The sequence below is a fragment of the Yersinia hibernica genome, from assembly GCF_004124235.1.
Lineage (GTDB): Bacteria > Pseudomonadota > Gammaproteobacteria > Enterobacterales > Enterobacteriaceae > Yersinia > Yersinia hibernica.
Window position 1 is genome coordinate 1 of sequence record NZ_CP032487.1, and the last position, 57,671, is coordinate 57,671.

Below are 57,671 nucleotides of genomic sequence, written 5' to 3' on the forward strand. Positions count from 1 at the left end.
GATCTTTTTATTTAAAGATCTCTTTATTAGATCTCTTATTAGGATCATGATCCTCTGTGGATAAGTGATTATTCACATTAAAGATCATGATTTTAAGGAGGATCATTTGCTGTGAATGATCGGTGATCCTATGGCGTATAAGCTGGGATCTAAATGGCTTGTTATGCACAGGTGCTTTTAGTCACTAAGGTTGTTATGTGGATATGTACCGCTTTTACCCTGCTTTTAAGCTGACTTATCCACATTCGTTCGCGTGATCTTTAAGCAAATTAGAGCAAATTAATCCAATTTTTAACCCAAATCTCTGCTGGGTCCTCAGGAATTTCATGTTGGATGACGTCAATTTCTAAAATATCACCCACACGCATAGCTCCTTGAGTGATCAATTGCTGATCCAATTTTCTTACCGCGCCGCAGAAAGTGTCATATTCTGAGCTGCCCAAACCTACGGCACCAAAACGAACCTGAGAGAGATTCGGTTTCTGTTCTTCGATTTGTTCTAATAAAGGTTGAAGATTGTCTGGCAGATCACCGGCACCATGGGTGGAAGTGATGATTAACCACATACCATCTAAAGTCAGCTCGTCTAATTCCGGGCCATGTAATGTTTCTGTGGAGAAACCCGCCTCTTCTAATTTCTCAGCTAAATGTTCAGCAACGTATTCAGCACTGCCAAGCGTACTGCCACTGATCAAGGTAATGTCAGCCATAAAGAACCCAACCGAAGTAATGAACCGCTATTGTACGCTGTGAATCAGCTGGGATCTACCTGTGGATAATGTGGGTATAGTTATTTCGTGGTCAGGGCACGATGGTGCGCATTATGGGGTTTTGCAGGGAAATAAGTGTCTCTGTAGATTGGATCTCATCAATAGTCTGGATCTTGTTGATAAGTACCTGTTGCAGTGCATCTATCGACTTACACATAACCTTAATAAAGATGCTGTAATGGCCTGTGGTGTAATAAGCCTCGACAACTTCTTCTAAACTCTCCAGTTTTTTCAGGGCTGAAGGGTAATCTTTGGCACTTTTCAAAATAATGCCGATAAAACAACACACATCATAACCCAGCTGTTTGGGATTCACGTGGACGCAGGCGGCAGTGATAATCCCTGCCTGGCGCATTTTTTCGACCCGAACATGAATAGTTCCGGGGCTGACACCAAAGTTTTTCGCTAATTCTGCATAAGGTGTGCGGGCATTTTCCATTAATGCGTTCAGGATGCCGCGATCGAGATTATCGATTTGATAAATTTCGCCCATATTAACCCCCTTTTTTTATCGATTATTTAATTATAGCCGCATAAAAATGAATGATTAAAAGTGAAATGGCAATATTGTTTGTTGGATATTGAATTTAACCCTAATTCTGTTGCTTAATCGATGACAAGCCAAACGGCATAACGACTATTTGCATAACACAATAACGAATTGAGAAAACGGCAATGAAAAAACAATTTATTCAAAAACAGCAACGAATCAGCTTCGTAAAATCTTTCTTTTCCCGCCAGTTAGAACAGCAACTTGGGTTAATTGAAGTCCAAGCACCGATCCTGAGCCGTGTCGGTGATGGTACCCAAGATAACCTTTCCGGCTCTGAGAAAGCAGTGCAGGTAAAAGTAAAAACTTTGCCAGATGCGACTTTTGAAGTTGTTCATTCATTAGCTAAATGGAAACGTAAAACCTTAGGGCGCTTTGATTTTGGTGCTGACCAAGGGATTTACACCCATATGAAAGCATTGCGTCCTGATGAAGATCGCCTCACTGCCATTCATTCTGTGTATGTAGATCAGTGGGATTGGGAACGCGTAATGGGTGATGGTGAGCGCAACCTGGCTTACCTTAAATCCACGGTTAACAAGATTTACGCCGCAATTAAAGAAACCGAAGCGGCGATCGGCACTGAGTTTGGTGTGAAGCCTTTCCTGCCAGAGCAAATTCATTTTATCCACAGTGAAAGTTTGCGCGCTAAATTCCCTGATCTGGATGCTAAGGGCCGTGAACGTGCCATTGCTAAAGAGCTGGGGGCGGTGTTCTTGATTGGGATTGGTGGCAAATTGGCTGATGGTCAGTCTCATGATGTCCGTGCGCCGGATTATGATGATTGGACGTCTCCAAGTGCAGACGGTTTTGCAGGGCTGAACGGCGACATTATTGTTTGGAACCCGGTTCTGGAGGACGCTTTTGAAATTTCATCCATGGGGATTCGGGTGGATGCACAAGCCCTGAAACGCCAATTGGCTCTGACTTCTGATGAAGATCGTCTGAAATTGGAATGGCACCAATCACTGCTGAATGGTGAAATGCCACAAACTATTGGTGGTGGTATTGGTCAATCCCGCCTAGTGATGTTATTGCTGCAACAACAGCATATTGGCCAGGTGCAATGTGGTGTGTGGGGGCCAGAAATCAGCGAGAAAGTTGAGGGGCTGCTGTAAAATTTAATCGCGAAAATTACGATATTAATGATGTGCCAAAAGACACTTAAGAGTGTCTTTTGGTTGTTTTATCCCAGTAAATCAGAAGTTGTATTTTACCCCAAGCATAACTGATGCATCGCTGTAGCCTTTGTTGCCCACTTGCTGGCCAACATTACCCCACACATTGACTTGCTTGCTTATCTGGCCTTCAACACCCAGTTTCAACTCAGCAATATTGGCGGCACCGTCTTGTTTGACTGTCATTCCATCCATTGTGGTGCCGAAGTCTTTGGTATTGTGGATCCAGTTTGCTTCAACAAATGGCTGGAATGCGCGATTTTTGTCTGTGGCCAGCTGGCGATACTCCGTCATAAAAGCTTTCACTCCCAGACGGGTCTGGATATTGCCATTCCCTTCACCGGACACATGGGTGCCATTAGCCTCTTTATGATCATCAGCTTTAACCCCCATCCAGGTGGCTTGGGCTTTAGGTTGGATAAAGTAGCTGGCACTCTTCGCGACATTTTCACCCACTTTAAAGGTATAGCCACTTTCTAGCGAAGCCGTCACCCCTGTGGATTTGTACTCTTCAGTATTCAGGAACTGGCCATCAACACTGTTGTTGAACCAGCTGTACTGTGCCCAGCTATCAATATACCAGCCGGATTTATCAGCACCATTGGCATACCAAGTGCCATATAAACCGGTGCTGTAGCCGTCGACAGTGGCACGGGCACTATAACCAGACAGGCGCGATTCAGTTTTGCTCTTACTGCTACCGTAGCCCGCCATGACACCCAAATGGAAGCGGTCCAGGCCATTATTACTCTACTGCGCAATATCGCCACCCAGTTGCAGCACATAGCGGTTAGCTTGGGTGCTTAATTGGTCTTGAGTATCACGCGAGCGGTTATGCCCGCCTTCATTGCGCAGCCACATACTGGTGATTTTCTGTTCACCCGTCAGGGCATCGATATACTGAGTCTCTCCCAAACGATCATGCAAACGAGTAACAAACATATTATTCGCCGCGGCCAGGTTAGCACTGTAAGAGCTGGCTTCAGGGCGTTCAATCATGATTGAACGATCTACTGGCGCTGATGGATCTGTGGGCATTGGTATCACAATTGGTCTTGTATCTGGCTCTTCTTCCGGCCCTGGTTCTGGGATAGGAGCCACCAGTGGAACAGTGCTGGTCAGATACCAATTATTGGCTTGAGTGTCGACACCGCGCGCTAAAAAGTAATCAAAAGCCCCGGCGACAATACGCCCGCTCTGGATAAATTCTCCGGCTGAATTCCCGGCAACATTGATTAACTCAATGCCATTGAGAGTTTGCGCGCCGCTCCCCCCTAGATTATTGACCTGCACATAGGTGGTGCCGGAGCTATTGCCGCCAATATTAAGCTTGTCCGTCACTGAACTGTCATCACCCAGAACCGAGTTCATATTAAGCTGGCCATTATTACCCGTGTAATCACCGGTAATTGTTAATGAATTTCCACCTATCCCACCAAAGTTAACTACCCCAGCATTATCTAAAGATTGCAGTGTTTGATAGTAACCGCCTAAATCCAACATAGTGCCAGCATGAGCAATATAGTCAGAATAAGCACTGAAGAAATTATTTCCCCCCGCTTTTAATGTCCCTTCACTCAGGTTAGTAGAGCTGCTGTAGTTATTTGCACCAGTCATCAGCACTGTCCCGGCACCTGTTTTATTAAAAGCGGTCGTGCCGTCGCCATTCAATTTATTTACACCAAGTGTGACGCCAGCCGCGGTATTGATAGTGCCAGTTAATCCGGAAGCCAAGTTCATGTTGACTCCGCTATTATCAACCACTGCCCAGAGCGTATTATTTTCACCACTGGAGATATCGAACAAACTGTTGGTTGCAAACTGACTGGCATCCAATTTGGCGGTGCCACCTTGCATTTTCAGGCGACCACTAAAAATATCATTTCCGGTCGCTATGGTCACAAAACCATTATTAGCCAGTGTCAGATTAGTTGTATTAGCAATATTGCCAGTTAACATGCCGCCAGTATTACTGCTGGCACTACCGGTAAAGTTTATTTGGGCATTTCCGATTGCATCATGAACATACCCGCCCGACATATCCATTATCTTTGCGTTACCTGATAATGAATCAACCCCAGCACCGGTCATATTGAGAATTAATGCATCACCATATGCAGAGACAACATTTCCCCCCGTCAAATTGGTTATTTTAGCATTATCATAGATATTGTTAATTTGGCCATCAGACATAGTCACAACTTGCGCATCAGCATATATGGAGTCAATAGTCCCCCCTGACATATTCGCGACACTCGAATTACCATACATGCTATCTATGGTACCGGATAACATATTAATAACTTGAGAGTTATTATACATACGGCTAATCCCACTTTCGGACATATTAGTGATTGTGGCGGTGCCATACATATAGTCCACCGAACTATTAAGCATATTAGTGATGGTCGCTTTGCCATACATCGGGCCGACTGTCGCCCCTGACATCTCATCTATATAGGCATTGCCATACATTCTATCAATATCACCCCCAGTCACCGTGATTATTTGGGCATTACCATACATCGGGCCTAATGTTCCGCCTGACATGGTCGTAATTTGCGAGTCACCGGACATAGACCCAACATCTCCCGCTGACAGTGAAGTGATGGTCCCACCCAGCATGTCACCTATTGTGCCGCCCGACATCTGCGTAATTTTTACGCCATCAGTGATGAAACCAAGGCCGCCTCCTGAAAGAGTGGTGATTGAGCCACCATAAACCCGGTCAATATAACCGACTGACATATCAGTAATTTTGGCATCATTCATCATGTAGTCAATTTCACCCCCTGACAGGGTATCGACAGTATGTGAGATACTGAAACCACTAAAATATTGGCCACTGGTTATATTCGTCGTGCTAGCATCAACATCAGCAGCATATATAGGGTGAGCTAACAGCAAGCTAACCGGAGCAATTATTAAGACTAAAGAATGTATTTTCATGTAAATTTATTTCCAGTGTTGATATAGAAAAAATTCATATAGGAATAGCGCTCTATATGAATTTGGTATTAATGTATAGACAGTTAATAAATATTGTTTTTATTTTGTATTTTTAATGTTAATTCAATAGAGTTAATAATTACTTTTCCGCGGTAACAATTTAAATAAGCCTATATAACTATTACTTTACATTATCTTTAGAGGGATCAGCTCTAAGATAAAAATAATCATATAGAGTTAGTCTTGAGGCGAATATGAGATATGGAGTGAGATTACTGCAGGATGATTCCTACATAATAAATGGATAATATTGAAGAGAATTGTGTGAAATATTCGTGTTGAAAATGTTATTATTGGGCCGGTTTTTTTATTTATTATTGATATTGTTGGTTTTAGTAAATACATATTTAGTTGTAAATAAATGACTCACTATTAATATAATATTGTCTGTATAGCTAAACACTATTAATTAATAAATATTCCAACGAGTTAGTCATCTTATAGTTTAAGCTGCTTACTGACTGAGTTATCGCTGGTTTGCCGCTTTCCTGCAACTTGATAACTATTGGTGTATATTCAGTATAACTACCAGCAAGGTTATTTATGTTATGCTTATATTTCATCCAGTTAAACACTATTTACATGCTCGTCCAAGGTTGTTGTTTTCTGTTGCTGCCGGGATTATAACTTATTTAATATTACCTATACATGATACTGTTTTATCGCGACTTATGGTCAGTTGGAATGTTTCTTCCTGGCTCTATTTGTTCTTTTTATGGCTGCAATTATTGCGAACAGATCCCAAAAAAATCAGATTAATAGCACGTGTGCAGGATGAAAGTGCGTCGATGGTACTGACGATTGTCAGTATGGCGTGTCTGGCGAGTATTTGGGTCATTCTGTTCGAGCTAAGCACCGCAAATCAGTTGTCGGGTTCAGCCAAAGCATTTCATTTGATACTGACGGGATTAACACTATTGGTCTCATGGCTCCTATTGCCAACCGCCTTTACCATGCATTATGCCCATCTGTTTTATTTACCTCGTGATGAGTCTGACAAAATTCTCCCATTAATTTTCCCTAAAGAGGTCACTGAGCCTTCTTATTGGGATTTCCTCTATTTTTCATTCACTATTGGTGTGGCTTCGCAAACTGCGGATGTTTCAACCGGCACATCAGATATTCGCCGCGTGGTGCTATTGCAGTCAGTATTATCCTTTATTTTCAATATGACGATATTGGGTTTGTCTATTAACGTCGGAGCGGGGTTACTTAACTAAAGTTATTTATTAGCGTTTCCAGCGGCGAATTAAGCGGCTTTTTAACCCGGTATCAAAGCGCCAGATATGATCGAAAATACGCATGATGCCGGGTTTGCCATAAGCTGACATCGCCACAGCATGGAATCTTTGCTGATGGGCTTGCTGCTGGATTTTAATCTTTCTGATCAACTCCTCAGGTAAGCGCTGGGCAATGAAATCGGAAATGATCACGGCATCTGCATCATACCAATCTCTCTCTTCCATTTTGTTTAAGGTGTTGGCTAAGCAGGCGGCCAAATCTGTCCCCCCACGAAAATGTTGGCTAACAAAACGTATCGCCTGCTCAATACCACTGGCTGATGAGAGTTCGTAGTGAATGATTTCGCTAGCGAAAAGTATGATGTAACAGCGGCGATTATCTGCCAAGGCAATACGAAGTAGCGCCAAACAGAATGCTTTGGCGCATTGTTCATTAAATCCCCCCATGGAACCCGAGGTATCAACACAAACAATAAAGGGGCCACGCGGCTGTTCATCATGGTTTTTAAGGCTAACCGGGCGCTGTAAGGTTTTCTCCTGCCAATTATCACCTTGCAAACGATAGGTCAGTAAACGCCGCTCGAGTAAACGGCGGTAAAACTCAAATTCCAATTCACTCATGCCCAGCATAACTAACTCAGCCGGTAGTAAGCGCAAAATATCATTGCTCTGATGAATACCACTAACTTCTTCTGGCACAGTATCAGGTTGGCGAACCATGACGGTGTAAGGTTCATAGCGGGCATCGGGCGTGGGTTGTGCTTTGGCGCTGCGGCTGCGGCCAAGTTGCTCTGCTAATTGCTGTAATTCCGGCTGTTGCTGCAGGAAATCGCCATATTGCAGCAATAATTGATAATCACCGCGCTGCAAATGGCCCTGACTCATATCCCAAAGCCGCCCTGCGGCACCATCATTGGTGGCCAAAATAGGTTCCAGCGCGCCACTGAGGGCTAATCGCTGCTGTAACTCAGCCAAAAGTTGTTCGCGTTCTTGCTCAAGTAATTGATGATGGATTGTGATGGTTTGTAAGGTCAGACTGACCCGCCAGCGCTGTAAAAATAGGGTTTGAAAGCTATCACCGGCTTGGGGATTATTTTCTAAATCAGCGGCTTGGAGTAACATTTTTGCTTGGGCAGCAAAGGGTGAGTGGCTGTGTTGTAACTGCGCCACAATCTCGGGGATATGGGCATAAAACTGCGGGCTGGTCTCCAACAGACTCTGTTGATATAAGGCAAACTCATGTGCCAACCCGGCGGGGGCTTTCGCCTCACGAATACGCTGTTGCAAATTTTGCTTCCAGCCGGGGATATCTTTCATTAATGCCCGTTTAATGCGCGGGAATTTTTCAAAGAATACCGCCAGCTGCGGTGATACCAGTAATCCTACTACCATCTCTTCAATAAGTTCACTTTCACTTATTGACAGCAGTAAATCCAGGGTTGCCAGGCTGAGCATTGATTAATGACCGCGCAGTTTTTGTTGTAGCTGTTTCACTTGTTCCGCCACCTGCAACAAACTGGCTTCTATTTTCGCTAACCAAGAGGAGGGGGTGAATAAGCAAGGCTGATGCTGATTGAATAAACGGCGTTTCTCGACCAGGCTATTTTCCAATTCTGCCAATGCCACCAGCAGCTCGGGCGGCACACTGGCTATGGAAATGCCGGGTTGTGACAGTATGGATGGCTGGCGGCTCATATCCAGCACGGTGATATGCAGTTGCTCGTCAATTTCGGCATCAATAGATTGGGCATTACCGACCCCATTTAATTTGGCGCGTAAAACTCCCCCCTTATTCAACCATTGAGATAGGGCTTCTTTTTCTATTTGCAGATGATTGACCTGAATATCATGCAAATTAAGCGGTTTTTGCAGCAACAGTGTCAGGGTGCTGTCAGTAAGATGGTCTGGTAGGGAATATTGTGGTTTACGGCTGAACATTCCGCTTTGTTTCATCACGGTCAGTGCTTGGTGGTCACTTTGTTGTTGTTGGTGCTGTAACCATTGGCCATTGATATGTTGGAGCTTCATTAACAGACTTTGCTGCTGATATCCTTGCTCAGTTAGCAGCTGTTCAAGCTGTTGTTGCAGCAACTTTAGCGAACTTAGGTCATGCCATAAGCAATCTTTTAACAAGATTAAGTCGATAGGGGCTATTTCATCGCGCCCACTAAAAAAGGCACTGGCTTGCAGTAAGCGCAAGGCTTTTTTCCAACGCCTATCAGAGACATACGGCGCGTGTTCTTGCGCGCTGAGCTGCTGGCGTAACTGAAAAATAAGCTCAAAACAGCTCTCCGGCAGTGCTATTTTGTCTATCAAGGGCTGCCACTGATAAAACTCTTCATCGCTGATGCTGAGATTTTCAGCCACCGGATTATGATTTTCACTTTGTCGGCTGAGGAGTAAAGAGCGGAAATTCTGTTTTTCTTGTACGCGATCCAGCCATAACCGGATTAGCATTCGGTCATAAAGTGCTTCCAAGCTGCTGTCTGCATCGGGCAATTCATTAGAGGCGGTCACCAACAAGCGCATTGGGATACTGTCTTCCCGATCACCATTACGAAAACGTCTTTCATTAATGGCGGTGAGTAAGGTATTTAAAATAGCCGGGCCGGCTTTCCAGATTTCATCCAGAAAAACGATTTCAGCTTCTGGTAAGTAACCACTGGTCATACGCTGATAGCGCCCTTCTTCTTTTAAGGCCTGAATTGACAGTGGGCCAAAGACTTCTTCCGGCGTAGAAAAACGGGTCATTAGATATTCAAAAGCCCGCGCATTACGGAAAGCAAATTTTAATCGGCGGGCAATCAGGCTTTTAGCAATCCCCGGCGGGCCGAGTAAAAAGACACTCTCCCCACTGAGTGCGGCCAACAAACACAAACGGATAGCTTCCTGTCTTTCATACAGACCATTTTCAAGGGCGGTGCTCAAGCGGGAGATTCTTTCAGCTAATTGTGATGATTGCGCCATAATTGCTCTATATGTTCCGTTAGTTGATGAATTTTTACCTGCTCGGGGGAATAAATCCTCTTTTTCTTAGTGGTGTGGCCTGTTTTTCTCAATAGGATAGACTGTTGATTAGTAATATTTTTATATCATTGGCTATTTGTAGTCGATCTATTTTCACTCTTTGGGTTGCTTGATTTAAGAGTAGGCAATCTATTGAAATGGTGCATACTGTGCGCCTTTTGGTGGCGTGTATAAGAATATCGAACCGGTGATTGCGGTTCTTTAACACACATATCAGCTTATGGATGTTCTAGCAAAAAGAATTCAATTATGAGCACAGAACATAAAAAACAATCTTTATCGGCGGTAACCCTGGCAGCAATCGGGGTAGTTTACGGTGATATTGGTACCAGCCCACTCTATACCTTGAGAGAGTGTTTTTCTGGTCATTATGGTTTTGATGTCCGCCCTGATGTGGTATTCGGCTTTTTATCACTGATTTTCTGGATGTTAATTCTGATTGTCTCAGTTAAATATCTGACCTATGTCATGCGCGCGGATAACGCCGGTGAAGGGGGGATTTTAACATTAATGTCTTTGGCGGGGCGTAATACCTCTTCCAGAGCAACTTCTATTTTGGTTATCCTCGGATTAATTGGTGGCAGCTTCTTTTATGGCGAGGTGGTCATTACACCGGCAATATCGGTTATGTCGGCCATTGAGGGGCTGGAAATTGCTGCTCCTGCCCTTGATCCTTATATTGTCCCCTGCTCTATTGCGGTATTAACCCTGCTGTTTGTTATTCAAAAACACGGTACCGGCAGTGTGGGTAAATTGTTTGCCCCAGTGATGTTGGTTTGGTTCCTGACCCTAGCGCTGCTCGGTTTGCGCAGTATTATCGCCAATCCAGAAGTGCTGGCTGCACTGAATCCTAAATGGGCAATAAGCTTTTTCTCGGAATATAAGTCTGTTTCGTTCTTTGCCCTTGGCGCGGTGGTTTTAGCTATTACTGGGGTAGAAGCCTTATATGCGGATATGGGGCACTTTGGTAAATTTCCTATTCGGTTGGCGTGGTTCACGGTGGTTTTGCCGTCATTGGTGCTGAATTATTTTGGCCAGGGCGCGTTATTACTGAAAAATCCCGAAGCCATTAAAAACCCTTTCTTCCTATTAGCCCCTGACTGGGCACTGATTCCACTTTTAATTCTGGCAACACTGGCAACTGTTATTGCCTCACAAGCTGTCATTTCTGGCGTATTTTCGCTAACTCGTCAGGCAGTTCGTTTAGGTTATTTGCCGCCGATGCGCATTATTCATACTTCAGAAATGGAATCGGGCCAGATATATATCCCAGTGATTAACTGGACACTGTATTTGGCGGTGGTATTGGTGATTGTTGGCTTTGAGCGCTCCAGTAATTTGGCCGCAGCTTACGGTATTGCCGTGACGGGTACGATGGTCATCACCAGTATTTTGTTCTGCACAGTGGCACTGAAAAATTGGCACTGGAATCGCTTTTTTGTCTATTTATTGCTGGTGACATTGCTGATTATTGATGTACCGATGTTCTCCGCCAATGCACTGAAATTGTTCTCCGGCGGTTGGTTGCCACTGTCATTGGGCCTGGTGATGTTTATCATCATGACCACGTGGAAAAGTGAGCGTTTCAGCTTGCTGCGCAGTATGCATGAACACGGTAATTCACTGGAGGCTATGATTGCCTCACTGGAAAAATCACCGCCGGTGCGCGTTTCCGGCACTGCGGTGTATATGTCGAGGGCAATGAATGTCATTCCGTTTGCATTACTGCATAATCTTAAACATAACAAAGTATTACATGAGCGGGTTGTGCTGTTGACACTGCGAACTGAAGATGCGCCGTATGTTCATAATGTTAATCGGGTGACTATTGAGCAACTTTCGCCGACATTCTGGCGGGTGGTCGCCAGTTATGGTTGGCGTGAAACGCCGAATGTGGAGGAGATTTTCCATCGCTGTGGGTTGGAGGGCTTGCCCTGCCAGATGATGGAGACTTCATTCTTTATGTCCCACGAGTCACTGATGCTAACCAAACGGCCGTGGTATCTGTTCTTGCGCGGTAAGCTGTTCATTGCGCTCAGCCGTAATGCGCTGCGCGCAGCTGATCAGTTTGAGATCCCGCCTAACCGAGTTATTGAGCTCGGGACGCAAGTCGAGATTTAACCAGGAAGGCCGTTATGATTGACGGCCTTTTTTACATTGATTATCTCCCTGTCAGAGAGTCTCCATAGCTCTAATGCTTTAGTATCCTGATTTTTTCTTTGTTCAGCGAAACGTTTCGATGGCGATCACAATTTCATCAAATTGGGGTTGCCTTCTGCCGTCATTTTTCTAAACTCAGTATCAGCGAAACGTTTCGCTGTTGGAGTAAAAAATGAAAAAAGGCGCATTACTGAATTCTGATATTTCCGCTGTTATCTCTCGACTGGGTCATACCGATCAGCTGGTGATAGGTGATGCGGGGCTGCCGATACCGGCAACCACCACACGTATTGATTTGGCATTGACACAAGGTGTCCCTGGGTTCCTCCAGGTTTTTGAGGTGGTAGTGCAAGAAATGCAGGTTGAGAGTGCTTACTTGGCGCAGGAAATTATTCAAAATAACCCGCAACTCCATGAAACGTTACTCGCCCAACTGACACAACTTGAGCAACACCAGGGAAACCAAATTGCTTTGCACTATATCAGCCATGAAGCTTTTAAAGAGCAAACCAAACAAAGCCGGGCAGTGATTCGTAGCGGGGAATGTTCCCCCTTTGCTAACATCATTCTCTGCTCTGGCGTAACTTTCTGAGGCATTTATGCAACCTTTGCTGCAACTGAAAGGGATTGATAAAGCCTTTCCCGGCGTCAAAGCACTCTCCGGCGCTGCGCTGAGTGTCTACCCTGGCAGGGTGATGGCACTGGTAGGCGAAAATGGGGCTGGAAAATCGACCATGATGAAAGTGCTGACTGGCATCTACAGTAAAGATGCCGGCAGCCAGCATTTCTTGGGGAAAGAAGTGGTGTTTAATGGCCCGAAAGACTCGCAGGAAGCGGGGATTGGCATTATTCATCAGGAACTTAACCTGATCCCGCAGTTAACTATCGCCGAAAATATCTTTTTAGGCCGCGAGTTTGTTAATCGTTTTGGTGGCATTGATTGGCAAAAAATGTATGCCGAAGCCGATTTATTGCTGGCGCGTCTGAATATCAGCTACAGCAGCCATCGGCTGGTGGGCGAGCTGTCCATTGGTGATCAGCAAATGGTGGAAATCGCCAAAGTGCTGAGCTTTGAATCCAAAGTTATCATCATGGATGAGCCAACTGATGCACTGACCGATACCGAAACCGCCTCTTTATTCAATGTTATTAAAGAGTTGAAAGCGCAAGGGCGCGGCATTGTTTATATCTCCCACCGCTTAAAAGAGATCTTTGAGATTTGCGATGATGTCACCGTGTTTCGTGATGGGCAGTTTATCGCCGAAAAACCGGTCAATACGCTGACGGAAAACTCATTGATTGAGATGATGGTTGGCCGCAAATTGGAAGAACAATATCCGCGACTGAATTTACCGCGTGGCGAAAAGCGTTTGCAGGTCAAACAGTTATGCGGCCCTGGGGTGAAAAATGTTAGTTTCACACTCTACAGTGGTGAGATTTTGGGCGTCGCGGGCTTGATGGGCGCGGGCCGTACTGAGTTGATGAAAATTATCTATGGTGCTTTGCCGCGTCAATCTGGCTTTGTGATATTGGATGGCCGTGAAGTGGTGACGCATTCCCCGCAGGATGGTTTGGCAAACGGCATTGTGTATATTTCCGAAGACCGTAAACGCGATGGCTTAGTGCTCGGCATGTCGGTCAAAGAGAATATGTCTTTGACGGCATTACGTTATTTCAGTCACTGCGGCGGTTCACTCAAACATGCTGATGAACAGATTGCGGTGGCGGATTTCATTCGTTTATTTAATATCAAAACGCCTTCCATGGAACAACCAATTGGTTTGTTATCCGGTGGTAATCAGCAGAAAGTCGCTATCGCCCGCGGTTTAATGACTCGGCCGAAAGTGTTGATTCTTGATGAACCGACGCGCGGTGTGGATGTCGGGGCCAAAAAAGAAATTTATCAGTTAATTAATCAATTTAAACAAGAAGGGCTGAGCATCATTCTGGTTTCCTCGGAAATGCCGGAAGTGCTGGGTATGAGTGACCGCATTCTTGTCATGCACGAAGGCCAGCTCAGTGGCGAATTCTCGATTGAGCAGGCGACCCAAGAAGTGTTGATGGCAGCTGCCGTCGGCAAGCAATACAGTATAGAGCCGAGTAGGAGTAATCAGATATGAGTTCCCAAACTCTCCAGACCAAGCGCTGGTTCAGTAAAGAATGGTTGTTAGAACAAAAATCACTGATTGCGCTATTGGTGCTGATTGCGGTGGTTTCGTCACTCAGTCCGAACTTTTTTACCCTTAATAACATGTTTAACATTCTCCAGCAGACTTCCGTCAACGCCATTATGGCCGTTGGGATGACGCTGGTTATCCTGACCTCCGGTATTGATCTGTCGGTGGGGTCATTACTGGCTCTGACTGGCGCGGTGGCGGCCTCAATTGTCGGGTTGGAAGTCAATGCCCTGGTTGCTGTTGCTGCTGCACTGGCACTGGGGGCGTTTATCGGCGGCATCACCGGGGTGATTGTTGCTAAAGGCAAAGTGCAGGCCTTTATTGCCACTCTGGTCATGATGCTGTTGTTGCGCGGTGTCACCATGGTTTATACCAATGGTAGCCCGATAAATACCGGTTTTACTGATGTGGCAGACACTTTTGGTTGGTTCGGTATTGGCCGCCCATTGGGTGTGCCAACCCCTATCTGGCTGATGGCAATAGTCTTTATTGCGGCCTGGTACATGCTGCATCACACGCGCTTGGGCCGTTATATCTATGCGCTGGGGGGGAATGAGTCCGCAACACGCCTCTCTGGTATTAGTGTTGATAAAGTTAAAATTATTGTTTATTCACTCTGTGGATTGTTAGCGGCATTGGCGGGGATTATTGAAGTGGCCCGCTTATCATCAGCACAACCGACTGCCGGTACCGGTTATGAACTGGATGCCATCGCCGCTGTTGTCTTGGGCGGTACCAGCCTTGCTGGGGGAAAAGGGCGGATTGTTGGCACCCTGATCGGCGCATTAATCCTCGGCTTTTTAAATAACGGTTTGAATTTATTAGGTGTTTCCTCCTACTACCAAATGATCGTCAAAGCAGTGGTTATTCTGTTGGCGGTGTTGGTAGACAATAAAAGCAGCAAATAACATCTCCCTACAGGAATTGCGACCATGAAAATGAAGAAATTGGCTACATTGATCTCTGTTGTTGCATTGAGCGCTACCGTAAGTGCTAACGCGCTGGCAAAAGACACGATCGCGCTGGTAGTTTCCACGCTGAATAACCCGTTCTTTGTTTCAATGAAAGACGGCGCACAAAAAGAAGCGGATAAGCTTGGCTACAACCTGGTGATATTGGATTCCCAAAACAACCCGGCGAAAGAATTGGCTAACGTGCAGGATTTAACTGTGCGCGGCACGAAATTGCTGTTGATTAACCCAACAGACTCCGATGCTGTGGGTAATGCGGTTAAGATGGCCAATCAGGCCAATATTCCGGTTATTACCCTCGACCGCTTGGCTAATGCCGGCACCGTGGTAAGTCACGTGGCTTCGGATAACCGTTTTGGTGGCAAAATGGCCGGCGACTTCATTGCTAAGAAAGCCGGTACTGACGCCAAAGTGATTCAGTTGGAAGGGATTGCCGGGGCATCTGCTGCTCGTGAGCGCGGTGAGGGCTTTAAGCAGTCGATGGAAAAAAACAAATTCCAGTTGCTGGCCAGCCAACCTGCTGATTTTGACCGCACTAAGGGGTTGAATGTCATGCAGAACCTGTTGACGGCTCACCCAGATGTGCAGGCGGTATTTGCTCAGAATGACGAAATGGCGCTGGGTGCATTGCGCGCCTTGCAGACTGCGGGCAAAACCGATGTGTTAGTGGTTGGTTTTGATGGCACCGATGATGGTATCAAAGCGGTCGAAAGCGGCAAGATGGGCGCGACAATCGCGCAACGCCCTGATCAGATTGGCGTTATTGGCGTGCAAACCGCGGATAAGGTATTGAAAGGCGAAAAAGTACAGGCCGTCATCCCGGTAGACTTGAAGTTAGTGACTAAGCAATAACGTTATTCATTAAAAAATAAAGAAAAGTAGGGTATAACGTCGCCGCCGCAGTTATCTGGGCGGTGACGTCATCTACAAAGGAATAAATACGATGGCAACAGGTAAGCTGGTGGTCTTGGGCAGTATTAATGCCGACCATATTCTGAATATTGAGCAGTTTCCGCGTCCTGGTGAAACGGTTCTCGGGAAGCAGTATAAAGTTGCTTTTGGTGGAAAAGGGGCTAATCAAGCCGTTGCCGCTGGTCGTAGCGGGGCGAATATCGCCTTTATTGCCTGTGTGGGTGAAGATGATATTGGTGACCGGGTGCGCCAGCAGTTAGCCAGTGATAATATTGATACCAACCCGATTGAAGCCGTTGCGGGCACCACAACAGGTGTGGCGCTGATTTTTGTTAATGGCGAAGGTGAGAATGTGATTGGTATTAATGCCGGTGCAAACTCGGCTGTCACACCGGCGTATCTTAGCCGCTATCAACAGCAAGTTATTGACGCAGATGCATTATTGATGCAGCTGGAATCTCCTCTTGAGACCGTGATTGCAGCAGCTCAGCTGGCAAAACAGCATCAGACACAGGTTATCCTTAATCCGGCCCCAGCCCGTGATCTGCCTGATGAGCTGTTAATGCTGGTGGATATGATTACCCCCAATGAAACTGAAGCTGAGCGCTTAACCGGTGTTCATATTGAGCAGGATGATGACGCAGCAAAAGCAGCTCAAATTCTGCATGATAAAGGTATCGCCACGGTGATTATTACCTTGGGCAGCCGCGGTGTGTGGCTCAGTGAGCAGGGGCAAGGGAAATTGGTCGCGGGATTCAAAGTTAATGCGGTGGATACTATTGCTGCCGGTGATACATTCAATGGCGCATTACTGACTGCTTTATTGGAAGGTCAATCGATGGATTTAGCCGTCCGATTTGCGCATGCGGCGGCAGCTATTGCCGTGACTCGCCCTGGTGCACAACCCTCCATTCCATGGCGGGCCGAGATCGACAGTTTCTTACAAGACCGGGTATAACTTTGGCCACCATGAAAGATGTCGCCCGTTTAGCGGGCGTATCAACCTCGACTGTCTCGCATGTCATTAATAAGAATCGTTTTGTCAGTGATCCTATTCGCGACAAAGTGCTGGCAGCCATCAAGCAACTTAACTATGCGCCCTCTGCGCTGGCGCGGAGTTTAAAACTCAACGAAACTCGCACTATCGGCATGTTAGTGACGGCCAGTAGCAACCCATTTTATGCTGAGGTGGTCCGTGGCGTGGAGCGCAGTTGCTATGAGCGCGGCTACAGCTTGATTCTGTGTAATACCGAGGGCGATATTGACCGCATGAGTCGTAGCATTGAAACCCTGATGCAAAAACGTGTCGATGGTTTGCTACTGATGTGTACTGAGAGTCACCGCCCGTCACAGGATATTCTGCGCTGCTACCCTTCTCTGCCGATTATTATGATGGACTGGGCTCCTTTCGAAGGGGTCAATGATGTCATCCAGGATAACTCTTTATTGGGTGGGGAAATGGCAACCTCGTATTTGATTGCCAGAGGATATACTCGTATCGCCTGCATTGCTGGCCCACAAGATAAAACGCCGGCCAAAGAAAGGTTGGAAGGATTCCGTCAGGCAATGGATCGCGCGGGCTTACCGGTGCCGCCAGATTATGAAGTGGCCAGTGACTTTGAATTTAGTGGTGGTTTAGCTGCTATGAAACAGTTGCTTATGTTACCACAGCCCCCTGAAGCTGTTTTTACCAGTAACGATGCTATGGCTGTTGGGGTTTATCAGGCTTTGCATCAGGCCGGGTTATCGATTCCGCAAGATATGGCAGTCATTGGTTATGATGATATTGAAATCGCGCAATATATGACGCCACCGTTGACGACCATTCATCAACCCAAGGATGACCTTGGCGAACTGGCTATTGATACTCTTATTCACCGGCTAAATAACCCGGAAGCGGAACCACAGGTTCTGATTCTCACTCCCGAGCTGGTCGAGCGCGGGTCCGTCGCAGTCCGCTAAATCTCACTCTCTGCGGGCTGAGCCACTTTTTTTACATTACGGCCCTGAATTAAGTTATCGCCATCTTTAGGTTTGAGCAATAAGAACACAACGGATGAAAGCAATGTCACTATACCCATCGTAATAAAGGTGTAGTGGAAGTGGTCGACATTATCACCCACGGATAACCCATCGTAAAACCGCAAAACCGCCGCGCTGATAGCCACCCCGAAACTGATCGCCAGTTGCTGGGTGACGGCCAAAACACTGTTACCTGAACTGGCATTGTTATCGGTTAAATCGGCCAACGTAATGGTGTTCATCGCGGTGAATTGTGTCGACATCGCCATGCCCAAGACAAAGAGTGGCAATATCATCATCCAAGGTGACATCCCCGGCGATTGCAATGCAAATAAAGCAATCAGCACACCAATAATCACTGTGATACCAACCAATACAGTGCGGTATCCCAATGAGCGCAAAACTTGAGTGACTGCTGATTTAGCCATCATTGAACCAATGGCGGTCGGTGCCATCATGCACCCGGCAATGATAGCGGAATAACCAAATCCGACCTGCAACATCAGTGGCATCAAGAAAGGTACGCAGCCAGTACCTAAACGAGATGCTATGTTACCGGCAATACCGACGGAGAATGTGCGGGTTTTAAACAGCGGTAAGCCAATCAGTGGGTTAGGGTGGTGTTTGGCATGGAATATATAGAAAAGCAGCATCAACAAGCCGCCGACCAGTGTTGCGGCGGGCAGATAGTCGGCAATATCGGGTCGCCCCATGATTTCCAGACTGACGGAGATCATGACTAAGCTGCAACCAAATAACAGAAAACCAATAATATCAAAGGTGCGTTTCGGCATGGTGAAGTCCGGCATGTATTTACGGGCATAAAAAATACCCAACAGGCCGATAGGAATATTAAGGATGAAAATCCAGTGCCATGTGGCGTAAGTCACCAGCAAGCCCCCTAATAACGGCCCCATGACCGGGCCAATTAATCCAGGGATGGTGACAAAGTTTAAGACCGGTAATAACTCACTGCGTGGATAAGCCCGGATAAGCGCCAGCCTGGCAACCGGCATCATCATCGCGCCGCCGACGCCCTGAATTACACGGGAAGCGACCAAAAATGGCAGAGAGCCGGATAGCGCACACAGTAACGACCCCAAGGTAAATAATGAAACCGCCAAAATGAAAACCCGCCGAGTCCCAAAGCGATCGGCCAGCCAGCCACTTACCGGAATTAGCATCGCCACCGTGAGGGTGTAGCTAATAATGGCCGACTGCATTGTTAGAGGTGAACGGTTGAGGCTTTCTGCGATTGAAGGGAGTGCCGTATTCAGTATGGTGGCATCCAAAGCCTGCATAAAGAAAGCCATGGCGGCAATCCAAGGGAGGCCCGCCATGCTACGTGCAGATTTTATCATTGTCTGTCCTGATTATATTGGGAGGAATACCCTCTCTATCTATATTGATATAAATAACATTTAGTCGCTAATTTTTCTCTGTTAATAGCACCTGGCAAGCCAATAATGCACCTTGGCTATCACCCGCCAGAATAGTATCAACAATGTTTTGATGGTGTTGCAGCTTAATCACCTCATCACCGGTAATTGAGCGAAAGTAATTGTGATAAACCGAACTGAACAAATTGGCGAAAGACGTTAAAAAGGGATTGCCACTGGCCTCATAGATTAATTGATGAAACTGAGCATCCACTTGAATCCAGCGCTCACGATTAAAATGGGCATGCAGCTCTCGCATTTCTGCTATTAATGATGCTAACAGCGCTTTCTGCGGTTCACTGGCATGGATAGCGGCCAGTGAACAGGCTTGAGGCTCAAGTGACCTCCTTAATATAAGGAAGTGCTGCATAACTTGATCGAAATTCTCCCTCGTCATCCACCAAGTCAGTAATTCCTGATCAAGAAAATTCCAGTTAGTTTGCGGCATAACCCGAGTGCCGATACGTGGACGCGGTAATAACATCCCTTTTGCTGCGAGCATCTTTACGGCTTCACGAACAGCGGTACGGCTGACACCAAATTGTTCTCCCAACTCTATCTCACCAGGCAAGATACTGCCGGCTTCATATTCTCCTGCGAGGATGCGCTGGCCAATTTTCTCGGCCAGCAGATATGAAAGATTACGCTGAGCGGCCTGTTGTTGGGTATTTAGTTGCATGGTGTTTTGTCCTATCTGTCTTCTTATACATCTATTTTACTCTACTGTTTAACTTGGGTATTGAATGTTTAGCTTAAAAATTGTTTAAATTCTGGCCTTTTTACCCATTTTTGCTGAAATAAAACACGGTTGGAAAATTTTTTCAAATTAGGGGTTGCAGGCTGTCAGGAACTCCCTATAATGCGCCTCCACTGACCGGGAACAACGAAACACACTTCGCCGGGTCAGGAAGAGAAAAGAACGGTTTTGACTTCGCAAGAAACAAAATAATTCCTTGACTCTTCAGCGGGAAAGCGTATTATCTGCCTCCCGCGTTACCGTAAGATTCGCCGCAAGGCAAACGGGTAACGAACGCTCTTTAACAATTTATCAGACAATCTGTGTGGGCACTCGCAAGACGATATCAAAGCCTGTTTCGGCAGGCAGAAATAATCAAAGTCTTGAAGAGTGACCAAAGCAGTACACATTTGAACTTCGGTTCGAATGCATATTTGCAGAAAGTAATCTTTGAGCATCGCCATTTCGGTGGCAAATCAAACAAATCTTAAATTGAAGAGTTTGATCATGGCTCAGATTGAACGCTGGCGGCAGGCCTAACACATGCAAGTCGAGCGGCAGCGGGAAGTAGCTTGCTACTTTGCCGGCGAGCGGCGGACGGGTGAGTAATGTCTGGGAAACTGCCTGATGGAGGGGGATAACTACTGGAAACGGTAGCTAATACCGCATGACGTCTTCGGACCAAAGTGGGGGACCTTCGGGCCTCACGCCATCGGATGTGCCCAGATGGGATTAGCTAGTAGGTGGGGTAACGGCTCACCTAGGCGACGATCCCTAGCTGGTCTGAGAGGATGACCAGCCACACTGGAACTGAGACACGGTCCAGACTCCTACGGGAGGCAGCAGTGGGGAATATTGCACAATGGGCGCAAGCCTGATGCAGCCATGCCGCGTGTGTGAAGAAGGCCTTCGGGTTGTAAAGCACTTTCAGCGAGGAGGAAGGCATAAAGGTTAATAACCTTTGTGATTGACGTTACTCGCAGAAGAAGCACCGGCTAACTCCGTGCCAGCAGCCGCGGTAATACGGAGGGTGCAAGCGTTAATCGGAATTACTGGGCGTAAAGCGCACGCAGGCGGTTTGTTAAGTCAGATGTGAAATCCCCGCGCTTAACGTGGGAACTGCATTTGAAACTGGCAAGCTAGAGTCTTGTAGAGGGGGGTAGAATTCCAGGTGTAGCGGTGAAATGCGTAGAGATCTGGAGGAATACCGGTGGCGAAGGCGGCCCCCTGGACAAAGACTGACGCTCAGGTGCGAAAGCGTGGGGAGCAAACAGGATTAGATACCCTGGTAGTCCACGCTGTAAACGATGTCGACTTGGAGGTTGTGCCCTTGAGGCGTGGCTTCCGGAGCTAACGCGTTAAGTCGACCGCCTGGGGAGTACGGCCGCAAGGTTAAAACTCAAATGAATTGACGGGGGCCCGCACAAGCGGTGGAGCATGTGGTTTAATTCGATGCAACGCGAAGAACCTTACCTACTCTTGACATCCACAGAACTTAGCAGAGATGCTTCGGTGCCTTCGGGAACTGTGAGACAGGTGCTGCATGGCTGTCGTCAGCTCGTGTTGTGAAATGTTGGGTTAAGTCCCGCAACGAGCGCAACCCTTATCCTTTGTTGCCAGCACGTAATGGTGGGAACTCAAAGGAGACTGCCGGTGATAAACCGGAGGAAGGTGGGGATGACGTCAAGTCATCATGGCCCTTACGAGTAGGGCTACACACGTGCTACAATGGCAGATACAAAGTGAAGCGAACTCGCGAGAGCAAGCGGACCACATAAAGTCTGTCGTAGTCCGGATTGGAGTCTGCAACTCGACTCCATGAAGTCGGAATCGCTAGTAATCGTAGATCAGAATGCTACGGTGAATACGTTCCCGGGCCTTGTACACACCGCCCGTCACACCATGGGAGTGGGTTGCAAAAGAAGTAGGTAGCTTAACCTTCGGGAGGGCGCTTACCACTTTGTGATTCATGACTGGGGTGAAGTCGTAACAAGGTAACCGTAGGGGAACCTGCGGTTGGATCACCTCCTTACCTAAAGATACGCATTGCGCAGTGTCCACACAGATTGTCTGATAGAAAGTAAACGAGCAAGAGCACCTGTTGATGTTGTGAGTATTGACTCACAATGACACAAGAAACGATTAAGATTTTATCATTTAGTCGGAATTTCCTGTGTCCCCATCGTCTAGAGGCCTAGGACACTGCCCTTTCACGGCTGTAACAGGGGTTCGAATCCCCTTGGGGACGCCACTCCGATAATGTGTGAAAGACATTATCAACCGGTTCTTTATGAACTGAAAATAACTTAAAGATGACTTTAACAAGTCGTGTTTAAGATATTGCTCTTTAACAATCTGGAACAAGCTGAAAATTGAAACATGACAGCTGAAACTTATCTCTCCGTAGAAGTGCTGAGATAAGGATTAACCTGTCATAGAGTCTCTCAAATAATCGCAATGCGACGATGTCGAAAGACACCTTCGGGTTGTGAGGTTAAGCGACTAAGCGTACACGGTGGATGCCTAGGCAGTCAGAGGCGATGAAGGGCGTGCTAATCTGCGAAAAGCGTCGGTAAGGTGATATGAACCGTTACAACCGACGATACCCGAATGGGGAAACCCAGTGCAATTCGTTGCACTATTGCATGGTGAATACATAGCCATGCAAGGCGAACCGGGGGAACTGAAACATCTAAGTACCCCGAGGAAAAGAAATCAACCGAGATTCCCCCAGTAGCGGCGAGCGAACGGGGAGGAGCCCAGAGTCTGAATCAGTTTGTGTGTTAGTGGAAGCGTCTGGAAAGTCGCACGGTACAGGGTGATAGTCCCGTACACAAAAATACACTTGCTGTGAACTCGATGAGTAGGGCGGGACACGTGACATCCTGTCTGAATATGGGGGGACCATCCTCCAAGGCTAAATACTCCTGACTGACCGATAGTGAACCAGTACCGTGAGGGAAAGGCGAAAAGAACCCCGGCGAGGGGAGTGAAATAGAACCTGAAACCGTGTACGTACAAGCAGTGGGAGCACCTTCGTGGTGTGACTGCGTACCTTTTGTATAATGGGTCAGCGACTTATATTTTGTAGCAAGGTTAACCGAATAGGGGAGCCGTAGGGAAACCGAGTCTTAACTGGGCGTCTAGTTGCAAGGTATAGACCCGAAACCCGGTGATCTAGCCATGGGCAGGTTGAAGGTTGGGTAACACTAACTGGAGGACCGAACCGACTAATGTTGAAAAATTAGCGGATGACTTGTGGCTGGGGGTGAAAGGCCAATCAAACCGGGAGATAGCTGGTTCTCCCCGAAAGCTATTTAGGTAGCGCCTCGTGAACTCATCTTCGGGGGTAGAGCACTGTTTCGGCTAGGGGGCCATCCCGGCTTACCAAACCGATGCAAACTCCGAATACCGAAGAATGTTATCACGGGAGACACACGGCGGGTGCTAACGTCCGTCGTGAAGAGGGAAACAACCCAGACCGCCAGCTAAGGTCCCAAAGTCATGGTTAAGTGGGAAACGATGTGGGAAGGCATAGACAGCCAGGATGTTGGCTTAGAAGCAGCCATCATTTAAAGAAAGCGTAATAGCTCACTGGTCGAGTCGGCCTGCGCGGAAGATGTAACGGGGCTAAACCATGCACCGAAGCTGCGGCAGCGACGCTTAGGCGTTGTTGGGTAGGGGAGCGTTCTGTAAGCCGTTGAAGGTGAACTGTGAGGTTTGCTGGAGGTATCAGAAGTGCGAATGCTGACATAAGTAACGATAATGCGGGTGAAAAGCCCGCACGCCGGAAGACCAAGGGTTCCTGTCCAACGTTAATCGGGGCAGGGTGAGTCGACCCCTAAGGCGAGGCTGAAAAGCGTAGTCGATGGGAAACAGGTTAATATTCCTGTACTTGGTGTTACTGCGAAGGGGGGACGGAGAAGGCTAGGCTAGCCGGGCGACGGTTGTCCCGGTTTAAGCATGTAGGCGGAGTGACTTGGTAAATCCGGTTGCTTATCAACGCTGAGGTGTGATGACGAGCCACTACGGTGGTGAAGTAGTTGATGCCAAGCTTCCAGGAAAAGCCTCTAAGCATCAGGTAACATTAAATCGTACCCCAAACCGACACAGGTGGTCAGGTAGAGAATACTCAGGCGCTTGAGAGAACTCGGGTGAAGGAACTAGGCAAAATGGTGCCGTAACTTCGGGAGAAGGCACGCTGGCATTAGGTAAAGAGACTTGCTCTCGGCGCCGAAGCCAGTCGAAGATACCAGCTGGCTGCAACTGTTTAATAAAAACACAGCACTGTGCAAACACGAAAGTGGACGTATACGGTGTGACGCCTGCCCGGTGCTGGAAGGTTAATTGATGGGGTCAGCCGCAAGGCGAAGCTCTTGATCGAAGCCCCAGTAAACGGCGGCCGTAACTATAACGGTCCTAAGGTAGCGAAATTCCTTGTCGGGTAAGTTCCGACCTGCACGAATGGCGTAATGATGGCCAGGCTGTCTCCACCCGAGACTCAGTGAAATTGAACTCGCTGTGAAGATGCAGTGTACCCGCGGCAAGACGGAAAGACCCCGTGAACCTTTACTATAGCTTGACACTGAACATTGAGCCTTGATGTGTAGGATAGGTGGGAGGCATCGAAGCGTGGACGCCAGTCTGCGTGGAGCCAACCTTGAAATACCACCCTTTAATGTTTGATGTTCTAACTCGGCCCCATAATCTGGGGTGAGGACAGTGTCTGGTGGGTAGTTTGACTGGGGCGGTCTCCTCCCAAAGAGTAACGGAGGAGCACGAAGGTTAGCTAATCACGGTCGGACATCGTGAGGTTAGTGCAAAGGCATAAGCTAGCTTGACTGCGAGAGTGACGGCTCGAGCAGGTACGAAAGTAGGTCTTAGTGATCCGGTGGTTCTGAATGGAAGGGCCATCGCTCAACGGATAAAAGGTACTCCGGGGATAACAGGCTGATACCGCCCAAGAGTTCATATCGACGGCGGTGTTTGGCACCTCGATGTCGGCTCATCACATCCTGGGGCTGAAGTAGGTCCCAAGGGTATGGCTGTTCGCCATTTAAAGTGGTACGCGAGCTGGGTTTAGAACGTCGTGAGACAGTTCGGTCCCTATCTGCCGTGGGCGTTGGAAGATTGAGAGGGGCTGCTCCTAGTACGAGAGGACCGGAGTGGACGAATCACTGGTGTTCGGGTTGTCATGCCAATGGCATTGCCCGGTAGCTAAATTCGGAAGAGATAACCGCTGAAAGCATCTAAGCGGGAAACTTGCCTCGAGATGAGTCTTCCCTGGGGCTTTAAGCCCCCTGAAGGAACGTTAAAGACTATGACGTTGATAGGCTGGGTGTGTAAGTGCAGCGATGCATTGAGCTAACCAGTACTAATGATCCGTGAGGCTTAACCTTACAACACCGAAGGTGTTTTAGAGAGAATTTTGATTTTCAGCGATGTTTACAGATTGGATTAACTGGCTACGTGATGATTATCATGGAGCGGGTTGATTGAAACAGAATTTGCCTGGCGGCCATAGCGCGGTGGCACCACCTGAACCCATGCCGAACTCAGAAGTGAAACGCCGTAGCGCCGATGGTAGTGTGGGGTCTCCCCATGCGAGAGTAGGACACTGCCAGGCATCAAATCAAGTAAAGACCCCATGCCAAAAGCGTGGGGTTTTTGCTATGTGCGGGATATGAGAAATATGTGCAAATATTGGTGTATAGACATAAATATTTGTGGATTGAAAACAAGTCAAAGATAAGGCTACCCTATGGGTGGCCTTTTTCGTTTTTATGGTTCTGATGAGTCAGTTTCAAGCCAATGACAAATAAAGTCCGCAATCTGTTCTGGTTGATTAATATCTAGTTGTTTCACGGTGGCATCTATTGGTTTATCGCTCGCTAACGCAATAACATACTTATCAATTAAACCCGCGTAAGGCTTTCCCACGGCTTCTCGATAAAGGGCAATTTTATTGATTGGCTCATGCTTAAAACCCTCAACCAAAATTATATCTATGGTTGTGGTATCCAACCTGCTGGCGAGATAGTGCAGGTCCAACGGTTTTTGTTCCGGGGTTTCTGTCATCAACGCCCAGCGACAATCGCTGGCTACGAGGGTCTGGTGCGCGCCAGCCTTACGTAATTCGTAACTATCCTTGCCCGGCGTGTCAATTTCCATATTGTGATGGGTATGTTTTATCAGACCGACCCGGATTTGGCGCTGTTGTAATAAAGGAATCACGTTTTTGAGTAATGTGGTTTTTCCTGTACCACTGTATGCGGCAATGCCTAATAGTGGTGGTTTTTTTTGGCTCATAGTCCCCTCCCTTGACTCTGTTCCCATAAATGACAGTCTGCTGGGGTATTTAGGTTACTGAATTGGTCGCTTTGTTCGTTGAATATTACCGGCTGCGCGTTAATACTCTCCATAAATATCATCAGCTTGCGATCACCGTTTGCGAGATATTCCGCCAAGCGTGCTTTCAGGCTAATGTGCATTAGCGCAAATGTTGGGTGTGCCCGCTCGCCATCGTGAGCATAAGCCGCTAGCGCTTGGCGCTTGCCTTGCCAAAGTTGGGACACTAAATTGCCAGGAAGTGCTGGAACATCGCAGGGAGCAAATACAACCCATTCCGTAGCTGAATAGCTCAAGCCCGCATGCATACCCGCTAATGGTCCTAGAAATCCGGTAATGATATCGCTAATGACAGGGATTCCACTTTCTTGATAGATATCTTGATGACGATTAGCATTAATAAGGAGATAGTTAACCTGAGGTTTTAATCTATCAATGACATATTGAAACAAGGGGTTATCGTGCAGAGAAATAAGCCCTTTATCATGACCTCCCATTCGGGAAGAACGGCCGCCAGCAAGAATAACACCAGTAATATTGGGCTGCATTTCCATCACTCCGCTGTATTCGATTGACTGACGAATTGTATCTTTAAATAGGTGGATTGGTCAGGATTTACTTTTATTGACAATAGGCTCTCTTTCCCTGTGAGAATATCCCTGCTACTTTGTCAGCATATTTTTAAATAGGATAAATTTGCTATGAAATGCCATCGTGTTAATGAACTGATTGAGCTTCTACATCCAGCCTGGCAGCAAGAGCCCGATTTAAATCTGGTGCAGTTTTTACAAAAATTGTCAGATGAGGCGGGCTTTGAAGGTGAACTCTCAGAGCTAACCGACGATATTCTTATTTATCATCTAAAAATGCGCGGTTCAGCATCGACCGAAGTGATCCCTGGTCTGAAAAAAGATTATGAAGACGATTTTAAAACGGCCATATTGCGCGCGCGTGGCATTATTAAAGATTAGTCATGTTCCTGCCTGCGCAGAGGGGGCCGGTAATGATACTATTTCTTATTCTCAGCGCGCCGCTGTCACTTACATAGACTGAATGTGGTTATGAACAGCTCTGCTTTTAATTTTCAGACATTATCGCCTGACCTGATTATGGATGCCCTTGAAGGGGTTGGGTTGCGGGTAGATTCAGGATTAACTGCGCTTAATAGTTACGAGAACCGCGTTTATCAGTTTATGGACGAAGACAGTAAACGATACGTGGTGAAGTTCTATCGCCCTGAGCGCTGGAGCCGTGAGCAAATTCTGGAGGAGCATCAGTTTTCGCTTGATTTGGCTGAGTCCGAGATCCCGGTGATAGCCCCATTGCAGCTAAACGGGCACACCTTACATACTCATGGTGGCTTTTTCTTTACCGTTTTTCCGAGTGTGGGCGGGCGTCAGTATGAAATTGATAACCTTGACCAATTAGAGTGGGTGGGGCGTTATTTAGGCCGAATCCATCAGGTAGGCAGTGACTCTCTTTTTGTTGCCCGCTCAACAATCGGCCTTGAGGAGTATCTGACTGAACCGCGTCAGTTATTGGCCAACAGTGAGTTGGTGCCAGCAAAACAGCGAGATAAGTTCTTGGCAGCAACCGACTTACTGATAAGCACCATCAAGCAGTATTGGCACTCTGACTGGCAACCCTTACGGTTACACGGTGATTGCCACCCAGGTAATATTTTGTGGCGTGATGGGCCGATATTTGTTGATTTGGATGATGCTCGAAATGGCCCGGCGGTTCAGGATCTTTGGATGTTGTTACATGGTGAGCGGCATGAGCAATTAATTCAGTTAGATATCTTGCTAGAGGCATATGGTGAGTTTGCAGATTTTGACCAACGTGAACTTGCACTCATTGAACCGTTACGCGCGATGCGGATGGTTTATTACCTTGCATGGGTCGCCAGACGTTGGCAGGATCCTGCATTTCCTAAAAGTTTTCCGTGGATGGCGGAGTCTGACTTCTGGTTGCAGCAGACTGTATTATTCACAGAACAGGTTAAGCTGTTGCAGGCACCCCCTTTGCAGCTGATGCCAATGTACTAAAGCTAAGATAATGGAGATTGTTATAGTATGAAAAATGTATGGTTAGCACTCGTTGGCATGGTGATGGCATTCAGTGCATCGGCGGCACAATTCACTGATGGTACCCAGTACCAAACATTAAACAAGCCGGTTACTGGTGAGCCTCAGGTTTTAGAGTTTTTCTCTTTCTATTGCCCTCACTGCTACCAGTTTGAAGAAATTTATCATGTTCCTCAGACGGTAAAGAAAGCACTGCCTGAGGGGACTAAAATGACCCGTTATCATGTTGAATTCCTTGGCCCATTGGGTAAGCAACTGACTCAAGCTTGGGCTGTTGCTATGGCATTAGGGGTTGAGGAGAAAATCACGCCACTGATGTTTGAGGGGGTACAGAAAACACAAACTGTACAAACTCCTGATGACATCCGTAACGTTTTCATTAAAGCGGGTGTGAGTGGCGAAGATTATGACGCAGCATTAAATAGCTTTGTGGTTAAATCACTGGTTGTTCAGCAGCAAAAAGCCGCTGAAGATTTGCAATTACGTGGTGTACCCGCGATGTTTGTTAATGGCAAATATATGATTAAAAACGACGGCATGGATACCAGCTCAATGGATAACTATGTTAAACAGTATGCGGATGTCGTTAAGTTCCTACTGACTCAGAAATAATAGTATAAAAAGAGGGGCGAGATTTTATTAGCCCCTCTTTCACTTCGCCAATATCTGCTCATTGCCAATCTATTTCTTTCTATGTACTGAAAATATCATATTTTCTAGTGTGATAGTCATTTTACGGAATGCCGACCTTTACTTGTTTTGGTGTTTTTTTTGATTGATTCATCTATTTCAGTGATAGGTAAGCTCCCATATTCTTAGTGTTAAAAAGATAAAATGAGTTTGTGTGAAGTAATAAAAATTAAGTATCAGTCAATTTATCTTAAGTAAAGTTTACTGACCTTACGAGAGTAACTGAATAAGTAATATCCACAAATTAGATAAAGGAAAGATGACAGCCAAATAAGAAAAAGATAATCATAACCAACTGATTTTAATAATTTAAAATATTAAGCTATAAAAAATAAGCAGAAAGATATAATCTGCTCATGCTTTTATTCACAAAGTTATCCACAAGCCAGATCTTTAAGATCACAGTATAAAAATGCTCTGTTTCGCACAAGAATGGACGCTAAGATTCGTCTCTTGCGGCCAGCTATGGCATTCTTAGCGTCAGACTTTGCTGAATAAAGATGAAGAAACGCTATGGCCCAGATTGCAGAAAACCCATTGATCCTTGTTGACGGTTCCTCTTACCTCTATCGTGCATACCATGCCTTCCCACCGTTAACCAACGGCAGCGGTGAGCCAACGGGGGCAATGTATGGCGTGTTGAACATGTTGCGCAGTCTGTTGTTGCAATATCGGCCAAGCCATGTGGCCGTCGTTTTTGATGCCAAAGGCAAAACATTCCGTGATGAGCTTTTCGCGGAATATAAGTCTCACCGCCCCCCGATGCCAGATGATTTACGCGCCCAAATTGAGCCGCTGCACCAGATGGTTAAGGCGATGGGGTTGCCTTTATTGGCGGTTTCCGGTGTTGAGGCTGATGATGTTATCGGTACTTTGGCACAAGAAGCGGAAAAGGCGGGTCATGCAGTATTAATTAGTACTGGTGATAAAGACATGGCGCAATTAGTTACGCCAAATATCACTCTTATTAATACAATGAATAATGCTATTTTAGGGCCACAGGAAGTGTGCGAAAAATATGGCGTTCCCCCCGAGCTGATTATTGATTTTCTCGCGTTAATGGGGGATTCCTCAGATAATATTCCGGGCGTACCGGGGGTTGGCGAGAAGACGGCGCAGGCTTTATTGCAAGGTTTGGGCGGATTGGATGCGCTATTTAGTAATTTGGATAAAATTGCCACGCTAAGCTTCCGCGGTGCCAAAACAATGTCTGCCAAATTAGAGCAGAATAAAGATGTTGCCTACCTCTCCTATAAACTCGCCACGATTAAAACGGATGTTGAGCTGGATGTTACTTGTGATGAACTGAAAGTCTCAGCACCGGATGATGAGCAGCTGCATCAATTATTCAGTCGTTATGAATTTAAGCGCTGGCTGGCGGATGTCGAAGCTGGCAAATGGCTGGATGGTAAAAAAGACCGGCCGATGGCGCAGACGAATAATAAATCTTTTGCCGCCGTAGAACCGGCAGCGGCGGCGGAAGTCATGGCTGTATTATCACAAGATAATTATCAAACTATCTTGGATGACGCCACTTTAAACGCGTGGATTGAGCGGCTTAAAAATGCGGAAGTTTTCGCTTTTGATACTGAAACTGACGGCCTTGATACGCTCAGCAGCAATTTAATCGGCCTCTCTTTTGCTGTAGCGCCGGGTGAAGCCGCTTATTTACCATTAGCGCATGATTATCTGGATGCACCTGTACAGCTCGATAGGGATTGGGTTTTGGCCCAGCTTAAACCCTTACTGGAAGATGATAAGGCCCTAAAAGTTGGGCAGAATCTTAAGTTTGACCAAAGCATGCTGGCGCGTTACGGCATTGAACTGCGCGGTATTGCTTTCGATACCATGCTGGAATCTTATGTTTTAGACAGTGTAGCCGGTCGACACGATATGGATAGCTTGGCCGAGCGCTATCTCAATCATAAAACCATTACTTTTGAAGAGATCGCCGGTAAAGGTAAAAACCAGCTGACTTTCAACCAAATTGCGTTGGAACAAGCTGGCCCTTATGCGGCAGAAGACGCAGATGTCACCTTACAATTGCATTTGGTGCTGTGGCCGAAGCTACAGCAAAGTGAAGGCCTAAAGCGGGTTTTCCAAGAAATTGAGATGCCTTTACTGCCGATTTTGTCTCGCATTGAGCGCACTGGGGTGCTGATTGACCAGAATATATTGGCGGCCCATTCCAAAGAACTGACTATTCGCCTTGATGAGTTGGAAAAACAGGCGCATGAATTGGCGGAGGAGCCATTTAATCTCGCCTCACCTAAGCAATTACAGGTTATTTTGTATGAAAAACAAAAATTGCCTATTTTGAAGAAAACCCCAGGCGGTGCCGCTTCAACCAATGAAGAGGTGCTGGCAGAGTTGGCGTTGGATTACCCTTTGCCGAAAGTCATTCTTGAATATCGTGGCTTGGCCAAGCTGAAAAGCACTTATACCGATAAATTGCCGTTGATGATTAATCCTGTTTCTGGACGAGTTCATACTTCTTATCATCAGGCCGTCACGGCGACCGGGCGTTTATCTTCCCGAGATCCTAACCTGCAAAATATTCCGGTGCGAAATGAAGAAGGGCGTCGTATACGCCAGGCTTTTATTGCGCCAGAAGGTTATCGCATTATGGCGGCGGACTATTCACAGATTGAGCTGCGCATTATGGCCCATTTATCGCAGGATAAAGGGCTGTTGGCTGCATTTGCTGCCGGCAAGGATATCCACCGCGCCACAGCGGCAGAAGTCTTTGGTTTGCCTCTGGAAAACGTCACGAATGAACAGCGCCGCAGTGCTAAGGCGATTAACTTTGGTTTGATTTATGGCATGAGCGCATTCGGTTTAGCGCGACAATTGAATATTCCGCGCGGGGAAGCACAGCGCTATATGGATCTCTACTTTGAGCGCTACCCTGGCGTGCTGGAATATATGGAGCGCACACGTAAGCAAGCCGCTGATCAAGGTTATGTCACCACCCTGGATGGCCGTCGCCTCTATCTGCCAGACATTCACTCACGGAATGCAAATCGCCGTAAAGCTGCTGAACGCGAGGCCATCAATGCGCCGATGCAAGGGACTGCGGCTGATATTATTAAGCGCGCAATGATTGCAGTAGACACGTGGTTACAGCAAGAACCTGAGCCTTTGGTGCGGGTAATCATGCAGGTACATGATGAATTGGTATTTGAAGTGCATGAAAGTGTATTAGAAAGTGCCGAGCAGAAAATTCGCGGGCTGATGGAACAAAGTATGCAATTGGCCGTGCCATTAAAGGTTGATGTCGGTGTGGGTTATAACTGGGATCAAGCTCATTAGTTGTATGGGTAAGTGGTGATAAATAAAGCACTTTATGTAATTAAGCTACATTTAGGGCCGATAATGCGGCGATGATATGCGCTGAATCGTGCCAATTTATGTAACTATACAACAAAAAATTCTTTTGCCCTGCGAAAAAATGCTGTAGAGTTACAGATGTAGGGTACAGAGGTAAGATGTTCTATCTTTCAGACCTTTTACTTCACGTAATCGGATTTGGCTGTATATTAGCCGCCCCAGTCATTTATTGACTGGGGCGTTTTTTATGGCGTTTTGTTAGCATTTTCCGCGAATTGGGAGAGAAACCGCCAGATAGCCGCGATAAAAATAGAGTTTGGATGTGTACCTTGGCGTGCATAATATTGCCAAGAAGGTGTTCAGTGCGATATGAATACCCGTCGGGGTAACAGCCCTTGCGGGCTGCTGTTAGCGATTAATTACTCACCTGCATCGTCATAATCATCAATTATCACTTCCGGCGGGATCTCGCTGAACCAGGTATCCAGTTTTTCACGTAATTTATCAACGCCAATCTTTTTCAATGATGAGAAAGCTTCAACCTGAATATCACCCATAAATGGAATGATTGCTTCCCGCACCATGTTCAGTTGGGCTTTGCGAGCGCCTGATGCCAGTTTATCTGCTTTGGTCAGCAATAGCAGAACCGGGGTGCCGACGGCGACGGCCCATGTAATCATCTGCTGGTCTAAATCTTTTAACGGATGACGAATATCCATCAACACCACTAATCCTTTCAGGCAGTTACGTTTCTGTAAATATTCCCCCAATGCGCGCTGCCACTTGAGTTTCATCTCTTCGGGGACTTCGGCATAGCCGTATCCCGGTAAGTCGACCAGACGGACACCCTCAACCACTTCAAATAAGTTAATCAGCTGAGTTCGGCCCGGAGTTTTACTGGTTCTGGCCAGGCTTTTTTGGTTGGTTAATGTATTGAGAGCACTCGATTTACCGGCATTTGAGCGGCCTGCAAACGCCACTTCAATACCTTCGTCACGTGGCAGATGGCGAATATCCGGAGCACTGATGACGAAGTGAGTCATGTGATAGTTATAATTTCTGATAGTCAAAATTTGTTGTCTCCGTGAGAGATAGCTTACATGCAGCGATTATAACTGCATCAGGGCGAAAAAAGGGGGTTTATCTTTTGTCCCCTCGTGACTGGCTGTTGATCTGAAGTTTGCGGGCCACACTGCTCTTTTTCTATGAAATTATAATTTTTGTGAGTTGGTGGTCATTGTAGGAAAAACCAATCGCTTATCATTGAATGATTGTTAAGAAAAACTTCATTAAAAATAGGCTACACTTATCGCAGTTAATTTGTTTTTATGATTATTTTTTTAATGAAAACAAATAGATTTTTTATTTTTCACAGTGCGGGATGTGCTGGCAAGGAGCTTAATCACTTAGGAAGAGTGGCCTATGCTTAAGGAATGTAATGGATATACTGTGAGCCAGGGATGATATAGGGAGCTTATATAAAGGGATGTTTATGGACACAGGTCGGAGTGCCGGGTGAGTCACCTTCAGGGTTGAAGGGATGGCAAGGAAGGCAAATTGCAGGAGGGAGAAACCAGGACGTTATGTAAGTGCAAGGAGTGCGCTGTAAGGATACCCTTCCGCAGAAGGTGCGAAAAAAGGCGACAGGTTAATCTGCCGCCTTTTTTCTTTCTCTTCTTTCTGCTAGATTCCGGCCCAATCTTATACCTAATAGATTTGAAGATGCAGGAATGCTATTGCGGCCTGAACGTAGCTAACACACTGCAACTTGGATGATGACGGGTATACTAAGTCCGATCCCATACTCATTTACCCATTTAAGAGCACAGGTTATGAAGCAACCAAATAAAGCACCACGCGCTGATAGTGCGGCCTCGAAAGGCACCGCAAAGCCAAAGCGTCATAAAAAGACCCGTGTAGAGCTTGATCTTGAAGCACGCGAGCGTAAACGTCAGAAGAAACACAGCGGAAATCGCTCAGGTGCGAGAACCAATGTGGAAGGCAGTAATAAAAAGGGCCAAACTCAAACGCAAGAGAAAGATCCGCGCATTGGCAGCAAAGTGCCGGTATCGCTGGTGGTCGAGAGCAAGGTAAAAGCTAAGCCCGCCACTAAGCCTGCGGCCAAAGTCGAAGCCAAGCCACGCCTGACACCGGAAGAAGAGCTGACTAAGCTGGAAAACGACGAGCGCTTAGATGCATTGCTGGACCGGCTCGATAACGATGAAGTCTTGAGCAAAGAAGACCAGGCTTATGTTGATCTGACGTTAGACCGTATCGATGCCCTGATGGAGCAATTAGGTATTGAATTGGGCGACGATGAAGATGACGAAGAGCGCGAAGAAAAGCCGGAAGATATTCTAAAACTACTGAAGAGCGGTAATCCAAAAGACGCATTTTAAAGTATGAAGTGGGTGATCCCGATAATAGCCCTACTACTTACATGTTATCTATTGTGGTTATTGGGTAAACTATGGCGGCTGTCGCAACGTAGGTCACGATTGCGCAGCGCTACTGCGGCCAGACAACGGAAACATCTGCCCCCTAACCGGCCCGGTAAGCGAAAATATCGGAAGGAATGAACATGTCTGAGCACGCTATAGTTTGGGATCTGTCCCTGATTCAAAAATATAATTATTCAGGGCCGCGTTACACTTCGTACCCCACTGCGCTTGAATTTAGTGAAGATTATAATGAATCTGCTTTTCAGCAGGCGGTGAAACGTTATCCGCAGCGCCCTTTGTCGCTGTATGTGCATATCCCGTTTTGCCACAAACTTTGTTACTTCTGCGGTTGTAATAAGCTGGTGACGCGGCAGCAACATAAAGCTGATGAATATCTTACAGTCTTGGAAAAAGAGATTCGCCAGCGGGCGGATCTGTTCGCCGGGCGTCAGGTTAGCCAGATGCACTGGGGCGGCGGCACGCCAACCTATCTGAATAAAACCCAAATCACTCATTTAATGAATCTGTTGCGTGAGAATTTTGATTTTCTGCCAGGTGCGGAGCAATCAATTGAAGTTGATCCACGTGAAATTGAGCTAGATGTACTCGACCACCTGCGTGCTGAAGGCTTTAACCGCCTGAGCATGGGGGTGCAGGACTTCAATAAAGAAGTTCAACGGCTGGTTAACCGTGAGCAAGATGAAGATTTTATCTTTGCGCTCATTGCTCGTGCCAAGGCCCTGGGTTTTAACTCCACCAATATTGATTTGATTTATGGCTTGCCAAAACAGACGCCAGAAAGTTTTGCCTTTACGCTCAAACGAGTGGCTGAACTCAGCCCTGACCGCCTGAGTGTCTTCAATTATGCCCATTTACCGAGCTTGTTTGCCGCGCAGCGCAAAATTAAAGATGCGGACTTACCCAGTGCTGAGCAGCGGCTGGATATTTTACAGCACACCATCAGTTTCTTAACTGAATCCGGCTACCAGTTTATTGGTATGGATCACTTTGCCCGGCCAGATGATGAGTTAGCTATTGCCCAGCGGGAGGGGAAATTGCATCGTAATTTCCAGGGCTACACCACCCAAGGTGAGAGTGATTTGCTTGGGTTGGGGGTGTCGGCGATTAGTATGCTGGGTGACAGTTATGCTCAGAACGAAAAAGAGTTAAAAACCTATTATTCCGTGGTCGAACAGCGTGGCAATGCATTGTGGCGTGGCCTGACCATGACCGAAGATGACTGCTTACGCCGCGACGTCATTAAAACACTGATTTGTAATTTCCAAATCAGTTATCAGCCGATTGAACAGCATTATGGTATTCGTTTTGCGGATTATTTTGCCGAAGATTTTGCGCTGCTGACGCCATTTGAACAAGATGGGCTGGTGGAGCGCGATGACAAAGGTATTCGTGTGACGCCGCGTGGGCGTTTACTCATTCGCAATATCTGTATGTGTTTTGATATTTATTTACGAAAACAGGCGCGCAGACAGCAATTCTCCCGCGTTATCTGATGATATCACCCTCAGCGATGAGGGTGATATTCAAACAAAATTACTCCATTCCCAACTCTTTCAGCTTACGCGTTAACGTATTTCGCCCCCAACCCAACAGGCGTGCTGCTTCCTGCTTATGGCCTTGGGTGTGGCGTAATGCCGTGGTTAATAGTGTTCGTTCCATTTCTGGTTGTGCTTCCGACAGCAAATCCTGATGACCGGAGCGCAGTGCGCGATCAGCCCATTGCGCCAGCAATGTTGACCAATTGTCCGGCATGCGTTGACCGGAAGCTTCCGGTGTACTGGTCTCGAACAACTCAGAGGGTAAGTCCTGAATAAGCACTTCCTGCCCAGCAGCCATAACAGTCAGCCAGCGGCAGGTGTTCTCCAGTTGGCGCACGTTCCCCGGCCAAGGCAGGCGCGTCAGTGCGACTTCTGTTTCAGGATGCAAATTCTTGGCTTCCACACCCAACTCTTTGGCGGCCACTTGTAAGAAGTAGCGAGCCAGGCGGGGAATATCCTCACGGCGCTCACGCAGCGGGGGTAAATGTACTCGAATCACATTCAAACGATGGAATAAATCCTCACGGAATTTACCCTCTTGAACACGAAGCTCCAGATTTTGATGGGTGGCGGCAATGATACGCACATCCACTTTGACCGGTGCATAACCGCCAACTCGATAAAACTGACCATCAGCCAAGACGCGCAACAGGCGGGTCTGCACATCCAGCGGCATATCACCGATTTCATCTAAAAACAGTGTGCCGCCATCGGCTTGTTCAAAACGCCCTTGGCGGACTTGATTGGCACCAGTAAAGGCCCCTTTTTCGTGGCCGAACAGCTCGGACTCAATTAAATCTTTCGGAATTGCGGCCATGTTCAGTGCAATAAAGGGAGCTTTGCCCCGGGGGCTATGGCGATGTAATGCATGGGCCACCAGCTCTTTACCCGTGCCCGACTCACCGTTAATCAGCACACTGATAGAGGAGCGAGACAAGCGGCCAATGATGCGGAACACATCTTGCATCGCCGGTGCTTCGCCAATGATATCAGCCGTTGGGCCACTGGCGGGCTGGGTGCGAGCAGGTTGTTGCTGTTCCTGATAATGGCTGATAGCCCGTTCAACCAGTGCGACGGCTTCATCAATATCAAAAGGTTTGGGCAGATAATCAAATGCCCCTTGTTGATAAGCACTTACTGCCGCGTCTAAATCAGAATGTGCCGTCATTATGATGACCGGGAGCATGGGGTGACGTTGCTTAATCTGTTTTAGCAGCGCCAATCCGTCCATGCCGGGCATACGGATATCGGATAACAGCACATCCGGGGTTTGTGTGGCCAGCGCATCTAACACCTGATTGCCGGTATCGAATGTTGCACAGTTTAGGCCCGCTCCAGTCAGTGCGCGCTCAAGCACCCAGCGGATGGAGCTATCGTCATCGACGATCCAGACTATCCCTCGTTGCATAGAAACCTCACTGGCGAATAGGCAGGTAAACCGAGAATTCGGTATGTCCTGGCCAACTGTTAAGTTCAATTTTACCCGAATGTTGATCAATAAGACTGCGGGCAATCGACAGGCCAAGGCCAGTCCCTCCCTCACGACCACTGACCATCGGGTAGAACACGGTATCTTGTAATTGCGTTGGCACGCCTGGGCCATCGTCTTCAATATCAATGCGCGCGGCCAAACGGTAGCGCACGCCATGTAGCGTTATCTGAAATGCGGTGCGGGTACGCAATGTGATGGTGCCGCCAGCCTGACCTAAAGCTTGTAATGCATTGCGGGTAATATTCAGCAGCACTTGCTCAATTTGGTCGGGATCATGCGCTAACTCCGGCAAACTTGGGTCATAGTCACGGATTAACGTCACGTTATCCGGTTTCTCCAGTGAGACTAGCTGACAAACGCGTTCAGCAACCTGATGAATACTTTGAGTAACATGCTGACCGGGCCGCTGTGGGCCTAATAAGCGGTCGACCAAATTACGTAAGCGGTCAGCTTGCTCAATAATCACTTTGGTATATTCCAGCAATGCCGGGTCGGGTAAGGCTTTTGCCAATAATTGTGCGGCACCCCGTAAACCGCCTAACGGGTTCTTAATCTCGTGAGCTAAGCCGCGCACCAAATCCCGGGCGGCAACTTGTTGTGCATGCTGCAATTGCTCTTGGCTTAACCGGCGTTGATTATCCATCGGCGCCATTTCCAGCAATATAAAACCTTCAGGCAGTGACTGTGCGGTCAGCGATAAAATATGCGCGCGGCCATCAACCACTAATGTCACTTCATTATCGGTAAAACCTTGGCCTGTGTTCAGGCTTTCCCGCATCAAGTCGATATTGAGGGAAAAATAGCCTAATAAATCTGGCAGAGGTGTACCAAAAAGTTTACGGGAGCTTTGCGCCAGAAGTTGCTGGGCTGCGGGATTGGCATAATGAATAGCCAAATCATCATCTAATAGCAGAATACTATTAATGAGAGAATTAAGGATCTGCCCAGCATCGGGCAGCGTGCCTGTTGCCATTACGCAGACTCCTGCACACTTTTGGTGCATTAATCCTATCGGTTCAGTCGCAACTGAGCCAGAGGAATTATGACGAAAATGAAAAGTGGAGAAAAAAGCCCATCGTGAGATGGGCTAAAAGTTTCCACGGCAACAAAAAAACTAATTAAAATTAAACGCTGTAGTACAGTTCGAACTCAACTGGGTGCGGAGTCATACGAACGCGGTCCATTTCTTCTTTACGCAGTTCGATGTAAGCATCGATAGCATCGTCAGTGAACACGCCACCACGGGTCAGGAACTCGCGATCTTCGTTCAATGCCGCCATTGCTTCGTCCAGTGAACCGGCAACTTTTGGAATTTCAGCCTCTTCTTCCGGTGGCAAGTCATACAAGTTTTTGTCCATCGCATCACCTGGGTGAATTTTGTTGATGATGCCATCAAGGCCAGCCATCAGCAGTGCGGCGAAGCACAGGTATGGGTTAGCCGCTGGATCTGGGAAGCGCGCTTCAATACGGCGGGCTTTCGGGCTGGCAACCACAGGGATACGGATAGAAGCTGAGCGGTTACGGGCTGAGTAAGCCAACATTACTGGGGCTTCATAGCCTGGAACCAAACGTTTGTAGGAGTTAGTCGTTGGGTTAGCCAAGGCGTTAATGGCTTTTGCGTGTTTGATAATACCGCCGATGTAGAACAGCGCGACTTCAGACAGGCCAGCGTATTTGTCACCCGCGAACAGGTTGGTGCCGTTCTTGGACAAAGACATATGGCAGTGCATGCCTGAGCCGTTATCACCGAACATTGGTTTCGGCATAAATGTCGCCGTTTTACCAAATGCGTGTGCCACGTTGTGCACTACGTATTTATAAATCTGAATTTCGTCAGCTTTTTTGGTCATGGTATTGAAGCGAGTAGCCACTTCGTTCTGACCCGCTGTTGCCACTTCATGGTGATGCGCTTCAACCACCAGACCCATTTCTTCCATGGTTAAACACATGGTAGAGCGCAGATCTTGTGAAGAATCGACCGGAGGAACTGGGAAGTAACCGCCTTTGACTGCTGGACGGTGACCTTTGTTGCCGCCTTCGTATTTGGTGCTGGAGTTCCATGCGCCTTCGATATCATCGATAGCTACATGAGAACCACGGATGCTGCTACCAAAACGCACATCGTCGAACAGGAAGAATTCTGGTTCAGGCCCGAACAACACGGTATCCGCAATACCTGAAGATTTCAGGAATTCTTCTGCGCGTTTGGAGATAGAACGTGGGTCGCGGTCATAACCTTGTAGAGTGCCTGGCTCAAGAATGTCACAACGGATAATCAGTGTGGAATCTTCGAAGAACGGGTCCATAACAGCGGTGCTGGCGTCTGGCATCAGTACCATGTCGGATTCGTTAATGCCTTTCCAGCCACCAATCGAGGAGCCATCAAACATTTTGCCTTCTTCGAAGAAGTCAGCGTTGACCTGATGAGCCGGAATAGTGATGTGCTGTTCTTTCCCTTTAGTATCGGTGAAGCGCAAATCAACGAATTTCACTTCGTGCTCATTCAGCATCGTCAAAACATGTTCAGCGGACATACTTATATCTCCCGGATTTGTCATAGTCGTCGTCGTGGAACGATTACCGTGTATTACTGCGATTTATGGTGCTCTGGCATTTTTGCCGGTAAAAACTTCTTGTGGCAACAAACAGTCGTTTCAAAAACCTTTTACCTGCAAGTGTGTATCAGTCAAAACAGCAAACTTGTCACTTTTTATTTCGGACGGTTATTCGTGCTGGCTATTCATGCTAAAATACATTGCGAAATCTATGCCAACTTTCCAAATCCCCCGGTTATGCCATATCATAGGGGTCTGCTGATAATCAGTATGCACCAGGATAGTTATATTGCACTATTTTGGTGCTTCATTTGCGTCATTGGGCACTGTATTGGTGCAGAAAAGGGCTGAGAGGCTATTTTTGCACCGTGAAAGGGATCACAAACTAACCGCCGTTAGGTTGTTTATAAGAGAAGTTTGTGATCTTGTTTAGTCCCTCGCTTAATACGTGTACAATAGCGCGCTATTTCTAAATGCCTGAGGCAAAAAAGCTGTGATCGAGAATCTGCGTAACATCGCCATTATTGCGCACGTTGACCATGGGAAAACTACCCTGGTTGATAAGTTGCTACAACAATCTGGTACTTTCGGTGAACGTACTGAAGCAACTGAACGTGTAATGGACTCCAACGATTTGGAGAAAGAGCGTGGGATAACCATCCTCGCAAAAAATACCGCCATTAATTGGAAAGACTACCGCATCAACATCGTGGATACCCCAGGACACGCCGATTTCGGCGGTGAGGTTGAGCGTGTAATGTCTATGGTTGACTCTGTGCTGCTGGTCGTCGACGCAATGGATGGCCCGATGCCGCAGACCCGTTTCGTGACCAAAAAAGCTTTTGCTAATGGTCTGAAACCAATCGTGGTAATCAACAAAGTTGATCGTCCGGGCGCACGCCCTGACTGGGTTGTGGATCAGGTCTTCGACCTGTTCGTCAACCTGGATGCAACTGACGAACAATTGGACTTCCCAATCATTTATGCTTCTGCATTGATGGGTATTGCGGGCGAAGACCACAACAATATGGCGGAAGACATGACTCCGCTGTATCAAGCTATCGTTGACCATGTGTCTGCACCACAAGTTGAGCTTGAAGCGCCATTCCAGATGCAGATCTCTCAGCTGGATTACAACAACTATGTTGGTGTTATCGGCATCGGTCGTATCAAACGCGGTAAAGTTAAGCCAAACCAGCAAGTCACTATCATTGATAGCGAAGGCAAAACGCGTAACGGTAAAGTCGGTAAGGTTCTGACTCACATGGGTCTGGAACGTATCGAAGCTGCCGTAGCGGAAGCGGGCGATATCGTTGCTATCACCGGTCTGGGCGAGTTGAACATCTCTGACACCATCTGTGACGTTAATGCTGTTGAAGCATTGCCAGCGCTGTCTGTTGATGAACCTACCGTGACCATGTATTTCTGCGTTAACACCTCTCCGTTCTGCGGCAAAGAAGGTAAGTATGTGACTTCACGTCAGATTCTTGACCGCTTGAACAAAGAGCTGATTCATAACGTCGCACTGCGTGTTGAAGAAACTGAAGATGCTGACGCATTCCGTGTATCAGGCCGCGGTGAGCTTCACCTGTCGGTTCTGATCGAAAACATGCGCCGCGAAGGTTTCGAGCTGGCTGTATCTCGTCCTAAAGTTATCAACCGTGTTATCGACGGCCGCAATCAAGAACCATTTGAAAGCGTAACTCTGGATATCGAAGAGCAGCACCAGGGCGCAGTCATGCAAGCCATGGGTGAGCGTAAAGGCGATGTGAAGGACATGGTACCGGACGGCAAAGGTCGTATTCGTCTGGATTACATGATCCCAAGCCGTGGTCTGATTGGCTTCCGTACTGAATTCATGACCATGACTTCAGGTACCGGCCTGCTGTACTCCACATTCAGTCACTATGATGATGTGCGTCCAGGTGATATCGGCCAACGTCAAAACGGCGTACTGATCTCTAACGGTCAGGGCAAAGCTGTTGCGTTCGCATTGTACAAACTGCAAGACCGCGGCAAGCTGTTTATTGGTCATGGTACTGAAGTGTATGAAGGCCAAATCATTGGTATTCACTCACGTTCTAACGACCTGACGGTAAACTGTTTGACCGGTAAGCAGCTGACCAACATGCGTGCATCGGGTACTGACGAAGCAACCACTCTGGTTCCTTTCCTGAAGAAAACTCTGGAACAGGCTCTGGAATTCATTGATGACGATGAATTGGTTGAAGTTACCCCGCAATCGATCCGTATCCGTAAGCGTCACCTGACGGAAAACGATCGTAAGCGCGCAGGTCGTGGGTCTAAAGAAGGTTAATTCTTCTTAGCTCTACTGATACTTAGGGCGCGAAAAGCGCCCTGAGTTCTCATCTTTCAAGCCGCAGATGTGTTGGCTGCTTTCGTTCACCCGAATCACTTACTCGAGTAAGCTCATCGGGTCTCTCTCTTTTGCCGCCTTCCTGCAACTTGAAATCTGTTTGTTATAATTACCTCCGGTAAAAATATTATTTTTCCTGACTGACCTCTCCTTTTTCCCCCTCTCTCTGTTCAGTATTCTTTTTTCCCGTTACAGTAAAACTCACCATCTAATTGGGAGAGCGCCATGCTGTATATCTTTGATCTAGGGAATGTGATTGTTGATATCGATTTCAAACGCGTGTTGGGCGTCTGGAGTAAATTAAGCAGTGTTCCGTTAGCGACATTGAGTGAGCGCTTTACGATGGGAGAGGTTTTCCAGCAGCATGAGCGCGGTGAAATCAGTGATGAGGATTTTGCCCGCCAACTCAGTGATGAAATGGGGCTATCACTGAGTTTTGAGCAGTTTGCTGAAGGTTGGCAGGCGGTATTTGTTGCTTTGCGGCCAGAAGTCATCGCGATCATGCAAAAATTACGGGCTGAGGGGCATCGGGTGGTGGTGCTATCTAATACCAATCGCCTGCATTGCTACTACTGGCCACAGCATTATCCTGAAGTCGCTGCCGCTGCTGACCATATGTATCTGTCTCAGGATTTGGGAATGCGCAAACCTGAAGCCAGGATTTATCAACATGTGCTGAGTGCGGAAAATATTCCAGCGGAGCAAGCTGTGTTCTTTGATGATGTTGAGGCAAATATAGTTGCGGCCAGAATAGAAGGCATTACCGGCATTCACGTCACCGACCGAAAGATTATTCCTGCTTATTTTTCCTGATAATTTCTAACTTCAGGTGTTAATGGGTTAGCCTTAAGCATAACGCTGGCCCATAACAAAGCCGAACCACCCGTCTTGACTGAGAGATAAACATGGCGAGTTTTCTACGTTTTCGTTCACTTGCACCTTTAAAACCCAGCATTACGTTCGGGCGTATGCTCTGTGCCCGAATAGATAAAGATGGGTTAACAATGCTGGCCGGGCATTTGGCCTATGTATCATTGCTTTCTCTGGTGCCTTTAATCACGGTGATTTTTGCCCTGTTTGCTGCTTTTCCGATGTTTGCCGATATCAGCATAAAATTGAAAGCCTTCATATTCGCCAATTTTATGCCTGCAACGGGCGATATTATTCAAAATTATCTTGAGCAATTTGTCGCGAACTCAAACCGTATGACGGTTATAGGGACATGCGGCTTGATTGTTACAGCGCTACTGCTGATTTACTCGGTCGATAGCGTGCTCAATATTATCTGGCGCAGTAAAGTTCACCGCTCACTGGTATTTTCATTTGCTGTTTACTGGATGGTGCTGACATTGGGGCCGATTCTCGTCGGGGCCAGTATGGTGATTAGTTCATATCTGCTGTCATTGCAGTGGCTGGCCAATGCCCAAGTTGACAGTATGATTGACGAAACTCTGCGGCTATTCCCGTTGCTGATTTCTTGGGTTTCGTTTTGGTTATTGTACAGTGTGGTACCGACGGTTAGGGTGCCGGCGCGAGATGCGGTTATTGGCGCGCTGGTTGCCGCCCTGCTGTTTGAGTTGGGCAAGAAAGGATTCACAATGTATATCACGCTGTTTCCGTCTTACCAGTTGATTTACGGAGTATTGGCGGTTATCCCTATTTTATTCCTCTGGGTTTACTGGAGCTGGTGCATTGTATTGCTGGGCGCGGAAATTACGGTCACTTTGGGGGAATATCGTGCACAACGCCATGGCACAAATATAGAGCAGAGCCAGAGTCAGGAGATGTAAGGCATTATGATTGCGTTAATTCAACGGGCGCTCAGCGCCAATGTCGTGGTTGATGGCAAAGTTGTGGGTGAAATTGGCCCTGGATTGTTGATATTGCTCGGTGTAGAGCAAGAAGATACTGAGCAGAAAGCACAACGGTTATGCGAAAAGGTGCTCGGGTATCGAATTTTTGGTGATGAAAACGACAAAATGAACCTCAATGTCCAGCAGGCGGGGGGAAGCGTGCTGGTGGTTTCACAATTTACGTTAGTTGCCGATACCCACAAGGGCATGAGACCGAGTTTTTCCCGTGGGGCTATTCCGGCAGAAGCGGATAGGCTTTATCAGTATTTTGTTGCTCAGTGCCGCGAGCGTGGTGTAAAAACTGAAACGGGATTATTTGCAGCAGATATGAAAGTTAGCTTGGTAAACGACGGCCCCGTGACGTTCTGGTTGCAAGTATAGAGACAGGGATATCACCCGAAGCTGAGGGTTATGACACAGATTTCATTGATAATTTTAACGAGAGAATGCTGCTATGTATCACTTGCGCGTGCCCACAACAGAACAAGAACTTAAAGATTATTATCAATTCCGTTGGGAAATGTTACGCAAGCCGCTGCATCAACCGATAGGTTCTGAAAAAGATGCTTATGACGCGATGGCGCATCACCAAATGGTGGTGGATGAGCAAGGCAAACCTGTCGCGATTGGCCGTTTATATATCAATGCTGATAATGAGGCTGCAATTCGTTTTTTGGCGGTAGACCCTTCAGTGCGGGCCAAAGGGTTAGGAACGTTAGTGGCGATGACGCTAGAGTCTGTCGCGCGCCAAGAAGGGGTAAAGCGGGTGGTGTGTAGCGCCCGCGAAGATGCCGTCGACTTCTTCGCTAAATTAGGCTTTGTTAGTCAGGGAGAAATTACCGCCCCGCAGACCACACCTGTTCGTCACTTTTTAATGATTAAGCCGGTTGTGACCATGGATGATATTCTGCATCGCCCTGATTGGTGTGGTCAGTTGCAGCAAGCTTGGTATGACCATATCCCCCTTAGCGAAAAAATGGGGGTGCGTATCAGCCAATATACGGGGCAGCGCTTTGTGACCACGATGCCAGAAGCGGGTAATCAAAATCCTCACCATACCTTATTTGCTGGCAGCCTTTTTTCATTAGCGACGCTGACGGGCTGGGGGCTGATTTGGCTATTACTCCGTGAGCGCCATTTAGGCGGCACAATAATTCTTGCTGATGCCCATATTCGCTACAGCGCACCGGTTACCGGGCGACCAAGAGCCGTTGCCGAGTTAAGCTCACTCAGTGGTGATTTGGATAGGTTGGCGCGTGGTCGCCGTGCTCGGGTACAATTAGACGTCAATTTATTCGGTGATGAAGATGCTGGTGCGGTATTTTCTGGAACTTATATGGTTCTGCCCGTCGATGCTGGGAATGATGGTGTTAACTAATTTTTATCTTGTCCGCTCATTAATAACAAGTGAGCGGGTATTTAGTTTTATCTGTCACTGTATTTTTTATCAAAATAATGCTCAGCCCCAAGATATAACATCCACTTGATATTTATTTTCGTATTAGACTAAATTAAAAATAAGCAATTTTTACGAAATGTATTCACATGAATTCCTTATAAATTTCCTGTAAAACCATTTGTGTAAATAGAGTAAATAATACACTGGACGACAGGAAATTATCGTTATCTAATGACGTAATAGTCATTGTTAAATTCGAGACTATATTAATGGCTAAATTTTAATGGTTATTATATTCCTTATTATTGATAATATATAGGAGTAAATAAAATGAAAAAAGACTGGCACAGACAAGAAATTCTGGCTGCAATACGTAAAAAGAAAGGTTCTCTCTCTGCATTATCAAGAGAAAGCGGGCTATCGCCTGGCACACTTTCTAATGCGCTAACGCGGCCTTGGCCAAAAGGGGAAATGATTATTGCTGAAGCCATTGGCATTACGCCACAAGAGATATGGCCTAGTAGATTTATTGACTATAGCGGCTGTAGCATTATTAGAAAGATAAGGAAAAATTAAATATAGGAGAAGAATATAATGGACAAAAATTTATTAAAACAAATTGAAATATTAATAAGATTTTGGGGAGGGAGCTCAGAACCTTGGGGGGTGAAAGATAACCAATCAAGGTTTGTTTATGCAAACCGTAGAGTTAATAAGCTATTTAATATATCGGATCAATATTGCTTGGAAGGCCGTTTAGATGGCGAGATTCCAACACCAGCAGCAGAATTTCAGAAGGAGTTTCAAACTCACGACCGTAAGGTTGAATTATTACAGGATCGAGTTACATCCGTTGATATACAGCTATATGATGGTCATTCATATTTCACACCATACTTCTGTGATAAATATCCACTAATAGATGAGAATGGTATTTCTCAAGGTATTATTTTTCATAGCAGACCTGTTACTGATACAATATTGTCTCGTTTGAGTAAGATAAAAATCCCAACGACACTTATCTTTACGCCGCCCTCTGATTTTTTCTCAAAAAGAGAATGGGAAGTGCTGTTTTATATTTTACATTCATTTTCAAGTGCTGAGATTTCTAAAAAACTTCACTTATCACCAAGAACTGTGGATAACATAATTCAAAGTATTTATAGAAAATCTGATGTTTCTAATAAGCGGCAGATGATCGATTATTGTTATGAGAACAAAATTAATAATTATGTTCCGCAAAGTTTCTTCGAATGCTCTGGATCTTTCCCACTTGTCTAATTGAAAAATTAAGAGGAAAATATGGAAAGTTCATTATTAAACTCACTTAAAATGCTAATAAGGTTTTGGGAGCATAGTACTGAACCTTGGGGAGTAAAAGACAGCAACTCAAGATATGTTTATGCAAATAATAGATTGCATAGGTTATTAGCATTGCCTAGTAATTATAGTATGGAAGGGCGATTAGATGGCGAGCTTCCTACGCCAATATCAGAGTTCCAACTTGAATTTCAGGAGCATGATCGTAAGGTTGAGTTATTGCAAGACCGTATAACATCGGTTGAAATACATGCATGGGATGGGCGTTCGTATTTTCAGCCATACTTTGTGGATAAGTATCCACTGATAGATGAAAACGGAATTTCTCGAGGAGTTATTTGTCATGGTAGGCCAGTGGAAGATATAATATTAACGCATTTAAATAAGATAAAAGTGCCAAAATCACTGATTTTTACTCCGCCATCTGACCTCTTTTCAAAACGGGAATGGGAGGTACTATTTTATGTTATACATTCATTCTCAAGTGTCGAAATTGCTGAGAAACTTCACTTGTCATCTAGAACCGTCTGTAACATTATCCAAAAAATATACAATAAAACGGGAGTTACCAGTAAGCGACAAGTAATAGAGTATTGTTATGAGAATAAAATTAATAATTACATCCCACAGAGCTTTTTTGAGTATTCAGGTTCGTTCCCATTAACATAAGGAAAGTAAAATTTAACTGGAGAATATAATGGATAAAATTTTAAAGGACTTGCTGGAAATACTTATAATATTTTGGGTGCAGAGATTCAGAACCTTGGGGGAGTAAAATATAATCAGTTGCGTATTATATATGAGAGTCATAGGGTTAGTAAATTATTGGCATTACCTAATAAATAATTATGTACCCAAAAGTTTCCTTAAATATGCTAAATCTTTTCCTCTTATTCTTATGTAGAGGAATTGCTTACGCCGGTAATGTGAGTCACCGGCGATTTGTGTTCAATGTCACTGTTACCACCTGATTGGCGCGATATAGCTCCTTATTGGCCAGTTACGCCGTGCACTTCGCCATGTTGCATCGTTTGATTAACTTGCTGCCCATGGCTGTCTGTGGCTTGTAGAGAGCCATTAATGGTGGGTTTCAATGGCTTATCTGCTGCCAAACTTCCTTTTATCTGTAATTTCAGATTCCCCAACCCTTGCAGCGGTAATGCTGGCCATCCCCAGTTTTGTAAGATATTAAGGTCAACGGAGCGGCCGGTCAGGTCAAGGGATAAGGCCCGGGCCGGGGTTTGGTCAATAGTGGCAGTGGCTTCCAACAACCCTTCGCTGGTGAAGGCGCTGATATCACTAAACGTAATTTGTTGCTCATTAGCGCTCAATGCTAATGATGGACGGCGGACATCATTTTTATTAAAGGTCGCATTTCCGGCATTCAACATTAATGAGCCTGACCACACTCCCCATTGATGATTTTTGGCGAGCAGTAAATTAGTCCCAGCGGCATCCAGCGATGTAATTTGGAAAGGAAATTCCGGGCTAATATCAATCAATAAATTACGGTTAGCACTCAACTTACTGATATAAACCTCGGACAACCAGCTTGGCAGAGTTTGCTGCCATTGCTGTTTCCAATCGGAGGGGAGGGTATAAACCAGAGCCACCAGTGTCAGCTCGTCAAGCTGTAGATGCTGGGTATCACGCGCCCAGTGGCCCTGAGTTCTTAACAGCCCATCCTGCCAGCGAGTGGAGAATTGATTAATGGCTATCCCGGCTGGTGATAAGGTAAATGTGGCTATCGGGTCAATCAGATGAATATTACCTTTAATAATGTCACCGGCATTAAGGGATAATTCGCCATCATCACTTTGCCAGTCACCTTGCTTAAATGTAATATTTTTAAGTGTCAGGTCTAAGTCATTAAATGCCCAGTTTTCCCCTTCAACTCGTGCATCAATTAAATCAAAGCGCTTTAGTGTGATGGGCGGCAGTTGTAAAAATGTATTCCAGACGTCTTCTAAAGTTGCTGCTGTTTGCAGGCGAATATTACTCAAGCGCAGACGGTCAACCATCCAACTGCCATCAGCGGATTGGCTGGCATTGCCCGTCAGTTCCCCGAGTGCGAGGTCAGCCCCGAAATTACTCAAAGTCAGGGCGTTTTTCTGGATTGCACCTTGCAGATACAGTTTTTGGGCTGTAATGCCATTAATCGTCAGCGAGCCAGCACTAAACTGGAATTGGGCATTTTCACCCAGGCTATTACCCGGCAATGGTTGCCAGGGAATGAGTCCACCATTGACTTGCTGGCCTGCCACTTTCCACTGGCCCGCCGTATTTTGTGGCGCAATTGTGGTATTCAGCGCCATGTTGGTCAGCCTCAAGGTATCAGCCTGCAGGGGTAATGGTGAGGCGCTGTTATTGAGAGTTAAGCTACCATTTTGCAAATTGAGGCTAAGAAAATGACGAGGTTCGGTCAGTTGTCGCCAACTTAGCCCCAATACTGCCTGTTGGGTTATCAGGAAAGGGGGTTGGTTGGCCCGGCCCAGCGAGACATCAGTAAAACTAATTTGCCCAGGTTGCGACCACGAGTGATCTATTTCCCCCAGAGAGAGGCGATATTCGCTGTTATCACTGATCCAATGGCTTAGCCAACTGGCAGCCCACCGAGTCTGGAGCAGTACGTAGCACAGCACAATAGACAGCACCAGTAGCAGTAATAACGTTAGCAGCACTTTCCCGAGAAATTTCATCCGGTTTTTCCACACCTGTCTGTATACGGAACCCTGTTTATGCCGCAAATTGTCCATTAGCTCAATAGACAATCAGTTATCAGCGCATAAAAAAATGGCCGGTATCGTTTACGACCGGCCATTTCAGCGACGTATTAGCGAAAAAATTATTTTTCTTGTGGGAAGAGTAAGTTAAGCACGATGGCAGTAATACCGCCCGCCGCTATCCCGGAAGAAAGCAGGGTTTTCACCCAGTCAGGTGCAAATTGCAGAATCAATGGCTGCTGCGCGACACCCATACCGACTGCCAATGATAAAGCCATAATCATAATTGCGCGGCGGTTAAGGGTTTCGCGTGACACGATACGCACACCAGAAGCGGCAATCGTCCCGAACATCACCAGAGTTGCCCCCCCCAGCACCGGTTCTGGAATATGTTGTACAAATCCAGCGACTGCAGGGAACAAGCCCAGCGCAATCAGCATCAGCGCGACAACAAAACCGACATAGCGGCTGGCAACACCGGTCAATTGAATGACGCCATTATTCTGACCAAAGCAGGAGTTAGGGAAAGTGTTAAACACCGCTGATAGCATGGAGTTCAAACCATTTGCCAGCACCCCACCTTTCAGGCGTTTCATATATAACGGGCCATGAACGGGTTGTTCTGAAACATCGGAGGTTGCGGTGATATCGCCAATGGTCTCAAGTGAGGTCACCATAAAGATAAGCATTAGCGGCACCAGCAGGTTCCAGTCAAAAGATAAACCATAGTACAGCGGCGTGGGGATGGTAATCAGCGCGGTATCTACCACCGGACGGCTTTCTGGCAGCATTCCCAGTGCCCAGGCCAGCAGATAACCGACTGCCATGGCGATAACCAGTGAGGCGACGCGCAAATATGGGTTCCGTTGGCGGTTGAGTAAAATAATCACCAACAACACAGCGCCGGCCAATAAGAGATTTTTAGGTGAGCCAAAAGTATGGTCGCTCATTGCGCCATAACCGCCACCAATAGATGTCAGCCCAACTTGAATCAATGACAGGCCGATAATCATCACCACAATACCGGATACCAGTGGGGTGATAATGCGGCGCGCCAGATGTAAGAAACGGGAAAGTATAATTTCAGTGCAGGACGCGACCATCAAAGTTCCGAACAAGGCCGCCATCATGGTTGGGATATCTGCTCCACCATTTTTCAATGCCAATCCGCCCATAATCAGCGGAGAAACGAAGTTGAAACTGGTGCCCTGAATGGATAACAGACCCGAGCCAACCGGCCCCCAGGTTTTGATTTGCAGGAGAGATGCGAGGCCGGAGGCAAACAGTGACATGCTAATAATACGCTGGGTATCTTCCGCTGGCAGCCCCAGCGCCTGACAAATCAGCAGCCCGGGTGTTATCACCGCGACAAACATAGCCAATAAGTGTTGGCATGCAGCAAACAGAGTTTGGGTGAGTGGCGGGCGATCTTCTAAACGATAAATTAATTCACTGGGGCGAGTTGTGACTTGCTGTGGCGCATCAAGTTCGGCGGATTGCGTAGACATGGCGTGGCATTCCCGGATCGGCAAAGAGGGCATTTTAATGATCCGCTTCACAAAAGCAATCGGTTGCGCTGCATTTTTTTAAATATTTCTGTCTGGTACGGCTGCATGTTTTTCTTTTACTAAACTTGTAATTAGAGACATTTTTTTTTCTAATCACCCCTCTTACTGCTTTGGCGTTTATTAAGGAACTGTCTAACGTCATATTTTTATTATATATTTCAATCGCATGGAGTACCAAGATGTTTCATCTCGATACCTATGGCACGCTAGTCGCGGCCTGTCTGGTTTTATTGTTAGGCCGAAAACTCGTACAAACTGTCCCTTTTCTGAAAAAGTACACTATTCCTGAACCGGTTGCCGGTGGGTTGTTGGTGGCTTTTCTTATGCTGCTGATGCAAAAGACCCTTGGTTGGGAAATCATCTTTGATATGTCTTTAAAAGACCCTTTGATGATGGCATTCTTCGCAACTATTGGTCTGAATGCCAACTTGGCCAGTTTACGGGCGGGTGGCAAGGCCCTCAGTGTGTTTGTCTTTGTGGTTGTCGGCTTGCTACTGATGCAAAACGCGATAGGTATCGCCCTCGCGAAACTGATGGGGTTGGATCCGCTAATGGGCTTATTGGCGGGCTCAATTACGCTATCAGGTGGGCACGGTACAGGTGCTGCATGGAGTAAAGTGTTCATTGAACGCTATGGCTTTGAAAATGCGACGGAAGTTGCCATGGCATGTGCGACATTCGGTCTGGTTTTGGGGGGGCTGATTGGTGGCCCGGTTGCTCGCTATTTGGTCAAACACTCTTCCACACCGAATGGCACCCCAGAGGACAGCGAAGTGCCGTCTGCGTTTGAAAAACCTTCTGCTGGCCGCATGATAACCTCATTAGTATTGGTCGAAACCATTGCTATGATCGCTATTTGCCTGATGGCGGGCCAAGTCGTTGCGGGTTGGTTGCAAGGCACTATGTTTGAATTGCCAACTTTTGTTTGTGTGTTATTCATCGGGGTTATTCTCAGTAACACATTGTCGGCAATTGGTTTTTATAAAGTTTTTGACCGCGCCGTCTCCGTGCTGGGAAATGTCAGTTTGTCACTGTTTTTGGCAATGGCGCTGATGAGTCTAAAACTGTGGGAGTTGGCTTCACTGGCCTTGCCGATGCTGGTGATTCTATCAGTACAGGCCCTGGCGATGGCGCTGTACGCTATTTTCGTCACTTATCGGTTGATGGGCAAAAACTATGATGCGGCAGTCTTGGCGGCGGGGCATTGTGGCTTCGGTTTAGGCGCGACGCCGACCGCGATTGCCAATATGCAGGCCATTACTGATCGTTTCGGCCCATCACATTTAGCCTTCTTGGTGGTGCCGATGGTCGGGGCATTCTTTATTGATATCGTCAATGTGATCGTCATCAAGCTGTACTTATTACTACCAATTTTCCCCGCAGTCGTGGGGTAATGGTTTTTGGGGCGGCGATATCCGCCCCTTATTGATTAAGCATTAGTGTAGCGCGCGCGTTCTGGTAGCCAGCGCTCGATCAATGCCCGAGCGTGCTCGGGATATTGCTGATGCAGATGGCGAGCGACGCGCTGTACTTCTGGAATCATGGCTTGGTCGCGCAGTAAATCCGCCACTTTAAACTCGGCACTGCCGGTTTGGCGTGTTCCCAAGAGTTCACCGGGCCCACGTATTTCTAAATCCCGCTGAGCAATAACAAAGCCGTCATTGCTGTCACGCAGCACTTGCAAACGCATTTGCGCTGTTTTGCTGAGGGGGGTTTTATAGAGCAGCACACAATGTGACGCGACGGCACCACGGCCAACGCGGCCGCGTAATTGATGCAGTTGCGCTAAGCCTAATCGCTCAGGATTATCAATTATCATCAAACTGGCATTGGGAACATCAACCCCAACTTCAATCACCGTAGTGGCCACCAACAATTGCAATTCACCTTGTTTGAAAGCCTGCATAACCGACTGTTTTTCCGGCCCTTTCATCCGGCCATGAACCAAGCCGACTTTGATTTCCGGCAGCAAAGCTCTCAGCTCTTCACAGGTTACTTCGGCCGCTTGGGCCTCTAACAGCTCAGATTCTTCAATCAAGGTGCAGACCCAATAAGCTTGCCGCCCCTCTTCCAGACAGGCATTTTTGACCCGCTGAATAACATCACTGCGGCGGGTATCAGGAATAGCTACCGTCGTCACCGGCGTTCTTCCTGGCGGTAATTCATCAATCACTGAGGTATCAAGGTCAGCATAGGCCGTCATGGCCAAAGTTCGGGGGATGGGAGTCGCGGTCATGATCAACTGGTGCGGATGGAAACCTTGCTCCTCGCCCTTTTCCCATAATGCGAGCCGCTGGTGAACACCGAAACGATGCTGTTCATCAATAATAACCAGTGCCAGCCCAGAAAATTGCACTTGCTCCTGAAACATGGCGTGAGTACCAACGACCATTGATACTCGACCACTGGCGACAGCTTCTTGCTGTGCCTGGCGTGCTTTGCCTTTCTGTTTTCCGGCCAGCCAACCGACTTCCAAACCTAATGGTTCCAGCCATTGACGGAAAGTACTGGCATGTTGCTCGGCCAATAATTCAGTCGGGGCCATCAGCGCGACCTGTTTACCATGGGCAATCGCGCGCAGTGCCGCCAGTGCGGCCACCAAGGTTTTGCCGGAACCCACATCCCCTTGAATCAACCGCATCATGGGGAAATTGTGGGTCATATCTTGCTCGATTTCTGCCACTACCCGTTGTTGAGCGCGGGTTGGCGTGAAGGGCAGTGCCGCAAGAAAGCGCTGTTTAAGCTGTTCTTCGGGCAACAGAGCGAGCGCCCGATAGCTTTGTGCTCCGGCCCTGACCGCCAACATGCTGAGATTATGGGCCAGTAGCTCTTCCATAATCAGCCGTCGCTGTGCTGGGTGTTTGCCCTGTTCTAAATCGGCGAGTTGAATGTCTGCTGGTGGGCGATGCAGTGTATGAATAGCTTCTGGCAGGCTGATCAGTGAGCGACTTAACTCAATCGGCAGCAATTCGGCAATAACACTGCCGTCTAACATTGCCAGAGCTTGATCGATGAGCTTGCGTAGGGTTGCCTGCCGAATGCCTTCCGTTGTGGGATAAACGGGTGTCAGTGACTCTTGTAATTCAACACCAATATTTTCTCCATGCACTCGATATTCCGGGTGAATGATTTCGGGGCCAGTATTGCCTCGCTTAGCTTCGCCATAGGCAATCACATGCTTGCCCGGAGACAAGCTGTTTTTCATCGCGGCATTGAAGTTGAAAAAGCGCAGCGTGAGGACACCGCTGCCATCGCTGATTTGACAAGTCATCATACGGCGACGGCCAAAACTAATATCTGACCGAAGAACTTCACCTTCAACCGTGACCGCAATGCCGGGTAATAGATCGCCAATTCGGTATAGCTGGGTGCGGTCTTCGTAACGTAATGGCAGGTGGAGCAGCAGATCTTGAATTGTCTCCAGACCCATTTTCGCCAGTTTCCCAGCCTGACTTGCGCCGACACCGGAAAGGGTACTGAGGGGTACGGCATCCAGTAGACGGCCTTTCATCTAAGACTCCGTGGATTGCATGGCAGACCACCATTGTGCATCAGCAATAACCTGGCCTTGATCATCAATATGAGGCCGAGAAAGCCCTTTACGTTTAGCTACTTGCGCCAGCACGGGGTAGCCGCCTTCAAATAATAGCCGCTGTTGCTCATTTTCAGACAAAACACTTTGTACTCGCTGATACATCCCAGCATTCTGCCGCTGGCGCTGTGCTTCATATAAAATGAGTGCGGAGGCGACTGAAACATTCAAGGATTGCACCATCCCGATCATCGGAATAATGATGTCTTTATCAGCCATGGCCAAGGCTGCTTCCGATATGCCGGTTTTTTCTTGCCCCATTAAAATACAGGTTGGGCGGGTATAGTCGACTTCACGAAAATCAACTGCCTTATCAGACAGATGAGTCGCGAGTATTTGCATACCTTGCGATTTCAGATGCGTAATGGCATCGGTAATATGGGGGTGTGTCTTTACCTGAACCCAACTATTGCTACCGGCAGCGGCGGCGAGCCGCATGTACATTTCAGGGGTAGGCCAAATGGCATGAATTTGATGAATACCGACGGCATCAGCAGTACGAATAATCGCAGAGACATTATGAGGCTTATGAACTTGCTCCAGACAGACAGTTAGGTCCGGCTGCCTGGTCGCAAGCATTTCACAAATCCGCGCATAGCGTTGAGGATTCATAGGCGTTAATTACGGTTACGGCTGACTTTGACCACATCCGGCATGATACGAATTTTACGCATAATGTTAGCCAGATGGACTCGGTCACGAGTAGTCAGGCGAATAAAGGCGCTGTATACCCGGCCATCTTTTTCTTCAGTATTCAGGCTCTGAATATTAGATTCGGCCGCATTAATTGCTGCGGTCAGATTTGCCAAAGCACCTTGCTGGTTGAACATATCGACCTTAATTTCGGCAATAAACTCTTGCTCAGTCTCTTGATCCCATTCAACGGCCATAAACTTCTCTGGCTCTTTTTGGTAGCCACGGATATTACGGCAAGATTCGTGATGGATAACCAAACCTTTGCCCGGGCTGATATGGGCAATGATTGGATCACCCGGAATCGGACGGCAGCACTTGGCAAAGGTAATCAGGACGCCATCAGCACCTTTAATTGATAGATTACGGGTGCCAGAAGTTGCTAGCGTGGAGGGGTCACCCAACAAGTTTTTAGCCACCACCACACTCATGGCATTACCCAGGCCAATCTCTGCGAGCAAATCATCCAGCGTAGCCAGCTTCATGCGATCCAGTTCATGCTTGATATTTTCTTCAGAAATATCAGATAGTTTTCGACCATTACCTAATGCATGATTCAATAACCGACGGCCAAGGCTGACCGATTCATCACGTTTAAGGTTTTTCAGTAATTGGCGAATTTTGGCACGCGCTTTCGAGCTGACAACAAAATTCAGCCAAGCGGCATTTGGCCGTGCACCTGGAGCAGTAATTATTTCAACAGTTTGGCCACTACTCAGTGACTGAGAAAGCGGATAGGGCTGGCGGTCAACTCGAGCACCTACGCAGGCATGGCCAATATCGGTATGCACGGCATAAGCAAAATCGACCGGTGTTGCGCCGGCAGGTAATTCAACAATCCGCCCCTCCGGGGTGAAAACGTAAATCTCATCAGGGAATAAATCAGATTTTACACTTTCAATAAATTCAAATGAGCTACCCGCACTTTGCTGTAATTCCAGCAAGCTTTGCATCCAGCGCTGGGCGCGGATCTGTGCGGTGGTGCCGGATTCACCTTGCTCTTTATAAGCCCAGTGTGCGGCAACCCCCATTTCGGCCATCTGATCCATATCTTCAGTACGGATTTGCACCTCGACCGGAACCCCATGAGGGCCGATTAATGAGGTATGCAACGATTGATAGCCGTTAGCCTTAGGGATGGCAATATAGTCTTTTACGCGGCCTGGGCGGGGTTTATACAGGCTGTGAGCTTGCCCCAACACGCGATAGCATGTATCGACTTCTTTAACGATAACCCGAAAAGCATAGATGTCCATGATGGAGTGAAAACGCTGCTCTTTCAGGTTCATCTTGCAATAGATAGAATAAAGATGCTTTTCTCGACCACTGACACGGCAAGGTATGCCTGCTTCTGTCAGGCGCCCTTCAATTTCCGCCAAGATTTTCTGAATCATCTCTTTGCGGTTACCGCGCGCGGCTTTCACCACTTCTTTAATGACGCGGTAGCGATTG

At 47.0% G+C, this 57,671-nt stretch carries 41 protein-coding genes, 1 tRNA gene, 3 rRNA genes and 2 pseudogenes (1 of these 47 running past the window's edge); 29 read left to right on the top strand and 18 right to left on the bottom strand.

Going from position 1 to position 57,671, the window contains the following annotated elements; genetic code table 11:
• Nucleotides 1–269 precede the first annotated feature (269 nt).
• Both mioC and asnC read right to left on the bottom strand, forming a co-directional pair.
• Entirely contained in the window at nt 270–710 is a 441-nt protein-coding gene (gene mioC, locus D5F51_RS00005; RefSeq protein WP_129195276.1) for an FMN-binding protein MioC, read from the bottom strand.
• 91 nt (nt 711–801) lie between these two features.
• Nucleotides 802–1,263, bottom strand: a complete 462-nt coding sequence (gene asnC / locus D5F51_RS00010; RefSeq protein ID WP_004393055.1) for a transcriptional regulator AsnC — start codon at nt 1,261–1,263, stop codon at nt 802–804.
• Between the two features lie 182 nt (nt 1,264–1,445).
• On the opposite strand from asnC, the gene asnA reads away from it, so the two are divergent.
• Complete coding sequence (asnA, locus tag D5F51_RS00015; RefSeq protein WP_129195277.1) at nt 1,446–2,438, top strand: aspartate--ammonia ligase; 993 nt, start codon at nt 1,446–1,448, stop codon at nt 2,436–2,438.
• A gap of 81 nt (nt 2,439–2,519) precedes the next feature.
• Here the strand turns inward: asnA and D5F51_RS22895 are convergent.
• Nucleotides 2,520–4,457: pseudogene (locus tag D5F51_RS22895) on the bottom strand (autotransporter outer membrane beta-barrel domain-containing protein).
• 1,598 nt (nt 4,458–6,055) lie between these two features.
• Here D5F51_RS22895 and D5F51_RS00025 point away from each other — a divergent pair.
• Nucleotides 6,056–6,727, top strand: coding sequence for a DUF1345 domain-containing protein (locus D5F51_RS00025; protein ID WP_129195278.1), 672 nt, complete (start codon nt 6,056–6,058; stop codon nt 6,725–6,727).
• A 9-nt stretch (nt 6,728–6,736) separates the two neighbouring features.
• Here D5F51_RS00025 and viaA read toward each other — a convergent pair whose 3' ends face one another.
• Both viaA and ravA read right to left on the bottom strand, forming a co-directional pair.
• A complete protein-coding gene (gene viaA, locus D5F51_RS00030; protein WP_129195279.1) occupies nt 6,737–8,203 on the bottom strand; it encodes an ATPase RavA stimulator ViaA in 1,467 nt (488 codons plus the stop codon).
• Nucleotides 8,204–8,206: 3 nt separating this feature from the next.
• Nucleotides 8,207–9,715, bottom strand: a complete 1,509-nt coding sequence (ravA, locus tag D5F51_RS00035; RefSeq protein WP_129195280.1) for an ATPase RavA — start codon at nt 9,713–9,715, stop codon at nt 8,207–8,209.
• A 309-nt stretch (nt 9,716–10,024) separates the two neighbouring features.
• Between ravA and kup the strand changes: the two genes are divergently transcribed.
• From kup to rbsR, 7 genes are all read left to right on the top strand, one after another.
• Nucleotides 10,025–11,896, top strand: a complete 1,872-nt coding sequence (gene kup, locus D5F51_RS00040; RefSeq protein ID WP_129195281.1) for a low affinity potassium transporter Kup — start codon at nt 10,025–10,027, stop codon at nt 11,894–11,896.
• Between the two features lie 211 nt (nt 11,897–12,107).
• A complete protein-coding gene (gene rbsD / locus D5F51_RS00045) occupies nt 12,108–12,527 on the top strand; it encodes a D-ribose pyranase (protein ID WP_025380071.1) in 420 nt (139 codons plus the stop codon).
• 7 nt (nt 12,528–12,534) lie between these two features.
• Entirely contained in the window at nt 12,535–14,055 is a 1,521-nt protein-coding gene (gene rbsA, locus D5F51_RS00050) for a ribose ABC transporter ATP-binding protein RbsA (protein WP_129195282.1), read from the top strand.
• Nucleotides 14,052–15,020: a ribose ABC transporter permease gene (gene rbsC / locus D5F51_RS00055; protein WP_025380069.1), complete on the top strand. Its 969-nt coding sequence runs from the start codon at nt 14,052–14,054 to the stop codon at nt 15,018–15,020. The genes rbsA and rbsC overlap by 4 nt, the downstream gene beginning before the upstream one ends.
• Nucleotides 15,021–15,044: 24 nt before the next feature.
• Nucleotides 15,045–15,935, top strand: a complete 891-nt coding sequence (gene rbsB, locus D5F51_RS00060; protein ID WP_050099268.1) for a ribose ABC transporter substrate-binding protein RbsB — start codon at nt 15,045–15,047, stop codon at nt 15,933–15,935.
• A 91-nt stretch (nt 15,936–16,026) separates the two neighbouring features.
• Nucleotides 16,027–16,953, top strand: a complete 927-nt coding sequence (rbsK, locus tag D5F51_RS00065; RefSeq protein WP_129195283.1) for a ribokinase — start codon at nt 16,027–16,029, stop codon at nt 16,951–16,953.
• A 2-nt stretch (nt 16,954–16,955) separates the two neighbouring features.
• The gene (gene rbsR, locus D5F51_RS00070) at nt 16,956–17,957 is read left to right on the top strand and encodes a ribose operon transcriptional repressor RbsR (protein WP_025380066.1); all 1,002 of its coding nucleotides are present in this window, start codon (nt 16,956–16,958) and stop codon (nt 17,955–17,957) included.
• On the opposite strand, the gene mdtD is transcribed toward rbsR, so the two are convergent.
• Both mdtD and D5F51_RS00080 read right to left on the bottom strand, forming a co-directional pair.
• A complete protein-coding gene (gene mdtD / locus D5F51_RS00075; protein WP_129195284.1) occupies nt 17,954–19,378 on the bottom strand; it encodes a multidrug transporter subunit MdtD in 1,425 nt (474 codons plus the stop codon). The genes rbsR and mdtD overlap by 4 nt on opposite strands.
• Before the next feature lie 67 nt (nt 19,379–19,445).
• A complete protein-coding gene (locus D5F51_RS00080; RefSeq protein WP_025380064.1) occupies nt 19,446–20,135 on the bottom strand; it encodes a FadR/GntR family transcriptional regulator in 690 nt (229 codons plus the stop codon).
• 546 nt (nt 20,136–20,681) lie between these two features.
• On the opposite strand from D5F51_RS00080, the gene D5F51_RS00090 reads away from it, so the two are divergent.
• The 4 genes from D5F51_RS00090 to rrf all read left to right on the top strand — a co-directional run bounded on the left by D5F51_RS00090 (nt 20,682) and on the right by rrf (nt 25,818).
• A 16S ribosomal RNA gene (locus D5F51_RS00090) occupies nt 20,682–22,224 on the top strand.
• A gap of 143 nt (nt 22,225–22,367) precedes the next feature.
• Nucleotides 22,368–22,443, top strand: a tRNA-Glu gene (locus D5F51_RS00095).
• A 241-nt stretch (nt 22,444–22,684) separates the two neighbouring features.
• Nucleotides 22,685–25,591 (top strand): 23S ribosomal RNA (locus D5F51_RS00100).
• Between the two features lie 111 nt (nt 25,592–25,702).
• A 5S ribosomal RNA gene (gene rrf / locus D5F51_RS00105) occupies nt 25,703–25,818 on the top strand.
• The 16S, 23S and 5S rRNA genes sit together here with 1 tRNA gene alongside, the layout of an rRNA operon.
• A 155-nt stretch (nt 25,819–25,973) precedes the next feature.
• Here the strand turns inward: rrf and mobB are convergent.
• Nucleotides 25,974–26,501: a molybdopterin-guanine dinucleotide biosynthesis protein MobB gene (gene mobB, locus D5F51_RS00110; protein ID WP_129195285.1), complete on the bottom strand. Its 528-nt coding sequence runs from the start codon at nt 26,499–26,501 to the stop codon at nt 25,974–25,976.
• Entirely contained in the window at nt 26,498–27,088 is a 591-nt protein-coding gene (gene mobA / locus D5F51_RS00115; protein ID WP_162301654.1) for a molybdenum cofactor guanylyltransferase MobA, read from the bottom strand. Before mobA ends, mobB begins: the two co-directional genes overlap by 4 nt.
• 153 nt (nt 27,089–27,241) lie before the next feature.
• Between mobA and D5F51_RS00120 the strand changes: the two genes are divergently transcribed.
• The 5 genes and pseudogenes from D5F51_RS00120 to spfP form a co-directional block, all read left to right on the top strand.
• Entirely contained in the window at nt 27,242–27,511 is a 270-nt protein-coding gene (locus tag D5F51_RS00120) for a YihD family protein (protein ID WP_025380061.1), read from the top strand.
• A 90-nt stretch (nt 27,512–27,601) separates the two neighbouring features.
• The gene (locus D5F51_RS00125) at nt 27,602–28,588 is read left to right on the top strand and encodes a serine/threonine protein kinase (RefSeq protein ID WP_129195287.1); all 987 of its coding nucleotides are present in this window, start codon (nt 27,602–27,604) and stop codon (nt 28,586–28,588) included.
• Between the two features lie 27 nt (nt 28,589–28,615).
• A complete protein-coding gene (gene dsbA, locus D5F51_RS00130) occupies nt 28,616–29,239 on the top strand; it encodes a thiol:disulfide interchange protein DsbA (protein ID WP_025380059.1) in 624 nt (207 codons plus the stop codon).
• Between the two features lie 591 nt (nt 29,240–29,830).
• Complete coding sequence (gene polA / locus D5F51_RS00135) at nt 29,831–32,629, top strand: DNA polymerase I (RefSeq protein ID WP_129195288.1); 2,799 nt, start codon at nt 29,831–29,833, stop codon at nt 32,627–32,629.
• Nucleotides 32,630–32,805: 176 nt separating this feature from the next.
• Nucleotides 32,806–32,850, top strand: a pseudogene (spfP, locus tag D5F51_RS23035) (small protein SpfP); the annotation flags it as partial.
• A gap of 216 nt (nt 32,851–33,066) precedes the next feature.
• Here spfP and yihA read toward each other — a convergent pair.
• Nucleotides 33,067–33,717, bottom strand: a complete 651-nt coding sequence (gene yihA, locus D5F51_RS00140; protein ID WP_025380057.1) for a ribosome biogenesis GTP-binding protein YihA/YsxC — start codon at nt 33,715–33,717, stop codon at nt 33,067–33,069.
• Nucleotides 33,718–34,479: 762 nt separating this feature from the next.
• Here yihA and yihI point away from each other — a divergent pair.
• Complete coding sequence (gene yihI, locus D5F51_RS00145; RefSeq protein WP_025380056.1) at nt 34,480–35,046, top strand: Der GTPase-activating protein YihI; 567 nt, start codon at nt 34,480–34,482, stop codon at nt 35,044–35,046.
• 182 nt (nt 35,047–35,228) lie between these two features.
• Nucleotides 35,229–36,602 carry an oxygen-independent coproporphyrinogen III oxidase gene (hemN, locus tag D5F51_RS00155; protein WP_129195289.1) on the top strand — a complete coding sequence of 458 codons (1,374 nt, stop codon included), beginning with the start codon at nt 35,229–35,231 and terminating at the stop codon, nt 36,600–36,602.
• Between the two features lie 40 nt (nt 36,603–36,642).
• Here the strand turns inward: hemN and glnG are convergent, their stop codons facing one another.
• The 3 genes from glnG to glnA form a co-directional block, all read right to left on the bottom strand.
• Entirely contained in the window at nt 36,643–38,055 is a 1,413-nt protein-coding gene (gene glnG, locus D5F51_RS00160) for a nitrogen regulation protein NR(I) (protein WP_025380054.1), read from the bottom strand.
• A 7-nt stretch (nt 38,056–38,062) separates the two neighbouring features.
• Nucleotides 38,063–39,112, bottom strand: coding sequence for a nitrogen regulation protein NR(II) (gene glnL, locus D5F51_RS00165; protein ID WP_129195290.1), 1,050 nt, complete (start codon nt 39,110–39,112; stop codon nt 38,063–38,065).
• Nucleotides 39,113–39,263: 151 nt separating this feature from the next.
• Nucleotides 39,264–40,673, bottom strand: a complete 1,410-nt coding sequence (gene glnA / locus D5F51_RS00170; RefSeq protein ID WP_025380052.1) for a glutamate--ammonia ligase — start codon at nt 40,671–40,673, stop codon at nt 39,264–39,266.
• A 514-nt stretch (nt 40,674–41,187) separates the two neighbouring features.
• Here glnA and typA point away from each other — a divergent pair.
• From typA to D5F51_RS00210, 8 genes are all read left to right on the top strand, one after another.
• Nucleotides 41,188–43,011 carry a ribosome-dependent GTPase TypA gene (typA, locus tag D5F51_RS00175; RefSeq protein WP_025380050.1) on the top strand — a complete coding sequence of 608 codons (1,824 nt, stop codon included), beginning with the start codon at nt 41,188–41,190 and terminating at the stop codon, nt 43,009–43,011.
• A 285-nt stretch (nt 43,012–43,296) separates the two neighbouring features.
• Complete coding sequence (yihX, locus tag D5F51_RS00180) at nt 43,297–43,884, top strand: glucose-1-phosphatase (protein WP_025380049.1); 588 nt, start codon at nt 43,297–43,299, stop codon at nt 43,882–43,884.
• Between the two features lie 92 nt (nt 43,885–43,976).
• Nucleotides 43,977–44,861: a virulence factor BrkB family protein gene (locus D5F51_RS00185; RefSeq protein WP_025380048.1), complete on the top strand. Its 885-nt coding sequence runs from the start codon at nt 43,977–43,979 to the stop codon at nt 44,859–44,861.
• A gap of 6 nt (nt 44,862–44,867) precedes the next feature.
• Nucleotides 44,868–45,305 carry a D-aminoacyl-tRNA deacylase gene (dtd, locus tag D5F51_RS00190; RefSeq protein WP_129195291.1) on the top strand — a complete coding sequence of 146 codons (438 nt, stop codon included), beginning with the start codon at nt 44,868–44,870 and terminating at the stop codon, nt 45,303–45,305.
• Nucleotides 45,306–45,378: 73 nt separating this feature from the next.
• Nucleotides 45,379–46,302, top strand: a complete 924-nt coding sequence (gene fabY / locus D5F51_RS00195) for a fatty acid biosynthesis protein FabY (protein ID WP_025380046.1) — start codon at nt 45,379–45,381, stop codon at nt 46,300–46,302.
• 351 nt (nt 46,303–46,653) lie between these two features.
• Nucleotides 46,654–46,899 (top strand): helix-turn-helix domain-containing protein, encoded by a 246-nt coding sequence (locus tag D5F51_RS00200; RefSeq protein ID WP_129195292.1) that lies wholly within the window; start codon nt 46,654–46,656, stop codon nt 46,897–46,899.
• Nucleotides 46,900–46,917: 18 nt separating this feature from the next.
• Nucleotides 46,918–47,604: a helix-turn-helix transcriptional regulator gene (locus D5F51_RS00205; RefSeq protein WP_129195293.1), complete on the top strand. Its 687-nt coding sequence runs from the start codon at nt 46,918–46,920 to the stop codon at nt 47,602–47,604.
• 21 nt (nt 47,605–47,625) lie between these two features.
• Nucleotides 47,626–48,312 (top strand): helix-turn-helix transcriptional regulator, encoded by a 687-nt coding sequence (locus tag D5F51_RS00210; RefSeq protein ID WP_025380043.1) that lies wholly within the window; start codon nt 47,626–47,628, stop codon nt 48,310–48,312.
• 320 nt (nt 48,313–48,632) lie between these two features.
• Here the strand turns inward: D5F51_RS00210 and D5F51_RS00215 are convergent, their stop codons facing one another.
• Together D5F51_RS00215 and D5F51_RS00220 are read right to left on the bottom strand one after the other, a co-directional pair.
• Nucleotides 48,633–50,342 (bottom strand): AsmA family protein, encoded by a 1,710-nt coding sequence (locus D5F51_RS00215; RefSeq protein ID WP_129195294.1) that lies wholly within the window; start codon nt 50,340–50,342, stop codon nt 48,633–48,635.
• 146 nt (nt 50,343–50,488) lie between these two features.
• On the bottom strand, nt 50,489–51,874 hold the full coding sequence (locus tag D5F51_RS00220) for a nucleobase:cation symporter-2 family protein (protein ID WP_129195295.1): 1,386 nt from the start codon (nt 51,872–51,874) through the stop codon (nt 50,489–50,491).
• Nucleotides 51,875–52,113: 239 nt separating this feature from the next.
• Between D5F51_RS00220 and gltS the strand changes: the two genes are divergently transcribed.
• The gene (gene gltS / locus D5F51_RS00230; protein WP_087769510.1) at nt 52,114–53,328 is read left to right on the top strand and encodes a sodium/glutamate symporter; all 1,215 of its coding nucleotides are present in this window, start codon (nt 52,114–52,116) and stop codon (nt 53,326–53,328) included.
• Nucleotides 53,329–53,363: 35 nt separating this feature from the next.
• On the opposite strand, the gene recG is transcribed toward gltS, so the two are convergent.
• The 3 genes in view from recG to spoT are tightly spaced (at most 5 nt apart) and all read right to left on the bottom strand, a layout consistent with a single transcriptional unit that may run on beyond the window.
• Nucleotides 53,364–55,445 (bottom strand): ATP-dependent DNA helicase RecG, encoded by a 2,082-nt coding sequence (recG, locus tag D5F51_RS00235; RefSeq protein ID WP_129195297.1) that lies wholly within the window; start codon nt 55,443–55,445, stop codon nt 53,364–53,366.
• On the bottom strand, nt 55,446–56,138 hold the full coding sequence (trmH, locus tag D5F51_RS00240; RefSeq protein ID WP_129195298.1) for a tRNA (guanosine(18)-2'-O)-methyltransferase TrmH: 693 nt from the start codon (nt 56,136–56,138) through the stop codon (nt 55,446–55,448).
• Between the two features lie 5 nt (nt 56,139–56,143).
• Nucleotides 56,144–57,671 carry the 3' portion of a bifunctional GTP diphosphokinase/guanosine-3',5'-bis pyrophosphate 3'-pyrophosphohydrolase gene (gene spoT / locus D5F51_RS00245; RefSeq protein WP_129195299.1) on the bottom strand. The gene runs 575 nt beyond the window's last position, so 1,528 of the gene's 2,103 nt are visible here — the last part of the coding sequence; the start codon falls outside the window, past its right edge; it ends in the stop codon at nt 56,144–56,146.

What these genes read in the sequence shown, in the direction of transcription:
- fabY (WP_025380046.1), top strand. Translation starts at nt 45,379, where the DNA reads ATGTATCACTTGCGCGTGCCCACAACAGAACAAGAACTTAAAGATTAT.
- D5F51_RS00200 (WP_129195292.1), top strand. Translation starts at nt 46,654, where the DNA reads ATGAAAAAAGACTGGCACAGACAAGAAATTCTGGCTGCAATACGTAAA.
- D5F51_RS00120 (WP_025380061.1), top strand. Translation starts at nt 27,242, where the DNA reads ATGAAATGCCATCGTGTTAATGAACTGATTGAGCTTCTACATCCAGCC.
- viaA (WP_129195279.1), bottom strand. Translation starts at nt 8,203, where the DNA reads ATGCTCAGCCTGGCAACCCTGGATTTACTGCTGTCAATAAGTGAAAGT.
- polA (WP_129195288.1), top strand. Translation starts at nt 29,831, where the DNA reads ATGGCCCAGATTGCAGAAAACCCATTGATCCTTGTTGACGGTTCCTCT.
- mobB (WP_129195285.1), bottom strand. Translation starts at nt 26,501, where the DNA reads ATGAGCCAAAAAAAACCACCACTATTAGGCATTGCCGCATACAGTGGT.
- glnG (WP_025380054.1), bottom strand. Translation starts at nt 38,055, where the DNA reads ATGCAACGAGGGATAGTCTGGATCGTCGATGACGATAGCTCCATCCGC.
- rbsK (WP_129195283.1), top strand. Translation starts at nt 16,027, where the DNA reads ATGGCAACAGGTAAGCTGGTGGTCTTGGGCAGTATTAATGCCGACCAT.
- yihI (WP_025380056.1), top strand. Translation starts at nt 34,480, where the DNA reads ATGAAGCAACCAAATAAAGCACCACGCGCTGATAGTGCGGCCTCGAAA.
- mdtD (WP_129195284.1), bottom strand. Translation starts at nt 19,378, where the DNA reads ATGATAAAATCTGCACGTAGCATGGCGGGCCTCCCTTGGATTGCCGCC.
- kup (WP_129195281.1), top strand. Translation starts at nt 10,025, where the DNA reads ATGAGCACAGAACATAAAAAACAATCTTTATCGGCGGTAACCCTGGCA.
- mioC (WP_129195276.1), bottom strand. Translation starts at nt 710, where the DNA reads ATGGCTGACATTACCTTGATCAGTGGCAGTACGCTTGGCAGTGCTGAA.
- recG (WP_129195297.1), bottom strand. Translation starts at nt 55,445, where the DNA reads ATGAAAGGCCGTCTACTGGATGCCGTACCCCTCAGTACCCTTTCCGGT.
- D5F51_RS00125 (WP_129195287.1), top strand. Translation starts at nt 27,602, where the DNA reads ATGAACAGCTCTGCTTTTAATTTTCAGACATTATCGCCTGACCTGATT.
- D5F51_RS00185 (WP_025380048.1), top strand. Translation starts at nt 43,977, where the DNA reads ATGGCGAGTTTTCTACGTTTTCGTTCACTTGCACCTTTAAAACCCAGC.
- asnA (WP_129195277.1), top strand. Translation starts at nt 1,446, where the DNA reads ATGAAAAAACAATTTATTCAAAAACAGCAACGAATCAGCTTCGTAAAA.
- rbsA (WP_129195282.1), top strand. Translation starts at nt 12,535, where the DNA reads ATGCAACCTTTGCTGCAACTGAAAGGGATTGATAAAGCCTTTCCCGGC.
- asnC (WP_004393055.1), bottom strand. Translation starts at nt 1,263, where the DNA reads ATGGGCGAAATTTATCAAATCGATAATCTCGATCGCGGCATCCTGAAC.
- D5F51_RS00080 (WP_025380064.1), bottom strand. Translation starts at nt 20,135, where the DNA reads ATGCAACTAAATACCCAACAACAGGCCGCTCAGCGTAATCTTTCATAT.
- glnL (WP_129195290.1), bottom strand. Translation starts at nt 39,112, where the DNA reads ATGGCAACAGGCACGCTGCCCGATGCTGGGCAGATCCTTAATTCTCTC.
- rbsC (WP_025380069.1), top strand. Translation starts at nt 14,052, where the DNA reads ATGAGTTCCCAAACTCTCCAGACCAAGCGCTGGTTCAGTAAAGAATGG.
- rbsD (WP_025380071.1), top strand. Translation starts at nt 12,108, where the DNA reads ATGAAAAAAGGCGCATTACTGAATTCTGATATTTCCGCTGTTATCTCT.
- ravA (WP_129195280.1), bottom strand. Translation starts at nt 9,715, where the DNA reads ATGGCGCAATCATCACAATTAGCTGAAAGAATCTCCCGCTTGAGCACC.
- D5F51_RS00215 (WP_129195294.1), bottom strand. Translation starts at nt 50,342, where the DNA reads ATGAAATTTCTCGGGAAAGTGCTGCTAACGTTATTACTGCTACTGGTG.
- glnA (WP_025380052.1), bottom strand. Translation starts at nt 40,673, where the DNA reads ATGTCCGCTGAACATGTTTTGACGATGCTGAATGAGCACGAAGTGAAA.
- D5F51_RS00205 (WP_129195293.1), top strand. Translation starts at nt 46,918, where the DNA reads ATGGACAAAAATTTATTAAAACAAATTGAAATATTAATAAGATTTTGG.
- rbsB (WP_050099268.1), top strand. Translation starts at nt 15,045, where the DNA reads ATGAAAATGAAGAAATTGGCTACATTGATCTCTGTTGTTGCATTGAGC.
- dtd (WP_129195291.1), top strand. Translation starts at nt 44,868, where the DNA reads ATGATTGCGTTAATTCAACGGGCGCTCAGCGCCAATGTCGTGGTTGAT.
- yihX (WP_025380049.1), top strand. Translation starts at nt 43,297, where the DNA reads ATGCTGTATATCTTTGATCTAGGGAATGTGATTGTTGATATCGATTTC.
- D5F51_RS00210 (WP_025380043.1), top strand. Translation starts at nt 47,626, where the DNA reads ATGGAAAGTTCATTATTAAACTCACTTAAAATGCTAATAAGGTTTTGG.
- mobA (WP_162301654.1), bottom strand. Translation starts at nt 27,088, where the DNA reads ATGCAGCCCAATATTACTGGTGTTATTCTTGCTGGCGGCCGTTCTTCC.
- hemN (WP_129195289.1), top strand. Translation starts at nt 35,229, where the DNA reads ATGTCTGAGCACGCTATAGTTTGGGATCTGTCCCTGATTCAAAAATAT.
- D5F51_RS00025 (WP_129195278.1), top strand. Translation starts at nt 6,056, where the DNA reads ATGCTTATATTTCATCCAGTTAAACACTATTTACATGCTCGTCCAAGG.
- gltS (WP_087769510.1), top strand. Translation starts at nt 52,114, where the DNA reads ATGTTTCATCTCGATACCTATGGCACGCTAGTCGCGGCCTGTCTGGTT.
- trmH (WP_129195298.1), bottom strand. Translation starts at nt 56,138, where the DNA reads ATGAATCCTCAACGCTATGCGCGGATTTGTGAAATGCTTGCGACCAGG.
- dsbA (WP_025380059.1), top strand. Translation starts at nt 28,616, where the DNA reads ATGAAAAATGTATGGTTAGCACTCGTTGGCATGGTGATGGCATTCAGT.
- D5F51_RS00220 (WP_129195295.1), bottom strand. Translation starts at nt 51,874, where the DNA reads ATGTCTACGCAATCCGCCGAACTTGATGCGCCACAGCAAGTCACAACT.